This is a genomic window from Blastococcus sp. SYSU DS0828 (assembly GCF_054050975.1).
The window spans coordinates 55417-113087 of the sequence record NZ_JBJHAK010000001.1; the positions used below are offsets into that span (position 1 = coordinate 55417).

At 73.7% G+C, this 57671-nt stretch carries 51 protein-coding genes and 1 tRNA gene; 17 read left to right on the forward strand and 35 right to left on the reverse strand.

Going from position 1 to position 57671, the window contains the following annotated elements; genetic code table 11:
* Nucleotides 1-33 precede the first annotated feature (33 nt).
* The 3 genes from ACI79Q_RS00290 to ACI79Q_RS00300 are packed head-to-tail and all read right to left on the reverse strand — an operon-like array spanning nt 34 to nt 2059.
* Nucleotides 34-786: an SCO1664 family protein gene (locus tag ACI79Q_RS00290; RefSeq protein ID WP_456587881.1), complete on the reverse strand. Its 753-nt coding sequence runs from the start codon at nt 784-786 to the stop codon at nt 34-36.
* A gap of 13 nt (nt 787-799) precedes the next feature.
* Nucleotides 800-1351, reverse strand: a complete 552-nt coding sequence (locus ACI79Q_RS00295) for a DUF3090 family protein (RefSeq protein ID WP_456587882.1) — start codon at nt 1349-1351, stop codon at nt 800-802.
* A gap of 9 nt (nt 1352-1360) precedes the next feature.
* On the reverse strand, nt 1361-2059 hold the full coding sequence (locus ACI79Q_RS00300; protein WP_456587883.1) for a histidine phosphatase family protein: 699 nt from the start codon (nt 2057-2059) through the stop codon (nt 1361-1363).
* A 215-nt stretch (nt 2060-2274) separates the two neighbouring features.
* On the opposite strand from ACI79Q_RS00300, the gene ACI79Q_RS00305 reads away from it, so the two are divergent.
* Nucleotides 2275-3819 carry an AMIN-like domain-containing (lipo)protein gene (locus ACI79Q_RS00305; protein ID WP_456613902.1) on the forward strand — a complete coding sequence of 515 codons (1545 nt, stop codon included), beginning with the start codon at nt 2275-2277 and terminating at the stop codon, nt 3817-3819.
* 80 nt (nt 3820-3899) lie between these two features.
* Here ACI79Q_RS00305 and ACI79Q_RS00310 read toward each other — a convergent pair whose 3' ends face one another.
* The gene (locus tag ACI79Q_RS00310; protein WP_456587885.1) at nt 3900-4766 is read right to left on the reverse strand and encodes an undecaprenyl-diphosphate phosphatase; all 867 of its coding nucleotides are present in this window, start codon (nt 4764-4766) and stop codon (nt 3900-3902) included.
* A 161-nt stretch (nt 4767-4927) separates the two neighbouring features.
* Between ACI79Q_RS00310 and ACI79Q_RS00315 the strand changes: the two genes are divergently transcribed.
* A complete protein-coding gene (locus tag ACI79Q_RS00315; RefSeq protein ID WP_456587886.1) occupies nt 4928-5908 on the forward strand; it encodes an aldo/keto reductase in 981 nt (326 codons plus the stop codon).
* A complete protein-coding gene (locus ACI79Q_RS00320) occupies nt 5905-7857 on the forward strand; it encodes an AAA family ATPase (RefSeq protein WP_456595633.1) in 1953 nt (650 codons plus the stop codon). Before ACI79Q_RS00315 ends, ACI79Q_RS00320 begins: the two co-directional genes overlap by 4 nt.
* Before the next feature lie 6 nt (nt 7858-7863).
* Here the strand turns inward: ACI79Q_RS00320 and ACI79Q_RS00325 are convergent, their stop codons facing one another.
* The 6 genes from ACI79Q_RS00325 to ACI79Q_RS00350 all read right to left on the reverse strand — a co-directional run bounded on the left by ACI79Q_RS00325 (nt 7864) and on the right by ACI79Q_RS00350 (nt 12993).
* Nucleotides 7864-8667 (reverse strand): DUF2470 domain-containing protein, encoded by an 804-nt coding sequence (locus ACI79Q_RS00325; protein WP_456613903.1) that lies wholly within the window; start codon nt 8665-8667, stop codon nt 7864-7866.
* Nucleotides 8668-8752: 85 nt separating this feature from the next.
* On the reverse strand, nt 8753-9043 hold the full coding sequence (locus tag ACI79Q_RS00330; RefSeq protein WP_456587889.1) for a hypothetical protein: 291 nt from the start codon (nt 9041-9043) through the stop codon (nt 8753-8755).
* A gap of 179 nt (nt 9044-9222) precedes the next feature.
* On the reverse strand, nt 9223-10140 hold the full coding sequence (locus tag ACI79Q_RS00335) for a glycine betaine ABC transporter substrate-binding protein (protein WP_456587890.1): 918 nt from the start codon (nt 10138-10140) through the stop codon (nt 9223-9225).
* Nucleotides 10141-10229: 89 nt separating this feature from the next.
* Nucleotides 10230-11231, reverse strand: a complete 1002-nt coding sequence (locus ACI79Q_RS00340) for an ABC transporter permease (RefSeq protein ID WP_456587891.1) — start codon at nt 11229-11231, stop codon at nt 10230-10232.
* The gene (locus tag ACI79Q_RS00345; RefSeq protein ID WP_456587892.1) at nt 11224-12318 is read right to left on the reverse strand and encodes a quaternary amine ABC transporter ATP-binding protein; all 1095 of its coding nucleotides are present in this window, start codon (nt 12316-12318) and stop codon (nt 11224-11226) included. Before ACI79Q_RS00345 ends, ACI79Q_RS00340 begins: the two co-directional genes overlap by 8 nt.
* A 402-nt stretch (nt 12319-12720) precedes the next feature.
* Complete coding sequence (locus ACI79Q_RS00350) at nt 12721-12993, reverse strand: hypothetical protein (RefSeq protein WP_456587893.1); 273 nt, start codon at nt 12991-12993, stop codon at nt 12721-12723.
* 132 nt (nt 12994-13125) lie between these two features.
* On the opposite strand from ACI79Q_RS00350, the gene ACI79Q_RS00355 reads away from it, so the two are divergent.
* Entirely contained in the window at nt 13126-13329 is a 204-nt protein-coding gene (locus ACI79Q_RS00355) for a DUF5703 family protein (RefSeq protein WP_456587894.1), read from the forward strand.
* On the opposite strand, the gene ACI79Q_RS00360 is transcribed toward ACI79Q_RS00355, so the two are convergent.
* A complete protein-coding gene (locus ACI79Q_RS00360) occupies nt 13326-14150 on the reverse strand; it encodes a pentapeptide repeat-containing protein (protein WP_456612257.1) in 825 nt (274 codons plus the stop codon). The two genes, ACI79Q_RS00355 and ACI79Q_RS00360, sit on opposite strands and share 4 nt — an antisense overlap.
* A 40-nt stretch (nt 14151-14190) precedes the next feature.
* Nucleotides 14191-15102 (reverse strand): NADPH:quinone oxidoreductase family protein, encoded by a 912-nt coding sequence (locus ACI79Q_RS00365; RefSeq protein ID WP_456599304.1) that lies wholly within the window; start codon nt 15100-15102, stop codon nt 14191-14193.
* A gap of 178 nt (nt 15103-15280) precedes the next feature.
* Here ACI79Q_RS00365 and ACI79Q_RS00370 point away from each other — a divergent pair, with 178 nt between their 5' ends.
* The gene (locus ACI79Q_RS00370) at nt 15281-15844 is read left to right on the forward strand and encodes a class I SAM-dependent methyltransferase (protein ID WP_456587897.1); all 564 of its coding nucleotides are present in this window, start codon (nt 15281-15283) and stop codon (nt 15842-15844) included.
* A gap of 1 nt (nt 15845) precedes the next feature.
* On the opposite strand, the gene ACI79Q_RS00375 is transcribed toward ACI79Q_RS00370, so the two are convergent.
* Nucleotides 15846-16649 carry an SDR family oxidoreductase gene (locus ACI79Q_RS00375; protein ID WP_456595624.1) on the reverse strand — a complete coding sequence of 268 codons (804 nt, stop codon included), beginning with the start codon at nt 16647-16649 and terminating at the stop codon, nt 15846-15848.
* A 12-nt stretch (nt 16650-16661) separates the two neighbouring features.
* Nucleotides 16662-17987, reverse strand: a complete 1326-nt coding sequence (locus tag ACI79Q_RS00380) for a M20/M25/M40 family metallo-hydrolase (protein ID WP_456612255.1) — start codon at nt 17985-17987, stop codon at nt 16662-16664.
* Between the two features lie 96 nt (nt 17988-18083).
* Here ACI79Q_RS00380 and ACI79Q_RS00385 point away from each other — a divergent pair, with 96 nt between their 5' ends.
* The 3 genes from ACI79Q_RS00385 (at nt 18084) to ACI79Q_RS00395 (ending at nt 20870) form a co-directional block, all read left to right on the forward strand.
* A complete protein-coding gene (locus ACI79Q_RS00385; protein WP_456614018.1) occupies nt 18084-19112 on the forward strand; it encodes a GGDEF domain-containing protein in 1029 nt (342 codons plus the stop codon).
* 68 nt (nt 19113-19180) lie between these two features.
* A tRNA-Leu gene (locus ACI79Q_RS00390) sits at nt 19181-19265 on the forward strand.
* A gap of 417 nt (nt 19266-19682) precedes the next feature.
* The gene (locus tag ACI79Q_RS00395; RefSeq protein ID WP_456599302.1) at nt 19683-20870 is read left to right on the forward strand and encodes an MFS transporter; all 1188 of its coding nucleotides are present in this window, start codon (nt 19683-19685) and stop codon (nt 20868-20870) included.
* Between the two features lie 814 nt (nt 20871-21684).
* Here ACI79Q_RS00395 and ACI79Q_RS00400 read toward each other — a convergent pair.
* The 6 genes from ACI79Q_RS00400 to ACI79Q_RS00425 all read right to left on the reverse strand — a co-directional run bounded on the left by ACI79Q_RS00400 (nt 21685) and on the right by ACI79Q_RS00425 (nt 25894).
* Nucleotides 21685-22407, reverse strand: a complete 723-nt coding sequence (locus ACI79Q_RS00400) for a hypothetical protein (RefSeq protein ID WP_456587901.1) — start codon at nt 22405-22407, stop codon at nt 21685-21687.
* A complete protein-coding gene (locus tag ACI79Q_RS00405; RefSeq protein ID WP_456613904.1) occupies nt 22404-22970 on the reverse strand; it encodes an RNA polymerase sigma factor in 567 nt (188 codons plus the stop codon). Before ACI79Q_RS00405 ends, ACI79Q_RS00400 begins: the two co-directional genes overlap by 4 nt.
* Before the next feature lie 194 nt (nt 22971-23164).
* A complete protein-coding gene (locus ACI79Q_RS00410; protein WP_456599300.1) occupies nt 23165-23656 on the reverse strand; it encodes an SRPBCC family protein in 492 nt (163 codons plus the stop codon).
* A 126-nt stretch (nt 23657-23782) separates the two neighbouring features.
* Nucleotides 23783-24427, reverse strand: coding sequence for an SRPBCC domain-containing protein (locus tag ACI79Q_RS00415; protein ID WP_456613905.1), 645 nt, complete (start codon nt 24425-24427; stop codon nt 23783-23785).
* A gap of 1 nt (nt 24428) precedes the next feature.
* Nucleotides 24429-24836, reverse strand: coding sequence for an ArsR/SmtB family transcription factor (locus ACI79Q_RS00420; RefSeq protein ID WP_456587905.1), 408 nt, complete (start codon nt 24834-24836; stop codon nt 24429-24431).
* Between the two features lie 515 nt (nt 24837-25351).
* The gene (locus tag ACI79Q_RS00425; RefSeq protein WP_456613906.1) at nt 25352-25894 is read right to left on the reverse strand and encodes an anthrone oxygenase family protein; all 543 of its coding nucleotides are present in this window, start codon (nt 25892-25894) and stop codon (nt 25352-25354) included.
* A gap of 65 nt (nt 25895-25959) precedes the next feature.
* Between ACI79Q_RS00425 and ACI79Q_RS00430 the strand changes: the two genes are divergently transcribed.
* On the forward strand, nt 25960-26604 hold the full coding sequence (locus ACI79Q_RS00430; RefSeq protein WP_456613907.1) for a TetR/AcrR family transcriptional regulator: 645 nt from the start codon (nt 25960-25962) through the stop codon (nt 26602-26604).
* Between the two features lie 394 nt (nt 26605-26998).
* On the forward strand, nt 26999-28294 hold the full coding sequence (locus ACI79Q_RS00435; RefSeq protein WP_456587908.1) for an acyl-CoA dehydrogenase family protein: 1296 nt from the start codon (nt 26999-27001) through the stop codon (nt 28292-28294).
* Between the two features lie 84 nt (nt 28295-28378).
* Here ACI79Q_RS00435 and ACI79Q_RS00440 read toward each other — a convergent pair whose 3' ends face one another.
* The 5 genes from ACI79Q_RS00440 to ACI79Q_RS00460 form a co-directional block, all read right to left on the reverse strand.
* On the reverse strand, nt 28379-28693 hold the full coding sequence (locus tag ACI79Q_RS00440) for an MGMT family protein (RefSeq protein ID WP_456587909.1): 315 nt from the start codon (nt 28691-28693) through the stop codon (nt 28379-28381).
* A 113-nt stretch (nt 28694-28806) separates the two neighbouring features.
* A complete protein-coding gene (locus ACI79Q_RS00445; protein WP_456613908.1) occupies nt 28807-29958 on the reverse strand; it encodes a hypothetical protein in 1152 nt (383 codons plus the stop codon).
* Nucleotides 29959-30161: 203 nt separating this feature from the next.
* Nucleotides 30162-31136 carry an oxidoreductase gene (locus ACI79Q_RS00450; protein ID WP_456613909.1) on the reverse strand — a complete coding sequence of 325 codons (975 nt, stop codon included), beginning with the start codon at nt 31134-31136 and terminating at the stop codon, nt 30162-30164.
* Between the two features lie 85 nt (nt 31137-31221).
* The gene (locus ACI79Q_RS00455; RefSeq protein WP_456613910.1) at nt 31222-31971 is read right to left on the reverse strand and encodes an alpha/beta fold hydrolase; all 750 of its coding nucleotides are present in this window, start codon (nt 31969-31971) and stop codon (nt 31222-31224) included.
* Between the two features lie 117 nt (nt 31972-32088).
* Nucleotides 32089-33051: an alpha/beta hydrolase gene (locus tag ACI79Q_RS00460; protein ID WP_456613911.1), complete on the reverse strand. Its 963-nt coding sequence runs from the start codon at nt 33049-33051 to the stop codon at nt 32089-32091.
* A gap of 229 nt (nt 33052-33280) precedes the next feature.
* Here ACI79Q_RS00460 and ACI79Q_RS00465 point away from each other — a divergent pair, with 229 nt between their 5' ends.
* Nucleotides 33281-36040, forward strand: coding sequence for a LuxR C-terminal-related transcriptional regulator (locus ACI79Q_RS00465; protein ID WP_456613912.1), 2760 nt, complete (start codon nt 33281-33283; stop codon nt 36038-36040).
* Here the strand turns inward: ACI79Q_RS00465 and ACI79Q_RS00470 are convergent.
* The 8 genes from ACI79Q_RS00470 to ACI79Q_RS00505 form a co-directional block, all read right to left on the reverse strand.
* Nucleotides 36033-36752, reverse strand: a complete 720-nt coding sequence (locus ACI79Q_RS00470; RefSeq protein WP_456613913.1) for a hypothetical protein — start codon at nt 36750-36752, stop codon at nt 36033-36035. The genes ACI79Q_RS00465 and ACI79Q_RS00470 overlap by 8 nt on opposite strands.
* Nucleotides 36745-36912, reverse strand: coding sequence for a hypothetical protein (locus tag ACI79Q_RS00475; protein WP_456599290.1), 168 nt, complete (start codon nt 36910-36912; stop codon nt 36745-36747). Before ACI79Q_RS00475 ends, ACI79Q_RS00470 begins: the two co-directional genes overlap by 8 nt.
* 103 nt (nt 36913-37015) lie before the next feature.
* Nucleotides 37016-39772, reverse strand: coding sequence for a helix-turn-helix transcriptional regulator (locus ACI79Q_RS00480; protein WP_456613914.1), 2757 nt, complete (start codon nt 39770-39772; stop codon nt 37016-37018).
* Between the two features lie 206 nt (nt 39773-39978).
* A complete protein-coding gene (locus ACI79Q_RS00485; protein ID WP_456587918.1) occupies nt 39979-40332 on the reverse strand; it encodes a nuclear transport factor 2 family protein in 354 nt (117 codons plus the stop codon).
* Nucleotides 40333-40681: 349 nt separating this feature from the next.
* Entirely contained in the window at nt 40682-41641 is a 960-nt protein-coding gene (locus ACI79Q_RS00490; RefSeq protein ID WP_456614019.1) for a VanZ family protein, read from the reverse strand.
* Between the two features lie 488 nt (nt 41642-42129).
* Entirely contained in the window at nt 42130-42780 is a 651-nt protein-coding gene (locus ACI79Q_RS00495) for a trimeric intracellular cation channel family protein (RefSeq protein WP_456613915.1), read from the reverse strand.
* Between the two features lie 289 nt (nt 42781-43069).
* A complete protein-coding gene (locus ACI79Q_RS00500) occupies nt 43070-43258 on the reverse strand; it encodes a hypothetical protein (protein WP_456613916.1) in 189 nt (62 codons plus the stop codon).
* A 497-nt stretch (nt 43259-43755) separates the two neighbouring features.
* Nucleotides 43756-44109 carry a nuclear transport factor 2 family protein gene (locus ACI79Q_RS00505; protein ID WP_456613917.1) on the reverse strand — a complete coding sequence of 118 codons (354 nt, stop codon included), beginning with the start codon at nt 44107-44109 and terminating at the stop codon, nt 43756-43758.
* Nucleotides 44110-44187: 78 nt separating this feature from the next.
* On the opposite strand from ACI79Q_RS00505, the gene ACI79Q_RS00510 reads away from it, so the two are divergent.
* Entirely contained in the window at nt 44188-44988 is an 801-nt protein-coding gene (locus tag ACI79Q_RS00510) for a MerR family transcriptional regulator (RefSeq protein ID WP_456613918.1), read from the forward strand.
* Between the two features lie 85 nt (nt 44989-45073).
* Nucleotides 45074-47641 carry an ATP-binding protein gene (locus ACI79Q_RS00515; protein ID WP_456613919.1) on the forward strand — a complete coding sequence of 856 codons (2568 nt, stop codon included), beginning with the start codon at nt 45074-45076 and terminating at the stop codon, nt 47639-47641.
* Between the two features lie 509 nt (nt 47642-48150).
* Here the strand turns inward: ACI79Q_RS00515 and ACI79Q_RS00520 are convergent.
* Nucleotides 48151-49374 (reverse strand): flagellin N-terminal helical domain-containing protein, encoded by a 1224-nt coding sequence (locus tag ACI79Q_RS00520; protein ID WP_456613920.1) that lies wholly within the window; start codon nt 49372-49374, stop codon nt 48151-48153.
* 470 nt (nt 49375-49844) lie between these two features.
* On the opposite strand from ACI79Q_RS00520, the gene ACI79Q_RS00525 reads away from it, so the two are divergent.
* From ACI79Q_RS00525 to ACI79Q_RS00540, 4 genes are all read left to right on the forward strand, one after another.
* Nucleotides 49845-50963: a ScyD/ScyE family protein gene (locus tag ACI79Q_RS00525; protein ID WP_456612136.1), complete on the forward strand. Its 1119-nt coding sequence runs from the start codon at nt 49845-49847 to the stop codon at nt 50961-50963.
* Between the two features lie 389 nt (nt 50964-51352).
* The gene (locus tag ACI79Q_RS00530; RefSeq protein WP_456587926.1) at nt 51353-52420 is read left to right on the forward strand and encodes a 3-oxoacyl-ACP synthase III; all 1068 of its coding nucleotides are present in this window, start codon (nt 51353-51355) and stop codon (nt 52418-52420) included.
* The gene (locus ACI79Q_RS00535; protein ID WP_456587927.1) at nt 52417-55026 is read left to right on the forward strand and encodes an alpha/beta fold hydrolase; all 2610 of its coding nucleotides are present in this window, start codon (nt 52417-52419) and stop codon (nt 55024-55026) included. Before ACI79Q_RS00530 ends, ACI79Q_RS00535 begins: the two co-directional genes overlap by 4 nt.
* Nucleotides 54996-56024, forward strand: a complete 1029-nt coding sequence (locus ACI79Q_RS00540; protein ID WP_456613921.1) for an NAD-dependent epimerase/dehydratase family protein — start codon at nt 54996-54998, stop codon at nt 56022-56024. The genes ACI79Q_RS00535 and ACI79Q_RS00540 overlap by 31 nt, the downstream gene beginning before the upstream one ends.
* An 18-nt stretch (nt 56025-56042) precedes the next feature.
* Here the strand turns inward: ACI79Q_RS00540 and ACI79Q_RS00545 are convergent, their stop codons facing one another.
* On the reverse strand, nt 56043-57482 hold the full coding sequence (locus tag ACI79Q_RS00545) for a sodium/glutamate symporter (protein ID WP_456587929.1): 1440 nt from the start codon (nt 57480-57482) through the stop codon (nt 56043-56045).
* Nucleotides 57483-57671: the final 189 nt, after the last annotated feature.

Below are 57671 nucleotides of genomic sequence, written 5' to 3' on the forward strand. Positions count from 1 at the left end.
CACTGACGGGGGCCAGTGTGCAGATCTCGCCGCTCAGAAGGGCGGCCAGGGCAGGGCGGGCCACTCCCCGCTGGGCTCGGGGTGGCGACCGGTGCGCAGCAGCTCGGCCACCCGCCGCTGCGTGCAGCGCACCTCCGCACGGGTCAGGTGCTCGTGCAACTGCTCCCCGAGGTCGCCGCGCAGCTCGTCGGCGAGGCGCTCGAGCACCGTCAGCGCCTCGACGGTCAACGGCGAGCCGGCCCAGCGCCACAGCAGGGTGCGCAGCTTGGGGTCGACGGAGAAGCAGATGCCGTGGTCCACGCCGTGCACGTGGCCGTCGGGCATCGGGATGATGTGCCCGCCCTTGCGGTCGGCGTTGTTCACGACGGCGTCGAACACGGCCATGCGACGCAGCGCCGGGTCGTCGCGGCGGACGAAGGCGGCCAGGTCGACGTCCTCGTCGCCGTCCACCCACAGCTGCACCATGCCGGGGCCGAACGGGCCCTCGCGGAGCACGGTGGGCGGCACGATCCGCCAGCCGGTCGCCTCGGAGACCAGGTGGGCGGAGATCTCCCGGCCGGCGAGGGTGCCGTCGGGGAAGTCCCACAGGGGCCGCTCCCCCGCGACCGGCTTGTACACGCACTCGGCGGCGAGGTCGCCGGACCGGATGGCGCCGACCAGGGTCACGTTCGACGCGTCGAGCATCCGGCCCTCGACGTCGATCACGCCGGTCCGCAGCAGCTGCAGGGCCTCGGCGTCGTCGGCGGGCGGGCGGAGGTCGCTCCCCTCCGCCGGCTGCTCGCTCACCGCGGGCCGCCGCTCAGCGGCGGTAGCCGTTCTGCCGCGGGCACACGTGGCCCACCGGGTCGAGCGGGAGGGAGCACAACGGGCAGGACGGGCGCCCGGCGGCGACGACCCGGCGGGCGCGGGCGATGAAGGCACGAGCGGCCATGGGGGTGATCGTCACCCGCAGCGCATCGGGCCCCTCGTCGCTGTCGGAGAGGATCACGTCCTCCTCGATCGGCTCCTCGCCGGCGGCCACCGCCTCCACGACGACGGCCTCGGCGGTGCCGTCCCAGGCCAGGCCCATCGCGGCGACGCGGAACTCCTCGTCGACCGGCGCGGTGAGCGGCTCCAGGTCGTCGACGTCGGCCTCGGGCGGGATCACCGTGCCGGCCCGGCCGCTGACCTCGTCGAGCAGGTCGTCCATCCGGTCGGCCAGGACCTGCACCTGCGTCTTCTCCAGCGCGACGCTGACGGTACGCCCGGTGTCGTCGGTGGCCTGCAGGTAGAACGTCCTGTCCCCGGGCTGGCCGACCGTTCCCGCGACGAACCGGCTGGGGCGATCGAAGAGATGGAGCTGACGGGGCACGCGCCCAGGTTACGCGGGGGCGCCCGACCCGCCTCCCACCACGGCGTCCGAGGAGGCCTTGCGCCGGCGCCCCTTGCGGGGCGGGGGCATCAGCGCGGAGACGTCGCCGCCGGTGTCGTTGATCCGGGCCACGAACGGCCGGGTGTCGGTGTAGGAGACCACCGAGATCGAGGCAGGGTCGACGACGATCCGCTGGAACTGGTCGAGGTGCAGCCCCAGGGCATCGGCGAGCACGGCCTTGATGACGTCGCCGTGGCTGCAGGCCAGCCAGACCGCATCCGGGCCCAGCCGTGCGTTCCACTCGCGGACGGCGGCCACCGCCCGGGCCTGGGTCTGGGCCAGGCCCTCCCCCTCCGGGCCCGGGAACACCGCGGCCGAGGGGTGCTGCTGCACGACCTTCCAGAGCGGCTCCTTCACCAGCTCCTTGAGCGGCCGGCCGGTCCAGTCGCCGTAGCGCGCCTCCCCCAGCCGCTCCTCGATCGCCGGCTCCAGGTCGCGCCCGGCGACGACGGCGCCCGCCGTCTGCCGGCACCGCTCCAGGGGGCTGCTGACGACGGCGGCCAGCGGCACCTTCGCCAGTCGCTGCGCCACCGCCTGCGCCTGCGCCTGACCGGTGTCGTCGAGCTGGACGCCAGGGGTCCAGCCGGCGAGCACCCCTCCGGTGTTCGCGGTGCTCCGGCCGTGCCGCAGGAGGATGACGGTGGTCACCGGGCGAGCGTAGGCGGTGCTCCGTCCCTCCCCCGGTCCGTGGCAGCCGCCGCCGCAGCACGGCGGCGGGGCAGGACCCGCCGGTCGCCGGTGCACATGACGATCCGGCAATGGCTTGACGATCGGGTGACGGCATCCCGAAGCGTGTTCGGGGACGGGGAGCACGGGCAGGGGACGAGAGGACCGGACATCCGAGACCAGGAGGCGAGATCGCGATGATGCGTCTGCTCCTCGCCGGACTGAGCGCCAGCACGCTGCTGGCGACCACCGGCGCCCCGACCACCTCAGCCCCGTCGATCGTCCCGGCCGGGCCCACCCCACCCGGCCCGGTGCAGCCGGCCCACGAGCCGCTGCCCCCGGTGGGGAACCCGGGCACCGAGACCGTGGAGGCCGGGGAGTTCCCGGCCGGCGGCGCCCCGGCCTACCTGACCGACGTCCGCGCCGCCGGGCACGAGGACTTCGACCGGTTCGTCCTCGAGTTCGAGGGCGAGGAGGTCCCCAGCTACCGGGTCGGCTACGTCGAGCCGCCGATCACCGAGGACGGCTCCGGCCGGGAGATCGCCGTGGCCGGCTCGGCGTTCCTGGAGGTGCGGGTCAGCCCGGCCAGCGGCGTGGACCTCTCCGGTGACGAGCCCCGGGAGACCTACACCGGGCGTGACCAGATCACCGCACCCGGCGGCCGGGTGATCAGCGAGGCGGTCCAGACCGGCGACTTCGAGGCGATGCTGACCTGGACGATCGGCCTGGAGGAGCACGTGCCCTTCGGCGTCGCCACGTTCTCCGACCCGGCGCGGCTGGTCGTCGACGTCCTGCACCAGTCCGACGGCCTGGAGCCGGTCGGCCAGGGCGACACCGCCGACGTCGACGTCGAGGCCACCGGGTCGGCGGTCGTGCTGACCGACGTCCGGCTGGGCGCCCACGACGGCTTCGACCGGATCGTCTTCGAGCTCGCCGGTGACGGCGAGGCCGGGTACCAGATCGGCTACACCGAGGACCCGCGCAGCGCGGGCTCGGGCCACCCGCTGGAGGTGCCCGGCGACGCCACCCTGGGGATCACCCTGTCCAACCTGCTGTACCCGGGCGACGCGCCCGAGGGCGTCACGCCCTGGGAGGGCGAGGAGCGGCTGGAGATCGCCGGGACGAGCACGCTGGAGGCCCTGGTCGCCGACACCCTGTTCGAGGGCCGCTACTCCTTCTACGCGGGGCTCGACCAGCGCCGGCCGTTCGCGGTCGCCCGGCTGGCCGACCCGCAGCGGATCGTCGTCGACGTCCTCGACCGGCAGCCCGACGGCGTCGTGCTGGGCGAGCGCTGCACCAGCCCGGCCGGGTTCGCGGTCGACCACCCGTCGGACTGGTCGGTGAACGCCGGTGAGACCGTGCCGGCCTGCAGCCGGTTCTCCCCGCAGGACTTCGACGTGCCCGATGCCACCGACGTGCGCGTGGCCGCGATCGCCTTCTCGATCGAGCCGGTGGCCTTCGACCGGGTCACCCAGGAGCAGCCCGGGGAGCAGGCCCGCCGTGAGCTGACCGTGGACGGCCGGGACGCCGTGCGGATCGAGCGCACCGCCACCGGCGAGGGGCTCTGGCCCGAGGGCACGCCGTCGACCCGGTACGCCGTCGCCCTCGAGGAGGGTGAGCACGGACCGCGCACGCTGGTCGCGGACACCGTCGGCCTGCCGAAGTTCGACTACGAGCGCAACGTCGAGGTGCTCGACGCGATGATCGGGACGCTGGACCTCGACGCCGGCACGGAGGGCTGAGCCACACGTCTCCCGTGGCGACCCGGAGCCCTATCGGCTCCGGGTCGCCGCTGTCCCGCTCCCGAGCGTGTCGGCGAGGCTCAGCGTGGGATGGGCGTGGGGGTGACGTCGACGGGGGTGGTGGGGTCCAGGACCCCGGCGAACACCAGGCCCAGAATGAGCAGGCCCAGCAGGATGCGGTAGACGACGAAGGGCACGTAGCTGCCCCGGTCCAGGTAGCGCAGCAGCCAGGCGATGACGACCAGACCCACGACGAACGCCAGGACGGTGGCGAGGATGGTCGGGCCCCAGGCGATCGGCGGGCCCGCGACGTCCCCGCTGAGCACCTCGTAGACCTGGAAGAACCCGGCGCCCAGCACCGCCGGCACGGCCAGCAGGAACGAGTACCGGGCCGCGGCCGACCGGGTGTACCCGAGGAAGAGCCCGGCGGTGATCGTGCCGCCGGAGCGGGAGACCCCCGGGATCAGCGCCATCGCCTGCGCGAAGCCGAACGCGATGCCGTGGCCGACCGTCAGCCGGTCGAGCTCACGCCGCTTGGCCCCCACGCGATCGGCCCAGAACAGCACCAGCGAGAACAGGATCAGGGCGGTCGCCGTGATGCGCAGGTCGCGGAACGTCGTCTCGATCGAGTCCTGGAACAGCAGGCCCAGGACGACGATCGGCAGGGTGCCGACGATGATCAGCCAGCCCATGCGGGCGTCGGGGTCGCCCTTCCGCCGCCCACCGAGCGAGGCGACCCAGGCGGTGATGATCCGCCAGATGTCGTGCCGGAAGTAGAGCAGCACCGCGGCCTCGGTGCCGATCTGGGTGATCGCGGTGAACGCCGCGCCGGGGTCCTGCCACCCGAAGGCCTCCCCCACGACCCGCAGGTGGGCGCTCGAGGAGATGGGGAGGAACTCGGTGAGCCCCTGCACCAGACCGAGGACGACGGCTTCGAGCCAGCCCATATCAGCGCCCCCCGAGGGGACGGCTGGCGGCCGGACGGAGAGCGGATCGTTCGGGCACGACCGCTGACCTTAGGTGGCGGCCGGTCCGGCCCCGGCACGCCGCCCCGCAGCGGCCGGTGCTCCCGGGTGCGCGCCGGGTGACGGCGGTAGGTTGGCCGGTCGTGGAGCAACGGGCGTTGGGGCGCAGCGGTCTGATCGTGTCCCGGCTCGCGCTGGGCACGATGACCTGGGGCGGCGACACCGACGAGGACGAGGCCGCCATGCAGCTGACGGCCTTCGTCGACGCCGGTGGCACGCTGGTCGACACGGCCGACGTCTACTGCGACGGCGAGAGCGAGCGCACCCTCGGCCACCTGCTGGCCGACGTCGTCCCCCGTTCGCAGGTGCTCGTCGCCACCAAGGCCGTCGGGCGCACAGGACCCGGCCCCATGGGCCGGGGCGCCTCCCGGGGGCACCTCATCTCGGCGCTGGACGCGTCGCTGGAGCGGCTGGGCCTGGACTACGTCGACCTCTGGCAGCTGCACGCCTGGGACGAGACGACGCCGCTGGAGGAGACGCTGGCCGCCTGCGACCTCGCCGTCTCCTCGGGGCGCGCGCGCTACGTCGGGGTGAGCAACTTCACGGGCTGGCAGACCGCCCAGGCCGCGACCTGGCAGAAGGCGTGGCCGGGGCGCACGCCGCTGGTGAGCACCCAGGTCGAGTACTCGCTGCTGCAGCGCGGCGTGGAGCGGGAGGTCGTGCCGGCCGCCGAGGCGCTGGGGCTCGGCGTGCTCGCCTGGTCGCCGCTCGGCCGTGGGCTGCTGACCGGCAAGTACCGGCACAGCACGCCGTCGGAGAGCCGCGGGGCGTCGGCGCAGTGGCAGGGCTTCATCGACAACCTCCGCTCGGCTGCGGCCGACCGCATCGTCGAGGCGGTGATCACCGCGGCCCAGGGCCTGGGCACCACCCCGCTGGCGGTGGCGCTGGCCTGGGTGCGGGACCGGCCCGGCGTCGTCGCCCCGGTGGTCGGCGCGCGCACCGCCCAGCAGCTGCAGGCGTCCCTGGACTCCGACGGCGTGCGGCTGCCCGCCGCGATCCGCACCGCGCTGGAGGACGTCTCCGCCCCGCACTTCAGCTATCCCGATCGCCGGTCCGACCGGTGAGCGCCGACCCCACGACCCCCGGCCCGGACCTGGTCTTCGCCGCCTTCTGCGCGGCCGGGCTGTGGCCGGGGCTCGGCAAGCGCGCGGCGGCGGAGCTGCCGGCCGCCGGCATCACCACCCCGGACGACGTCACCGCCGACCGGTTGCTGAAGCTGCCGCGGGTGGGCCGGCAGCGCGCCGAGCGGCTGTTCTCCAGCTTCCTCGCCGCCGCCCCCACCTACGAGGTGGTCGAGCTGCTCGTGGGCGCCGGGCTGCCGGCCAAGTTGGCCGCCGGGGTGGCCGACGCGCTGGGCCAGGACGCCGCCCGCCGGCTGCGGGACGACCCGTGGGCCCTGCTGGGGCTCTCCGGCGTGACGCTGACCGACGCCGACCGGCTCGCGATCGCCGTGCTCAAGGGCGCCGACCGGCAGGACTCCCGGCGCGGCCGCGCCATCGTGGGGCTCACCCTGCGGACGGCGACCCGCGACGGGCACACCGTGCTGCCGGTGGACCTGGTCGTGGCCGCGCTGCAGGCCGAGGGCATCGCCGACCCGGCGGCCGCGATCGTCGCGGCCGTCGACTCCGGCGACGTGCTCGACCACGAGCCGCCCGAGCCGGAGCCCGACGAGGACGTCGACGAGCTCCCCGAACCCGATCCCGCGCTGCGGATGCTGTCGCTGGCCCGGTACGGCATGGCCGAGGAGGCGGTGGCCGAGAACGTGGCCCGGCTCGCCGCCGCCGCCGAGCGGATCGCCGACCCGGCCTCGGTGCGCTCGGTGGCCAAGGGGCTGGACGAGGCGCAGAAGCAGGCGGTGGCCCAGGTGCTCTCGGCCGGGGTCAGCCTGCTCACGGGCGGCCCGGGCACCGGGAAGAGCCGCACGGTGGCCGCGGTCGTGCAGCTGCTGCGCACCAAGGGCACCGACGTCGCGCTCGCGGCACCCACCGGCCGGGCGGCCAAGCGGCTGGAGGAGCTCACCGACCACCCCGCGGTCACGGTGCACCGGTTGCTCGGGGCACAGGGCGCCTCGGGTGGCTTCTCCCGCAACGAGGAGTGGCCGCTGGACGCCGACGTCGTGGTGGTCGACGAGGCCTCGATGCTCGACGTCGAGCTGACCGCCGCACTCCTGGAGGCCTGCCCCGACGGCACCCACCTGCTACTGGTCGGCGACCCGGCGCAGCTGCCCTCGATCGGCCCCGGACATGTGCTGGGCGACCTGATCGATTCCGGCGTCGTCCCGGTGACCGAGCTGACCACCCTCTACCGGCAGGCCGAGGGCGGAGCGATCGCGCGGCTGGCGTCGGCCGTGCGGGAGGGGCAGCTGCCGCCGGTCGACTCCCCCGACCGCGAGGTCGTCGTCGTGCCGGCCACCGGCAGCGGCGAGGCCGCTCGCCGCGTGGTCCAACTGGTCACCGACTCGATCCCGCGTGCGCTGGGCATCGACCCCGGCGGGGTGCAGGTCGTCACCCCGGTGCACCGCGGGCCGGCCGGGACCATCGAGCTGAACAAGGCGCTCAAGGCGCAGCTGAACCCCGGTGACGGCACGGTGTTCGGCTTCGACGTCGGCGACCGCGTGGTGGCCACCGCCAACCACCTGGACCTGGAGCCCACCGGCTTCGCCAACGGCGAGGTCGGCGTCGTCACCGGGACCGGGGACGGGTCGCTGACCGTGGACTTCAGCTCCGGCCCGGTCACCGTCACCGGCAATGCGCTGCCCGACCTGCGGCACGGCTGGGCGATCACCGTGCACCGCGCGCAGGGGTCGGAGTGGCCCGGCGTCGTCGTGGTGCTCCCGCCCGAGGCCGGGGGGATGCTCTCCCGTCCGCTGGTCTACACCGCGCTGACCCGCGCGCAGAAGCACCTGTCGATCGTGCACGCCAGCGGGGCCGCCCTGGCCCGGGCGGTCCGTGACGTCGACGTGCGCCCGCGGCGCACCCGGCTGGCCGGGCTGCTGCGCGAGATCGCCGGCTGAACGCCGTCAGCCGCGGCAGTCCCGCGCCGCCCGGGCCGCGCAGAGCAGCTGGCCGACGGCGGCGCCGAGCTGGCCGGCGCAGGTGAGCGGGCGTGGGAACGGCACCCGCACGTCGGTGTGGCCGAACGGCCGCTCCACGCGCAGCCGGAACCCGAAGCGGTCCAGGCCGAGCGGGCGGACGACGCGGGCCGGGCCCACCACGTCGGCCGGGACGCGGCCGGCCAGGAGCGCGAGGACGTCGGCGTGCGCGCCGGCGAGGTGGCGCAGGTGGTCGGCCTCGACGGCGGCCAGCGGGTCGGGGCGGGCCACCGCGAACTCCTGCGGGCTGACCTCGACGCCGTCGCCGCCCTCCCCCAGGACCACCTCGGCGAGGTCGAGGCGCAGCAGCCGCGCGGACCGGCCGACGTCGAGCAGGACCTCGGTGGGCCGGGTCTCGGCGAAGGCGAGGACGGCGGCCCGCTCGTCCTCGGCCCGCACCGGCGTCGCCCAGCCGGAGAGCCACAGCTGCGCCCGGATCGGCCGGCGCAGCGGCACCGGTGCATGGTCGCTGACCATCAGCAGGGCCGAGAGGTCCTGGTCGGGCGCGCGGTGGACGGCGTCGGCGATGTCCCCGTCGGCGGGGACGACCAGCAGCACCTGCCCGGCGCTGGTGACGGTGTGGGCGAGCAGCCGGCCGCCTTCGACACCGAGCGCGCAGACAGTCGCGGCGGACCGCGTGGCGACGGTGCGGGCGCGCTCGGCCGGCGCGGGCCGGAGCCCGTCGGCCTCCGGACGGCGCTCGGGCGCGGGGTGGGTCGGGCTGCTCGGCATGGCCCCTCCTCGGTCAGTTAGGGCAGCCTAACCAAAGAAGTCGTCCGGCGAAAAGGGGCGCCCCCGCACGCGACCGGCGTGGAGATCACCTCCCGGACGCGGCCGTCCGTCGGTGGCTCCGCCGCCCCGGCCCGCCGATCCGGACGACGAGCAGCCCGAGGGCGACGACGAGCAGCACCCAGGGAGTGGTGGAGGTGCCGGCGCTGGACGCCAGGAGCAGCAGGAGGGCGCCGAACGCCGCGCCGAGCAGCGCTCCGCGGAGCAGGCGGACGGCGACCGGACGCCTCGTGGGCGCCATGCCCCGCGCCACGGACGGAGAGACCCCGGCAGCGTGGGCCCAGCGCTCGGTGGCCTCCCGCACCGCGGCGTCACGCACCGACCGTCGATCCCCGTCCGTCGCCACAGCCCGCACCTCCCGGTCCACGCCCCACCGTGCCGGACCGGCAGGGTCGGGGCAGCTCGGGTGCAGGTCGTTCACCCACCCGGCGGAACGACGCGGGGCCCGGCGGATGCACCGCCGGGCCCCGCGCCCGTCGCTCCGGGGAGCGAGCCGCGTCAGCTCTTCAGGGTCTCCGCGACGTCCGGGTTCGCCTCGAGCCACGCCTCGACGCCCTCGGCGTACTGGCCCTCGCCGTACTCGTTGACGACGGTGTTCTCCAGCGAGGCGTACTGCTCGTCGCTCAGCTGCAGCTCACCCATGAGCTCGGCGACCTCGGCGCAGTCGCTGCTGAAGCCCTCGCGGCCGAGCAGGTGCAGGGCCTCGGGGTCACCCAGGGCGCCCTCCGGGTCGGCGAGGTCCTTGAGCGGGAACTCGTTGTAGGCCCAGAACGGGTGCCACAGCGTGACGACGATGTCCTCCTCGGCGTCGACGGCCGACTGGAGCTCGGCCAGCATCGCCGTGGTGGAGGACTCGACGAGCTGGTAGGAGTCGTCGAGGCCGTAGGTCGGCATCACGCTGTCCTTGGTGGTGCGGGTCAGACCGGCACCGGGCTCGATCCCGACGATGCGGCCGCCGAACATGTCGGCGTTGCCGGCCAGGTCGGCGATCGAGTCGATGTCGACGTACTCCGGCACGGCCAGGGTGAGGACGGCGCCCTCGTACCAGGCCCCGAGGTCCTCGATCTGGTCGCCGTACTCGTCCATGTAGTCGGCGTGGGTGACCTCCGACCAGGCCGAGGGGTAGACGTCGACGTCCCCGCCGGCCAGACCGGAGTACAGCACCCCGGCCTCCGAGATCTCCTCGAACTCGACCTCGAGGCCGCGGTCCTCGAGGACGTTCTGCCAGAGGTAGGCGGTGCTCAGCCCGTCGGTCCAGGACGGGATGAACCCGAGCGTGACCGAGTCGCAGCTCTCGCTCCCGCTGCCGTTGCCGGCAGCGGTGGTGTCCTCCGTGCCCTCGTCCCCACCACAGGCGGTGGCGCTCAGGGCGACGGCGGCCAGTCCGGCGGCGAGCCGGGTTGCATGCTTGCGCACAGGTAGTGCTCCTTCCGGTGTTGCTACCGATCCACGAAGGTCGCGGATCGTCGTCCGCTGGTCCTGACCGGCCCGTCCGGGCCGTCTCATCAGGACCGCGGGGACGCTGTGGCCAGCTCCTCGGTGGGCTGGCCGGGGGCCGGGACGGTGCCGCTGCCGACGCTCGTCGACGCGCTCGGCCCTCTCCGGCGGCGGAGGGTGCGGCGCACGCGGCCGAAGGGGGACGCCGTGTCCGACCTGCCGAAGGCGGCGGTGAGCCGGTCCAGGTAGATGGCCAGGATGACCACGGCGAGACCGGCCTCGAAACCCAGCCCCACGTCCAGGCGGGAGATGCTGGTGACCACGATCTGGCCCAGGCCGCCGGCACCGATGAGCCCGGCGATCACGGCCATCGACAGGCCCAGCATGATCACCTGGTTGACGCCGGCCATGATCGTCGGCCGGGCCAGGGGCAGCTGGATGCCGCGCAGGATCTGCCCCGGCGAGCTGCCGAACGCGTAGCCGGCCTCGACGGTCTCCGCATCGACCTGGCGGATGCCGAGCTCGGTGAGTCGCACGCCGGGGGGCATGGCGAACACCATGGTGGTGATGACGCCGGGGACCACCCCGATGCTGAAGAAGATGACCGCCGGGACGAGGTAGACGAAGGCGGGCATCGTCTGCATGAAGTCCAGCACCGGCCGGACGACCGAGCTGATGCGGTCGCTCTTCGCCGCCGCGATGCCGGTCGGTATCGCGATCACCAGAGCGACGACGGTGGCGAACAGCAGCAGGGACAGCGTCTCCATCGCCGCCTCCCAGAGCTCCAGGCTCTGGATGAGGAGCAGGCCGACCAGGGAACCGATCCCGAAGGCGATCGACCGTGCCGCCAGGCCGAGCAGCGCCAGCAGCACCGCGAAGAGCAACGGCGGCGGGAAGAGGAGCACCTCGGTGATCCCGTCGACGGCGGTCTCGATGCCCGTGCTCACGGCGTCGAAGACCGGGTCGAAGTTCTCCTTGAGCCAGTCGAAGCCGGTGTCGATCCAGTCGCCGAGCGGCACGCGCGGGAGCGCGCTCTCCTCGGCCGCGGTGATCAGGGGGGTCTCAGGCACGGGGCGCCTCCACGGTCTGCGGGTCGTCGTCGGCCGGGGTCGGGGGGTGCGCGCCGTCGGTGCTGACGCCGCCGAGCGCGGCGAGCACGTCGCCGCGGGTGACGACCCCGAGCGCCTCCCCGGCCTCGTCGGCGACCAGCAGCGGCGCCTCCGACAGCGCGGACGGCTCGAGGAGGTCGGCCAGCGGGGTGTCCGGCGCGACGGTGACGGCGGTGGCGACCGGCCGCCCGTCGGCCCCCTCCACCGGCGCGCTCATCACGTCGCCGGCGGTGAAGACGCGGGACCGGTCGACGTCGGCGAGGAACCGCTCCAGGTACTCGTCACCCGGGTCGGCGAGGATCGCCTCCGGCGTGTCGAGCCGGACGATGCGGCCGTCGCGCATGACGGCTACCCGGTCGCCGAGCCGCATGGCCTCGTTGAGGTCGTGGGTGATGAAGACGATCGTCTTGCCCAGCCGCGACTGCAGGTCCATCAGTTGGTCCTGCATCTCCCGCCGGATGAGCGGGTCCAGCGCGCTGAACGCCTCGTCCATGAGCAGGATGTCGGTCCCGGCGGCCAGCGCCCGGGCCAGGCCGACCCGCTGCTGCATCCCGCCCGAGAGCTCGTCCGGGCGGTGGTCGGCCCACGCCTGCAGCCCCACCATCTCCAGCGCCTCGCGGGCGGCCGCCTGCCGTTCCCGGCGGTCGACCCCTCGCACCTCGAGCGCGTAGGCGGTGTTCTCGAGCACGCTCCGGTGCGGCAGCAGGGCGAAGTGCTGGAACACCATGCTGATCCGTTGCTGCCGCACGGCACGCAGCCCCTTGGGGTCGAGCGCCGCGACGTCCTCGTCGCCGACGTAGACGTGCCCCGCGGTCGGCCGCACCAGGCCGTTGAGCATCCGGATGAGGGTGGACTTCCCCGACCCGGACAGACCCATGACCACGAAGATCTCGCCCTGCTCCACCTCGAACGAGGCGTCGATGACCGCGGCCGTGGCACCCGATGCCTGCACCTCGGCGGCCGAGGCGCCGGCTCGCAACCGGTCGACGACGTCCTCCGGTCGTCGACCGAAGACCTTGTAGAGGCCTTCCACTCTCAGGACTGGCACGTGCTACCTCCGGTGATCGTCGTGCGGATCCCGGGCGGGCACCGGCGCAGGAGGTCTGCTGGTCGTCCGTTGCCAAGGTCGCGACCGCTCACCGGCGCAGGTCGCCAGCGGGGTCAGGACTCGTGCGAGCGCTCTGGCGCACCGCCCGGAGGAGTGCCGCCGCGTCGCACGACGCGGCTGGGACAGGCCCGTGGGCACTCCTCGATCCGTCTCCGTCGCCGATGACCTAACAGGGCTCAGGAAACGAAAAGGTCACGGACAAGGCCCGACGGAAGCTTTGTCACGCAACCGTCATGTCCCGCGACCCGGATGAGTGGTTTCCTGTGCCGTTGCCCACACGACACCGCCCGGCCGCCCTCCGGGAGGGCGGCCGGGCGGTGCGAGCCGATCACTGCACGGGGGTCACTCCCCCGGTTCGTCGTCCTCGATCGGGACGACGGTCTCCTGCTCGAGGACGTCGGCGTCGTTCGCCTCGCGGTACCCGATGGGCTCCCGGGGGCCGCCGGCTTCGCCGGGGCGGGCAGCCAACTGCTGCTCCAGCGCATCGGCTTCGGGCACGTCGCCGGTGGGCGACGTCGCCTCCCCCGCGCGCGACGGAGCGGGCGGGTCGAGGAGCGCCTCCTGCTCCGCGCGGTCGGCGTCGGGCACGTCGCTCGAGAAAGCGGGCTCGGTCACGTCGTCCTCCCTGACAAGCGGATGCGGTCCTCCTCCATCGTGCCGTCCGACCGGCGAACCGGCAGGACGGGGCGGTGTGAGGGAGGCGACCAACACGTGCCCTCCGGGCGAACGGCAGGCACAATCGGGCCGATGGAGAGCGCCGGGGACTACGAGTTCGCGCCGCTGCGGATCCCGCCGGGCACCTCCCGGTCCGCAGCGGCCACGATGCTCAGCCTGCAGTCCGACGTCGGCGGGTGGGAGCTGGCCCGCCTCCAGCTGCACGCCGACGGCACCCGCAAGGTCATCCTGCGCCGCCGGGCGCGGCTGTCCTACCTGCCCAAGCCGGTCATCTAGCGCCAGTGCGCCGGGCGGCGCACCGCCGCCGGGATCCGCGTGGCCGCATCGCCCCGGGCCGCCGAGACCTGCGGCTGGGTGAGGAACAGGCACCGGCCGAGGTTCGCACCCCGGACGTCGGCGGCGCGCAGATCAGCACCGAGCAGGTCCGCCGTCCCCAGGTCGGCGCCGCGGAGGTCGGCGCCGATCAGGTAGGCGCCGCGCAGGCTCGCGCCGCGCAGATCGGTGCCCCTCAGGTCGCGGCCCACCAGGTCGGCGCCCCGGCGGTCCCGCGCCCGCGTCCCCGCACGCACCAGCTCGCTGACCCTGCCCAGCAGCTCCCCCACCGGTCCGCGCTGCGCGCCGACGTCGAGCGCGGTCAGCTGCTCCGGGGTGGCGCCGGTGAGCCGCTCGATCCGGTCGCGCACCGCGTGGAGCTCCGCGCGCAGCGGCGCGGCCGCGGGCAGGGAGACCGCCTCGGTGAGGTGCCAGAGCATCTCGTGCAGCTGGCGCATCACGGGCAGGACGGCGAACTGGGCACGGGCCAGCTCCGGCGTCTCCCGCCAGGTGCGGCCGCCGAACGTCGCCTGGGTGATGTGCTGGCCGGCGCCGAAGCAGTCGAACACCGTGCAGCCGGGGAAGCCCCGGTCGCGCAGCGTGGCGTGGACGCCGCAGCGGAAGTCCTCGCCCAGGTGCCGGCAGGGGGTGCCGGCCGGTTTGTCGATCGCGAAATCGGCCGAGGCGGCGAACTCGGGTGCGACGCAGCACAGGCCGGCGCACCGGGAGCAGTCCGCCCGCAGGTGGACCCGGTCGTCGACGACGGGCAGCGGGCGGGACGGCATGGCGGGGACCAGGCTAGGCGCCGATCCCCGCCCGGCCGTATCAGGGCACCAGCACGACCTTGCCGACGGTGCTGCGGTCGGCCAGCTTGGCCAGCGCCTGCGGCGCCTGGTCCAGCGGCAGGGACTCCCCCACGAGCGGGTCGACGGCGCCGGACTCGATGAGCTTCACGAGCTCGTCGTGCACCTTGCCGATGAGCGAGGGCTCCATCTTCCGGTACAGCCCCCAGTGCAGGCCCACGACGCTGTAGTTCTTGACCAGCAGGTGGTTGGCCGGCGCCTCGGGGATGCGGCCGCTGGTGAAGCCGACGACGACGATCCGGCCCTCGAAGGCGATGCACTTGCGGGACTTGTCGAAGACGTCGCCGCCGACCGGGTCGTAGACGATGTCGGCACCGTGTCCGCCGGTGACCTCCTTGACGATCGGGACGAAGTCCTCGGTCGTGTAGTCGATGACGTGGTCGGCCCCGAGCTCGCGGCAGATCCCGGTCTTCCGGGCGCCGCCGGCCGTCGCGATGACCTTCGCCCCGGCGGCCTTGCCGATCTGGATGGCCGCGGTCCCCACACCTCCGGCGCCGGCGTGCACCAGCAACCAGTCACCGGCCTTGATGCCGGCTCGGCGGTGCAGGCCCACGTACCCGGTCTGGTAGGTGAGATACAGCGATGCGGCCTTCTCGTCGGTCATCGAGTCGGGCACGGCCCAGGCGTTGTTCGCGTCCATCAGCGCGTACTCGGCGAAGGCGCCGGGGCCGCCGGACGGCGAGCCGATGACCCGCTGGCCGGTCTCGACGATCTCGCCGCACAGCTCGACGCCCGGGGTGTAAGGCAGCGGCGGCTTCTCCTGGTACATGCCCATGGCCATCAGGACGTCGGGGAAGTTCAAGGCCGCCGCCCGCACCTTGACCAGCACCTGGCCCTCGCCCGGTGTGGGCTGGTCGACGTCGTCGAGGCTCATGACCTTCGAGGGATCACCGAGTTCGTGTACCCGCCATGCACGCATGGGCCCGACCTTGCCAGATCACCGGTGACCGCCGTCACGTGCCCCCTCCCCTCCGGCTCGCCCCGGTGCGGCAGGCGTGCCAGGGTGCGGGGCGGTGGCCGCCCTCCCCCGCGGCGGCCCGGGAGGGAATTCGATGATCGAGCAGTTCACAGACCGGTTGCGCTTCCTCGGCGCGTTCCTCGCCCACCCGCGGCAGGTGGGGGCGGTGCTCCCCACCTCGCGTGCGGCGGTGCGCGACATGCTGGACATGGCCGACGTGCCGGGAGCCGAGCTGGTGGTCGAGCTGGGCGCCGGCACCGGGGCGCAGACCCAGGAGATCCTGGCCCGGCTGCGCCCCGGCGCGCGGCTGATCACCTTCGAGATCGACCCCCGCCTGGCCAAGCTGCTGGACGAGCGGTTCGACGACCCCCGCGTGCAGGTTGTCTGCGACTCCGCGGAGAACCTCGAGGCCCACCTCGGTGACGCGCGCGCCGACGTCGTCGTCTCCGCGTTGCCCTACACCTCGCTGGAGCCGGGCCTGCGGCGACGGATCCTGGACGTGGTCCCCCGGGCGATGGCGCCGGGCGGCACCACCGTGGTCATCCAGTACTCGCCGCTGCTGCTGCCCGAGCTCCGGAAGCGGTTCACCACGGTGCGGTGGCGGATCACCCCGTGGAACGTGCCGCCGGCGTTCCTGTACTCCTGCCGGCAGGACTGACTCAGCGCATCGACGGCGGGCGCAGCGCCTCGGGCACGACGGCGGTCTCGCCCGCCGTCGTCCTGGCGCTGGGCACGCCCTTGAACTTGTAGGGCACCGTGCCGACGCCGGGCTGGATCACGTAGGCCGCGCCGGGCTCGGCCGAGCCCCAGGCCATGACCATCGCGTCGGCCACCTCCTCGGCGGTGAGCACCGGGAAGCCGGCAGCGGTGAACTGGTCGCGGATCCGGTCGATGATCGCGGTGTCGGCGAACCCGGGGCAGATCGCCGAGATCGTCGTCCCCTCGGCCGCCAGCCGCGGCGCCATGGAGCGGACGAAGGCGATGGCGCCCCCCTTGGCGACGCTGTAGCCCGGGTCGGTCGCCATGGGCGAGAGGCCGGCCAGCGACGCGGTGACCACCATGGCGCCGCCCCCGGCGCGCTTGATCGCCGGGCGGGCCGCGGCCACGCCGTAGACGACGCCGAACAGGTCGACGTCGACCACCCGCATGAACTCGTCGAGGTCGAGGACGTCGTCGCTCTTGGCCGCGGAGATGCCGGCGTTGAGGTAGGCGGCGTCCAGCCGGCCGTGGTCGGCCTCGATCCGGGCGACGAGCTCCTCGTTGGCCGCGCGGTCGGTGACGTCGAGGACGGCGAACTCGCACCCGAGGTCGGCCGCGACCTGGCGGTTGCGCTCGCTGCCGAGGTCGGCGAGGACGACGGTGACCTCGCGCTCGCGCAGCTTGGTGGCGAGGGCGCGGCCGAAGCCGCCGGTCCCTCCGGTGATGAGGGCGACGGAACCGGGGCGGGGTGTGGGAGAGGTCACCCCCGCATCACATCATGCGTTGCGCAGGAAGCGGTCGAGCGCCCGGACGCCGAACCGGAGGGACTCGACCGGCACCCGCTCGTCGATGCCGTGGAACAGCGAGGCGAAGTCCAGGTCGGCCGGCAGCCTCAGCGGGGAGAACCCGAAGCAGCGCATGCCCAGGCGCTGGAAGCTCTTGGCGTCGGTGCCGCCGCTCATGGTGAACGGCACCGGCCGGGCGCCGTCGTCCTCCGCCTTGAGCGCCGCGATCATCTGGTCGACCAGCGGGCCGTCGAACGTCGTCTCCACCGCCTGGTCGTGCACCAGCCACTCGCGCTGCACCCCTTCACCGATCAGCGCGGCGAGCTGGCGCTCGAACTCCTCCTCCTGCCCGTAGAGGAAGCGGCCGTCCACGGTGGCGCTCGCCGTCCCGGGGATGACGTTGGCCTTGTAGCCGGCGTCGAGCATCGTGGGGTTGGCGGTGTTGCGCAGCGCGGCGCCGATCATCCGGCTGATGCTGCCGAGCCGGGCCAGCGCGAGCTCGGGCTCGGCGAGGTCGACCTCGATGCCGTAGGCGTCCTCGACCGCGGCGATGAACTGGCGCATCGGCGGGGTGAGGGTGATCGGGAACCGGTGGGCGCCGACGCGGGCGACCGCCTCGCACAGCCGGGTGACGGCGTTGTCCTCGTGCAGCATCGAGCCGTGGCCTGGCTTCCCCGCGGCGGTCAGCCGCATCCACGCCAGGCCCTTCTCGGCGGTCTGCACCAGGTAGAGGCGCAGGTCGTCGTGGACGGTGATGCTGAAGCCGCCGACCTCGCTGATCGCCTCGGTGCACCCCTCGAACAGGTCGGGGTGCTCGTCGACCAGGAAGTGCGCGCCGAGCTTCCCGCCGGCCTCCTCGTCGGCGACCAAGGCGAGCACGATGTCGCGCGACGGCTGGACGCCGGTGCGCGCCCAGTCACGCACCAGCGCCAGCACCATGGCGTCCATGTCCTTCATGTCGACCGCGCCGCGGCCCCAGATGTAGCCGTCCCGCTCCTCGCCGGAGAACGGGTGCACGCTCCACTCGGCGGGGTCGGCGGGCACGACGTCGAGGTGGCCGTGCACGAGCAGGGCCGGGCGGCTGCGGTCGGCGCCCGGGATGCGGGCGACCAGGCTGGCCCGGCCCCGCTCGGACTCGTGGATGACGCTGCTGATCCCGACCTCGTCGAGCTTGCCGGCGACCCACTCGGCGGCGGTCCGCTCCCCCGCGCTGGTCGACGTGCTGCCGGTGTTGGTGGTGTCGATCCGGATAAGGTCGCTGAGCAGCTCGGCCACCTCGGCCTGGGCGCCGGCCAGCGGGGCGGGGGTGTCGGCCATGGTCGCGATCGTGCCACCTCGACGGTGCTCACCCGAGCGAGTGATGCGGTACTCCACCGTCCGAATCCCCGGGTCGATGGATCGGCCGTGAGGACGATGCGCCCTTTCGGCGCCCGTGAACCCCGAGCCGCCGCCGCCAACGGCTCGGTCCTGCTGGTGGTCAGCGCGGCGGTCCTGTTCGTCCTGCCGGTGTTGTACGAATCGGACGGCGGCGCCGCGGCGCAGGTCGTGCACTGGGTGGGCCTGGCCGCATTGCTGGGCGCGGCGACGGCGTGCCGGGCGCTGCCGCCGGAGCGCATCGACCGGGCGAACGGCTTCCTCGCGCTGGCCCTGGCCGGCGTGGCGCTCACCGGCTCGCTGAACCTGCTGACGTCGGACACGACAGCCGGCGCCCAGGCGTTCTACGCGTTCCCGGTGCTCTGGACGGCCGTCCACCTGCGGACCCCGGCGGTGGTGCTGGTGACCGCGAGCGCGCTGGCCGCCGAGCTGCTCACCCTGCTGGTGCTGCTGTCCCCCGCTGCCGCGCTGGCCGACTTCTTCTTCTTCGGCGCCCTGCTGGTCGCCATGGCCGCGCTCCTCGTGCGGGCCAACCGCACCCAGGAAGTGCTGGTCGACGCCCTGCAGCGCCAGCTCACCGTCGACGCCCTGACCGGGCTGGCGACCCGGCGCGCCTTCGACGAGGCGCTCGAGCGGTCGCTCAGCCGGTCGGTGCCCCGGGGGACGGCCCTGGTGCTGATCGACGTCGACTGCTTCAAGGCGATCAACGACAACCACGGCCACCCGGTCGGCGACGACGTCCTGGTGCACCTCGCCGCTGTGCTGCGCGGTCACATCCGCATCCACGACGCCGTGCTGTCCCGGCTGGGCGGGGACGAGCTCGCCGTCCTGCTCCCCGGCTGCGACCGCGCCGTCGCCGTGCGGCGCGCCGAGGAGCTGCTGCACGCAGTCCGATCCGAGCCGCTGGTGCTCAGCGACGGCACCCAGCTGCCGCTGTCGATCAGCCTCGGCGTGGCCCACGTGCCGCAGCACTCCCGTGACCGACGGGGGCTCTACACCGCGGCCGACGCGGCCCTCTACGACGCGAAGCGGGCCGGGCGCGGGCGGGTTGCGCTGGCCGCCGTCTGAACCGCGACCGGGCCGCCGGGGGGTGCGTGATCCGGCCTCTGCGGTCAGGTAGTCTTCTCCACGCACTCGTCCGGGTGGCGGAATGGCAGACGCGCTAGCTTGAGGTGCTAGTGCCCTTTATCGGGCGTGGGGGTTCAAGTCCCCCCTCGGACACCGAGTTGAACCCCCACAGCCTCACTGGCCGGTGGGGGTTCTTCCGTTTCTCGTACCGGTACGTCTGCCTGATGCCTGAAGAGCTGCCCCGCATCGGCCTCTCTCTCCAGCCGACCGGCCCGACGTTGTTCGCATTAGGTGGCACGTAGGCCGTGCACCGGGCGAGGTGGACGCTGTCTCAGGCGCCCTGTCCCGACGTCCGGACGCGGCTCGCGCTCGTTACCCGCGTCGCCGAACTCGGCAGGCGGCGTCGAACACCGCTCTGCCTCGCGCTGCACGTGGCCGGGCTGCTGGCCACGTTCCCCCTGGATACGGTCCGACGGGGACGGCGTACCGGAACCGGACTTTCAGTGGGCCCGGCAAGGACCGTTCCCACCATCAGCACGACCGACTCGCGACGGGACGAACACCCTGCCCATGACACCGGGGACACAGCGCGCGGCGATCGCAGCGGTCCAGGTCCTCGGACTGGCCGTGTGGTTCTCTGTCTCCGCGGTAGTTCCCAGCCTGCAGACCGAGTGGGACATCTCCAGCGCTTCGGCGGTATGGCTCACCGGAACCGTCCAGCTGGGTTTCGTCACCGGAGCGCTTGTCTCCACCGTGCTCAACCTCGCCGACCGGTTCCCACCGCACGTCCTCATGGCCGCCAGCGCCGCGCTCGCCGCCCTGGCCACCCTCGGCCTGGCCGTTCTCGCCGACGGGCTTCCCGTCGCGTTGGGCCTGCGGTTCCTGACCGGGGGGTTCCTCGCCGGCGTCTACCCGGTCGGCATCAAGCTGATGGCCTCCTGGGCGATCAGCAGCAGGCGGGGTCTGGCCATGGGTCTGCTCATCGGCGCGCTGACTCTCGGATCGATGCTTCCGCACCTGATCGGCGGGCTGGTGGACCTTCCCTGGCGGGAAGTGCTGCAGGTGACGGCCGGGACCGGTCTGCTCGGTGCCGTCCTGGCCCTCACCGCGGTCCGCCCGGGACCGCACTTGTCGAGCGGCCCCATCAGGCTGCACCCCCGGTACGCGCTGCAGATGTTCGCCCAGCCCGGGCCGCGGCTGGTCAATCTCGGCTACTTCGGGCACATGTGGGAGTTGTACGCGCTGTGGACCTGGCTTCCGTCGTTCGTGCTCCACGCCGCATCGTCGGCCGCGTTCGGCGCGTATTCCCACATCCTGGTCTTCGTCACCATGGGTCTCTTCGGCCTGGCCGGGTGCCTGCTCGGAGGATGGGCGGCCGACCGGTTCGGGCGCTCCGCGGCGGCCGTCACCGCCTTGACCGTCAGCGGCGCCTGCTGCCTGCTGTCGCCACTGGCGTTCCTCGCCCCGGCACCCGTGCTCGCCCTGTTCTGCGCCATCTGGGGCGCCTCGGTCATCGCCGACTCGGGCGTCTTCTCCACCGCGCTGTCCGAGGTCGCCGACCGCCGCTTCGTCGGCACCGCCCTCAGCGCCCAGACCGCCATCGGGTTCGCCCTCACCGTGCTCAGCATTCAACTGGTCCCTCTCATCGCCGAGGGCGTCGGCTGGCAGTACGCGTTCCTGCTCCTCGCCCCGGGCCCCACGCTCGGCGCGCTCGCCATGCGCCGCGTCAGCACCGTCGCTCCCGCGCGAGGGGTGTGAGCGCCTGGCGGCTCCGCTCCCTCGTGGCGCGCGTCGTCGAGGCCGTTCAGCCGCGCGTCTTCAGCCCATCGTCGTTGCGCCGACCACCACGTGCACTGGAACCGAGACCGGGGCGCGGACGTAACCACGGCGGCCGGCGTCAGCACAGCCGGCACGGATGCGACAACCCACCGGAGCCTCCTGGGCGTCGTTGCTCCAGGCCGCACCTCGGGGTGGTCCACCGCTACGTGGCACCACCGTGCGGTTGGATCCGAGGATCGACTTCTCGGGTTCCGGTCCGCCTGATGCTGACGATCCGATGCGGCATGCACGACAGCCAACGCTCGACATCCCGTACGGCGAGGTCGCGGACTGGATCACGCGTGCAGCCGTGTGCGTATGTACCGTGTCGCCCCTCGGACACCGAGTTGAACCCCCACAGCTGTCCAGCCGTGGGGGTTCTTCGTCGATGGGGTCATCGGCGCTGTGCCCCATCCTTGAGCGGACGCCGCGTCTGATCCTCTTGCGGTGCCCCGCCTCGCGAGGACGCGGCACTGATGGCCCGGCGGCGGGGCGTACGCGTGACCGCACGACTCCAACGCACTTGTCGTCGAACCGTCGATGAAGCGCGCGACCTCCCCTGACGGGGTGTCGCGGAACGCGTGAGAACCCCCCCCCACACCCGGTGGCCGGTATCCCTGGCGTTGTCGGGGACCGCGCGGATCGTGGCAGTCTTGCGTGCAACCCGCGGATCGGCCGGACGCATGAGGACCGCAAGAAGCGCTTTGCGCCACGCTCGATCAAGCTCGAGGCGACGTCCGTGTGGTCGCGTTGCTCAACGTGGGAGGCCTCCGGAGAACTCCAGAGTGCCTGCGACAGAGCCGTCGGCCTCATAGCCGGTCAGCACGCCGTCGGCCCCAGGGGGGAACCACCCGTGCAGCCACCCACGTGCGAGCACGGTCGGGTAGGTCGATCCGTCGGGCAGTTGCATCTCGCCGCGCACGGCGGTCCCGGCGCGCACCACGTACACGACGTACGGGTCGGCTCCGGAAATACCCGTCTCCGCCGCGAAGTCGTTCGGGAAGCTCCCGGGACCGCACGCCCCGCCGTTCTCGTAGAAGTCGGCGGGTGCTGGTCCAGCGGCGCTTTCCGCCGTCTCGAACACGGGCGCGGTGCACCAGGTGTAGCCGTTTGCGGGGTCTTCCTCCCATGTCACCACCGTGAAAACCCGCCCGTCGGGTCCAGGAGCGGTCCCAGCTCGCTGGACGGTCGCAGCAGCGGAATCCGGGTCGGTGGCCCTCGAGGCCAGCAGGTCGACGAGTCGGTCTGGCAGGAGGCCGGTCGCGGCCGCTGTCCCGATGCCGCCGGCGAGCAACGCCCCGGACAAGGCAACGGACACGATCTTCCGGCGGTGGCGCCTGGGGAGCCGCTGCTCCGTCCGGGACGCTGTGGTGAAGGCGGTGATGCGGGCGAGTTCAGCAGCCGACCAGTCCTCGTCCAGCGCGGGAGCCGGGCGAAGCGCCTGGAGGCGGGTGAGCGGATCGGTCGTCTCGTTCACGAGGCGCTCCTTGGACGTGTCGCTCGGATGCGGAGTGGGGCTGGTTCGGGGTCGGCGGTCGCCTCCCGCAATCGTCGGCGCGCACGGTGCAACCGAACGGCGAAGGTGGTAGCCGAGCAGCTGGCCACCTGCGCGGCGTGCGGGGCGCTCAACCCGTCCCAGGCGACGAGCAGCAGCGCCTCCCGCTCGATCGAGGTGAGCGTGGCCAGTGCTGCCAGCATCGCTTGGCGCTCGACAGCGGAGATCTCGGCTGCCGGGCCGTACTCGGTCAGTTCGGTCAGCCGCTGCAACTCGCCCTGCAGCAGGGCTTGTCGGTAGCCCGAGCGACGGTGGTTGGTGAGCGTGTTGCGGGCGACGACGAGCAGCCAGGGCAATGGATCCCCCGGAACATCGGCCAGTCGCCGCCAGGCCACGAGGAACGTCTCCGACACGACCTCGTGCGCGGTCTCCTGGTCGGTGTGCCGCTGCGCGTAGGCGAGCACCCGAGGGGCGTGCTCCTTCCAGAGTGCGGTGAACCGGCTGGTCTCGGGTTCCGCCGCTGAACCGCTTCCCGTCGCTGTCACACCTTGCAATGTCCGGCACCTGGCCGTTTCTTACGTCCGCGGCCCGTGTCGTCCTGCCATCCCTCCGCCCCTCCGCTGGCCGCTCCAGCGCTACGGCAGGCGGCTTCGTGACTCCTCGACGGCTGTGCCCGCTCGCGATCGCGCCGAGCGACGGCCGATCGCCGCCGGAGTTTCTCGTTGCTGATCGCGGCAGATCAGTCCCTCAGTTCGCGGACGTCCTTCCCCTGTTCGGCGAACGCCTTGAAATCCTCCATGTGCTGTTGCGACTGCTTGTGGAAGGCGCTGGGCATGAGCCGCGCCACCAGCCGCATGAGCGGACCGGCGAACCGGTATTCGCTCTCGCTCTCCCAGAGCGTCGACCCCGGACTGGCTTCGGTCAGCCGATCGCGCACGACGCTCCACATGCCCGCGCCGACGATCTCTCGCTCGAAGTGAACGACGGCCTCTGTGGGGATCGCCTCCAGGTCTGGCGGATCCCGGCGTGTGATCGTCTCGGTGCACTCGAACGTCCGCTTCCCCGACTGCATCACGACCCGGGACGTGGTCCCGAGCTGTCCGTGCATCCCCTCCACGGGCTCGTGCAGCGTCAGGTCTCGCAGCCACTTCGGTAGGTGCGCCGGGTCGGCGAGCAGCTGGGCCACTTTCTCTCGCGGCAGGGCGATCTCGATCGAGTTGGTGTACTTCATGTCGCGCCTTCCTCCCGGCGGTGGGTCAACCTGCCTGTTGCACTGCTCGTCTGCTCTTCGACGCGGATGCCTGACATCCGTCTTGCGAGCGCCATGAACGCCGATCAGCTCACCGCAGCGGGGAGTTCAGGTCGGGTCGGGCGCGTAGAACGTGATGGTGGCCTCGACCGCGGCCGCGACGTGCTCCGGTTCGCCACCGGCGGCCAGGTGAGCATCGCCCCAGGCCGCTGCGCTGCGGCGGATGAGCTCGCGCCCTTCGGGCGATCTCTGGGCCACCTCGTGGTCGGCGGTCTCGCCACCGGCCAACAGCCGGGCCAGGGCGAGAAGATGCAGGTCCCAGCCGACGCCGCCGGCACCGGGGCCGTAGGTCGGGAAGAGGGGCTCCTCGACGACCGCCGCGTGGATCAGCTCGAACTCGGTGTCGCCGGTCGGCCCCGGGACCAGACGCACTTCCACCTCACTCGTGCCGGGCCAAGCGTCGGCGTCCGGCCCGTAGAGCCAGGACACCTTCAGCAACCGCGGCGGCTCGCACCGGAGGATCTCGCCGTGCTCGCCACTGTCCAACTCGAACTTCCCGCCGAGCCGCAGATCCCCGGTGACCGGGCTCAACCAGCGATGCAGCCGCTCGGGGCTGGTAACGGCGTCCCAGACGTCGTCGATCTGCGCTTCGTATCGCCGCCGCAACTCGATGGTGTACGCCTCGCCGGCGGGCACGCTGCCCTTCCCCATCGCCCGGCGCGCGGCGGCCAGTTCGTCCAGTACGTCTTTCACGTCATGTGCCCCTCGCTGCTGGATCTGTCTTGTCCGCATCGATGCCAGGCTCGGCCGGTCGAGTGGACTCCCCACCAGCCGGAGTCCGAGCTGCACGCCTGCCCCGGGCCAGTTCGGTCTCCAGGGCGTCGAGGCGCTGTTGCCACAACCGGCGAAACCGGTCCAACCATGCGTCGACCTCGCTCAGCGGCCGGGGCTCGACGGCATAGAACCGGCGAGCTCCCTCAGGTCGCACCGACGTGAACCCGCTGTCACGCAGCACGCGCAGATGCTGTGAGACACCCGGCTGGGAGAGTCCGAACTCAGCCCGGATCACGTCCGTGATTCGGCCCGAGGTCTGCTCGCCGTCGGCAAGCAACTCCAGTATTCGTCGGCGCACTGGGTCGCCGAGGATGTCGAACGCGTGCACGAACCAGATCCTACCGGCCCCTACTTATATAAGTCGATACGAGCCATCTCACGAGCGGCCGAGCAGACCCAGCGCCAGCTGCGCAACGAGAATCCGTCGTGGCAAGTACTCCAGGCCGAGGACAGCGGTTCGACTCGGGCGCTCCTGGCGGTCACGTGGAGCCCGGGGCAGACCGTCGGCATGGGCGCAGGCAACAACGAAGCCCCGTGGTGGTCCTCGGCCCGACGTCAGTACGACCCGGCCGCTTGCCTGGGTGCGGCCTTCGGTCTCCGCGCGGACGATGACGGCTCCCGCGGCCACGAGCGCCGAAGTGGCTGCCCCGGCGCCGCTTCCGGCGACCGCACGCCGAGCCGAGCACCGGGGGTGCTGGGCGCGGCCGCGATGACCACCGATCCCACTGCGGCGCTCCCCCGGCGGCCCGGATCGCGGCCCGGGGCCGCCCACGGGCGATCATCGGCGGAGCGAGCAGTGCCCCGGCGCAGAGCGCGCGTCGCCGACGTCGAGCTGCCACCAGGTCAGCGCCGGCGCCGGACCAGAGCTGCGACGAGGGCGACGAAGGCGGCAGTGCTCAGCGCGGTACGCACCAGGTTCCAGGCGACCCACGGTTCTTCGTAGGCTGCCCGGACCGCGGACGGGTCGGCGATCGCCCCGACCGGACCGGCCGAGGCCAGCTGCTCGTTGAGCGGAACCGAGAAGCCCATGGTGACGAGGAATGCGCCGGCGTAGAGGACGGCGGCCGCGACCACCCACAACCGAGCGGGGCGACGACGCGCCAGGACGAGCGCCGCGGCCGCGACGGTGAGCACGAGAGCGCCGAAGAAGACCGGCCCGAAGGCCGCGTTGCGCACCGTGGCGTTGATCCACTGCATCGCCTCGATGAACGTCCTGTCCTCCGTCCTGGCGAGGCCCACCATGACCGAGCAGGCGTAGGCGAAGAAGAAGCCCGCCATCAGCCCGGTGGCCACCGTCGACGCAGCGAGCAGTGCTGACTCGATCCGGGAGCGTCGTGCGCCGCCGCTGCTGGCGTCGGTCGCGGGGTACGTGGATGTGCCGAGCATGAGCTGCTCCTCGGAATCGAACCGGCCGGTTCGGATAGATTCGAACTGTCCGGTACGGTTGTCAAGTGCCCATTCCCGGCGGACGACGACGCGGCCGACCACCCGAGGCGGAGCGTGCGCAACGACGCGATCAGGCGCTCGACGCTGCCCTCGAAGAGATCCTCCGGGCCGGCTACGAGCGGATGACCATGAGCGCCGTAGCCGCCCGCGCGGGCTCGTCGAAGGAGAGCCTCTACTCGTGGTTCGCCAGCAAGGAGGGCATGATCACCGCACTCATCCGGCGCCAGTCGGCTGCCACGAACGCACTGGTGGAGCAGGCGGTCAACCGCGGTGGAGCCCCGTCAGACGTCCTGCTCGGCATCGCCCGCGGGCTGCTGGACCTGCTGACCAGCGAGACGTCACTGGCCCTGAACCGTGCGGCCATGACCTCGTCGCCGCTGGCTGTCGTGCTCCTGCGCCACGGCCGGCACACCACGGGTCCGCTTGTCGAGGGTTACCTGTCCAGGCTCGCCGACGACGGTGTGCTCGTGATCGAGGATCCAGGCAGCGCCTTCGCTCTCTTCTACGGGCTGGTCATCCAGGACGTGCAGATCCGCGCCCTGCTGGGTGAGGCGCCGCCGAGCGGCCCGGACCGACAGCGGCGGGCCCAGTTGGCAGTCGATGCGTTCCTGCGCCTCACCCAGTCCTCCCGGCGCCCCCGGTCGGACTGAGGATGGACACGCTCCGGGGGGGCGCCTGACCGGGGCGCAGGGTCGGGGGCTGACCGACGTGCTGGGGCAGTCCGTGGCGACCACGGCGGATCCGTCAGCGGGCGCCTCGCAGACGTGTGCGTATGTACCGTGTCGCCCCTCGGTCACCGAACGGGGGCCCCACGATTCACCTCGTGGGGCTTTGTCGTTCCAGGGAGCAGCAACCGCGGCGTATCCGGCGGCGCACAGTCCTCGGGGCATCAGAACCTGTTTCGCGGGAAGAGTCCGAGCGGCCGACTACCCCGCTATGCCACCCTCGAGGCTTCGTCCTACCGGGACCAGGTCGTTGCTGCGCTTCTCGCTGCGCTCCCGGTGGGCCCCCGCCGCCGCACGGACCAGCTGAGAGGGACACCTGATGCAGACCGCTGAGCCAACGGAGCTGTTCGACCTGCGCATGAGCGAGGAGGCCCGGCCGCTCTTCGACCGAGTCGTCCGATTTCTCGAGGACGTGGTCGCGCCGATGCAGGAGGAGTACTTCCGGCTCGGCGAAGGGCGCGCCGACCGTTGGTCGTACGCGCCGGGTCAGCTCGAGGCGCTCGAGGGGGCCAAGGCCAAGGCCAAGGAGGCCGGCCTGTGGAACTTCTTCCTCCCCGACTCCGAGGTCGGCGGCCTGACCAACCTCGACTACGCCTACATCGCCGTCGAGCTCGGCAAGTACCCGCTCGGCTCCGAGTCGCTCAACTGCTCGGCCCCCGACACCGGCAACATGGAGGTGCTCGAGCGCGTCGGGACGCCCGAGCAGAAGGCCCAGTGGCTCGAGCCGCTCCTCAACGGCGAGATCCGCTCCGCCTACGCCATGACCGAGCCCGACGTCGGCAGCTCCGACGCCAAGAACATCCGGCTCCGGGCGGTGCGCGACGGCGACGAGTACGTCCTCAACGGCGAGAAGTACTACATCTCCGGCGCCGGCGATCCCCGCTGCAAGATCATGATCGTCATGTGCCAGACGAACCCCGACGCGCCGGCGCACGCGCAGCAGTCGCAGATCCTCGTGCCGATGGACACCCCCGGCGTCGAAGTGCTCGGCCCGATGCAGGTGTTCGGCCGCGACGACGCCCCCCACGGCCACATGCACATCCGGTTCACCGACGTGCGCGTGCCCGCCTCCAACATGCTGCTCGGCGAGGGCCGTGGCTTCGAGATCAGCCAGGTGCGCCTGGGGCCCGGGCGCATCCACCACTGCATGCGTGCGATCGGCCAGGGCGAGAAGGCGCTGGAGTTGATGATCCGCCGGGGCAAGTTCCGGGAGGCGTTCGGCAAGCCGATCCTGAACCTCGGCAAGAACATGGAGACGGTGTCGCGGGCGCGCATCGAGCTCGATGCCTGCCGGCTCATGGTGCTGAAGGCCGCCAAGGCGATGGACGTGCTCGGCAACTCCCAGGCCCGCGTCTACGTCTCGGCGGTGAAGGCGATGGTGCCGGAGAAGGTGTGCCAGATCATCGACCAGGCCATCCAGATCCACGGCGCCACCGGGGTGTCGCAGTGGACGCCGCTGGCCGACATGTACACCAGCCAGCGCACCCTCCGCCTGGCCGATGGGCCCGACGAGGTGCACCACTTCGTCGTCGCCCGCCACGAGGCCGGTCGCTACACCGAACCGGCCCCCGGTCGCACCGAGGCCCTCGGCGACGGCGTCTTCGCCGGGCCCTGAGCCAGCGGCTGCCCAAGACCGGATGCTCCCGGGCGATCCACCCGGCATCGTGGTGGCCAACCGCCAGCACAGCAGGCCCCGGGGTCACGTATCGCGCACGGCATCGTGGATGCTCCACGATGCCTGCGCGAGATCCACTCGCACGTCGTGGCCACGGTGCAGCAAAGGGGTGGATTCGTCGAGGAACTGAGCGAGCGCCTCGTGGGCCGCGCCTTGGACCGGCCGCCCCTTGGCATCGACCACCCGCCACCACGGCACGTCGTGACCGCCGTTGCGCAGGATCCGGCCCACGGCACGCGCGCCCGTGCCGGCCACCTCCGCGACCTCGCCATAGGTCATCACCTGCCCCCTGGGGATCGACGACACGGTGCTCAGGACCCGCTCGGCCACTTCGCTCATGGTCTCGCCCTCACTGCCTTCGTCGATCGGTGTGCCGTGGAGTTCTCGCCGACCGTTCCGACCGACGCAGGTTGACGTCCGCAGGCTCGGCGGCCGCTCCCAGCTTCTGGACCTCAGGCGCCTCGCTGCCCTTGACGCGCGTCATCACGACCGTTCTCCTCCTCGTCCGCCCTTCCCAGGACGAACTCCTCGGGTGGAGAGAGGACCCCGTTCGCCTGCACGGTGACGTGGTGCGGCCCCGGGTAGTACGTCCGGGTGGTGATGGGCCGGAAGGAGTGGGTCTTCGTGACGACGGTGCTTCCGCCGGCGGCGATGCGTCGTGACCCGAGCTTGAAGGTCTTCCCGCTGACGGACCCGTTGGCACGTCGGAATCCGATGGAGTAGTCGATCGCCACGGTGGCGTCCGTCTCCCCCTCGTTGGTGACGACGGTCGTGAACGTGAGTTCCCCTCCCCAGGGAACGACCTCACCGGAGATGCGCGGCCGGGCCACGCGGAGGCTCTTCCCGGTGAAGCCCAGGAGCGCCAGCGCGGTGGGATCGGCCCGCTTGATCAGCGTCCTCAGGCCGTGCCGGAGCACCCACGGAGTGCTGGCGTCCGGGTCGCCGGCCCACGCGGCGGCGGTGTCCGTGACGACGGAGGGATCGACGCGACTGAGGTCGTTGAGATGGTTGGCGACCGAGCGCCGCACGTACTCGGCCGGGTCCCGGTAGGTGGCGTCCAGGATGCCTCGTGTCGCACGAGGATGGGCAAGCAGCCACGGCACCCGCTTCGCCCAGGGCAGGTAGGCGCGAGAGCCCTCCGTGGCGAGTCGCCGCACGTGCTCGCTGTCATGCCCCGTCCAGGTCTGCATGATGCAAAGGGCGCGCTCGGGTCGCGCGTTCAGGAGCTCGCGAACGGCGAACTCGCCCGTCAGCCCGAGGGTGAGCCGGGCGAGGAGTGCCATGGCGGCGTCGAAGTCCCGCGTCGAGCCGGATTCGAGTGCTCTCGACGCGACGAACTCGGTGGTGGGCCAGATCATCCACCGGTCGAGACGTGGCTCCTCCAGCACGTCGAGCACCACGCGCTCGGCGGCGGGGAAGCCCGCCGGGACGTCGCTGAGGAGAGCATCGCGGACGATGTCCACCCGCTCCCTGAGGCGGACGCCCCGTACGGCACCTTCCGCCTGGACCAGAGCGGAGAAGTCGCTGGTGGGCGCAACCGCTTCGAGCGCAGCCCGTAGCCGTGCAACGACGGCTGGACTGATCAGTTCGTCCATGGCGCCCACGGCGACTCCTTTCCGACAGGGCACGTCTTCTGCGTGCGGGCGCGCCCTGGACGGGTTGGCGCCCCCGTCTTCGTCACAGCCCGGACCACGCCTCGCGGCTGCTGAAGCTCTGTCCGGGTGGTGGAAGAACGGCGACAGCCACCCAGGCGAGGATCGCTCGTGTCGCCACACGGCTGCTCGCGCCGGCTCCGATGCCCATCGGTCTAGACCGTCGGGACGGTACCGCCGTCGATGACGTACTCCGCACCGACGATCGCCGACGCCTGGTCGGACACCAGGAAGCCCACGAGATCGGCGACCTCCTCCGTTCTCGCGAAACGGCCGAGAGGGACTCCGCCGAGGGAGTCGAGGATCCTCTGCTTCGCTCCCTCCCGGCTCAGGCCATTCCCTTCCGCGATCCGATCCACGAACCTCTCATAGGCCTCGGTCTCGATCCCCCCGGGACTGATCGCATTGACCCGCACACCGTGCGGCGCGAGCTCGTTCGCCAGGCCTTTGCTGTACGTGCGCAACGCGGCTTTTGCGGCCGCGTACGCGAGAGTTGCGTCGTACTGCGGCATCTGCCGCTGGATGGACGTGAAGTGGAGCACCACGCCGTGCCCGGACCGGACCATCGACGGCAGAAGCGCTCGATCGAGCCGCACGGCGCCGAGGAGATTGAGGTTCAACTCGATCATCCACTGCTCATCCGTGATCGCCGCGAACCCGCCGGATGGCGTGGACGCACCTCCTACGACGTGCACGAGGATGTCGACACCACCGGTCTCCTCGATACGCGCCCCGACGAGCGCCGTGCCCTCGACGGTCGAGGTGTCGGCCGCGATGAAGCGGTCCGGGAACTCGTACCCGTCGGGCATCGTCCCGGCCGTTGCATACACGTCGGCGCCGAGCGCGCGAAGCCGTTCGGCCACGGCTGCACCCGATCCCTTCGACCCGCCGGTGACGAGCGCTCGACGCCCATCCAGGCGCCCGCGATCCGCACTTCCCATCTCTGCTCCTCCGTTGTCGTCCAGGACGGTGCGCTCGGCCGAGATCTCGTCGTGCGAGCGACGATCGTCGGCGTGTTCACCGCGCCGAACCTCGGGGCGTTGCCGCAGCAACCGCCGACCGCCCGGCCCTCGACTCGACCCCGATCGCCCGGTTCCGCACGAGATGCCGATCAGGTCGAACGCGAGCATCTCCGGCACCCCATCCTGCGGGGGCCCGCCCCGCCCTCTCCCGTCTCGACGACGGGGCGGGCCCGGTGTGGCAATCGCCGTCCGGTCAGCCGGCCGTCGCGCGGGCGGCCTCGTCGATCAGCCGGGCGACAGCCTCCGGCTGGGAGACCGTCACGGCGTGGGAGGCGTCGATCTCGACGTTCGTCGCCCCGGCACGCTCGCCCATGAACTGCTGCGACTCGGCGGGGACGGCGAGGTCCTGGCGCGTGATCAGGTTCCAGGAGGGCACGGTCTTCCAGGCTGCCTTCGTCGCCTTCCCCTCGAGCGCGTCGGCGACGATGGGACGCTGGGTGACGGCCATCAGCGCGGCGACGGCCTCCGGCACGTCCGCGGCGAAGACCGCCCGGAACTTCTCCTGCTCGATGTAGAGGTCGTCCACAGGCTGCCCGTCGGGACCGGTGACGGACACCGGGCGCAGGGCCGGCCCGAGCTCGTTGCCGGGGAACTTCCCGGCCAGCTCACCGGTGCTCTCGCCCTCCTCCAGGAGGAAGCTGGCGACGAACACCAGCGCCTTCACCTTCGGATTGCCGTCGGCCGCCTCGCTCATCACGCTGCCGCCGTAGGAGTGGCCCGCGAGGACGATCGGCCCGTCCACGTCGTCGAGGACACTGCGCACGAAGTCGGCGTCGCGGTGCAGGTCTCGGAGCGGGTTGGCCACCCCGACCACGGGATAGCCGTCGGCCTTGAGCTGGGTGATCACGCCGTTCCAGCTGGACGAGTCGGCGAAGGCCCCGTGGACGAGCACCACGGTGGGCTTGCTCGGGTCCGTGCGGGCCTCGAGGGTGCTGGTGGTCATCGTTCTCTTCCTCTCGGTGGACAGCGGCCCCGGTGCATCGGATCCGACGTCGCGGCGCTGGTGGAGCGAACGTAGGAAGCGCGGCGGCTGCTTCGCGTACGTCGATCGACTGTTCGTTCACTTGCCGAAGGCCGCCCGGAGCATCGCGATCGACTGCCCGATGGCGGCGCGTGCGCCGAGGGTCTGGCTGACCGGGTCGAGCATCATGAAGTCGTGGTGCACCCCGTCGTAGCGGACCGTGGTCACCGGGACGCCGGCCGAGCGCAGCGCGGCGGCATAGGCCTCGCCCTCGTCGCGCAGGACGTCGGCCTCGGCCACCAGGAGGAACACCGGCGGAAGACCCGCGAGCTGCTCCGGGGTGGCCCGCAGTGGCGACGCGGTGACCTGGGCCCGCTGGGCGGGGTCGGTGGTGTAGGCGTCCCAGAACCACTCCATGGCCTTCGCCCTCAGGAACGGCCCCTCGGCGAACCGGACGTAGGAGGGGGTGTCCATCGCGGCGTCGGTGACCGGGTAGTACAGCGACTGGTGCACGAAGGAGACGTCACCGCGGTCCTTGGCCATCAGGGTGAGGGCCGCGGTCATGTTGCCGCCCACCGAATCGCCGGCGACGGCCAGCCGGGTGGCGTCCAGACCGTGCTCGGCGCCCTGCTCGGTGATCCACCGAGCCGTGGCGTAGCCCTGCTCGATGGCCACCGGGTACCTCGCCTCCGGTGACCGGCTGTACTCGACGAACACCACGGCGGCGTCGGCGCCGACGGCCAGCTCTCGGACCAGCCTGTCGTGCGTTCCCGCATTGCCGAGAACCCATCCGCCGCCGTGCATGTAGAGGAGCACGGGGAGCTGCCCGGACGCTCCGGCGGGCCGCACGATCCGGACCGGCACGTCGCCGACGTCGGCCGGGACGGTGATCCAGTGCTCGTCCACCGGGAGCTTCTCGACGGCGCCGGACTGGATGTCGTCGAGGACCTTGCGGGCGGCCTCGGGGCCGAGGTCGTACAGGTAGGGCGGGTTGGCGGTGGCGTCGGCGAGCTGCTGGAACTCCGGCTCGAGGACGACGGGCGGGGTCTGCTGAGTGGTCATGGATCGGTCCTTCCGGTCGGGACGGCGCGTGCTGCGCCGTCGGACGGCCAGACGCTGGCACCTCTCCCCCGCCCCCCGGCATCCGTCGATCGACTGCGCTTCCGGACTGCCCCGCCACGTCCCCGGAGCGGTCCGGTAGCCCGGCCGGCCCCACCGGGCCCGAACCTGGACTACCGTGCACCCGCCGGGGCCGACGGCGTGGCCGTGCTCGGAGCAGGAGGGACCGGCGGTGCTGATCGGGCGGGAGTCGGAGCTCGCCGTGCTGCGCGAGGCGGTCCGCACGGCGACCACCACGGGTCTCGCGCTGGTCGTCGAGGGCGACGCCGGCCTGGGCAAGACGGCGCTGGCCGCGGCCGCGACCGAGATGGCCCGGTCGGCCGGCTTCCGGGAGCTCCGGTGCTCGGGTGTCCTGGGCGAGGCATCCCTGGGGTTCGCCGCCCTGCACGAGCTGCTCCACCCGGCGCTGCACCGGGTCGGCGCCCTGCCCGCGCGCCAGCGGGCCGCGCTGCTGACGGCGTTCGGGCTGGAGGAAGGACCGGCGCCCGACCCCCTCCTCCTCTCCCTCGCCGTGCTCCACCTGATGGAGGAAGTGGTCGCCACCGGGCCCGCCCTCGTCGTGGTCGAGGACCTGCACCACGTCGACCAGTCCAGCATCGACGTGCTCGTCTTCCTCGCCCGCAGGCTGGCCGACCTGCCGCTGCTGCTCCTCGCAACGGTGCGGAGCCGCCCCGATGCGCCGGTCCCCCCGGCGGACTTCCCGGGCCGTCGGCTCACCCTGGCTCCGCTCACCGAGGCGGAGTCCCAACGGCTGCTCGAGGCCGTCGCCCCGCAGTTGGACCCGGGCATGCGCGAGGCGGTCGTCGCAGTGGCCGGCGGGAACCCGCTCGCGCTCACCGAGCTGGCGACCGCGCCCGGCGCCGTCCGGCCGGCCGCGGCGCCCGCGCTGCCCGATCAGCTGCCGACCACGGCACGGATGAAGCAGGCGTTCCTCGAGTCCTTCGACCAGCTGCCGGCCGCCAGCCGGCAGTTCCTGCTCGTGGCAGCGGCGGACGGCGGGAACGTGCCGCTGTTCCGCGTCGTGGCCGCCGCGGGCGGCTTCGACGAGGCGGTCGCGCTGCTCCGGCCGGTCGAGAGCGCGGGCCTGGGGGCGGTGACCGGCGGTCACTTCTCCTTCCGGCACCCCCTCATCGGCTCGGCCGTCTACGGTGCCGCGACGTCGGCGGAGCGCGCCGCGGCGCACCACCTGCTGGCCGGGCTGGCGGACGACCCCGAGCGCGTTGCGTGGCACCGCGCGGAGGCCAGCTACGGCCCGGACGAGTCGGTCGCGGCAGGACTGGAGGCCGCGGCGGCACGCGCACTCCAGCGCGGTGCCCGGTGGGAGGCGTTCGCCGCCCAGCGCCGGGCCGCCGCCCTCTCCCCCGCTCTCGGGAACCGGGTCCGCCGGCTCGTCTCCGCCGCGGAGTCGGCCCGGCGTGCGGGCCTGACCCGGGAGTCGGTCGATGCCCTGCGGGAAGCCATGCCGCTCGCCGACGAGGGGAACGCCGTCCGGGAGCTCGCCTTGGCCGAGTGGGCACTCAGCAGCGGGACCGACCTGGTGGTCGGCCGGTCCCCGGAGGAGCTGGTGGCGGTGGCCGGACGCCTGGGCGGGCCGTCGGGCCGTGACCATCCCGAGGCCCGTGTCCAGCTCCTCGCCGCGGCAGCCACGCGAACCTGGGAGCTGGCGGCGCCCGAGACCACCCGCGCGGCGGTCCGCGGAGGGCTGGAGACCCTGGACGACACTCCGCACCCCCTGAAGACGGTCGGCCTGGCGCTGCTCGATCCGTCCACCCGCGCCGCGGAGCCCCGATCCGCCCCGCTGGAGCTGCTGGACGTCGTCCGGACCCGGTACCCGTGGGCGCTCGCGAGCCTCGCAGCGATGGCGGAGGCGCTGCACGACGTGCCGGCGTCCCAGGCGGCCTGGGACGCCGGTTGCCACCTGCACGCCCCGGCGGAGGCGCCGGGGGACGCGGCATCGTTCCTGTGCGGCCGGGCAGCGATCCGGGTGCTGAGCGGGCAGTTGGTCGACGCGCTGGCCGACGCCGGAGCGGCAGCCCGGACGGCGCTGGACTCCGAGCTGCCGTTGCTGGCCGCCGCCGCCGAGGTCGTGGCCGCACGGGTCCACGCCTGGCGCGGTGCGGACGCCGCAGCGCAGGCGGCCCTGCGCCGGCACCGGGAGCTGGCCGGATCGCACCGCACCGCAGTGGTGAGCGCCCGGGCGCACTGGGCCGCCGGGCTGGTGGCGATGAACCAGCGCCGTTACCGGGCCGCTCAGCAGGAGTTCGCGCTCGTCGGGCAGCACCCCACGACCGCCGCGTGGGCGGTGGCGGACCTGGCTGAGGCAGCCGTGCGTGCCGGCCGCGGTGACTCGGCGGCCGTCGTGGTCGCCGACGCCGAGCGCCGGGCCCGCTCCGTCGACTCCCCGTACCTGTGGTCCCTCGTGCACCGGGCGAGGGCACTGCTCTCCGTCGGCGAGGAGGCCGGGGAGGCCTACGCGGTCGCGGTGGCGGCCGGGCTCGGCAGTGGCGCGCCGCTGGAACTGGCCCGCACCCGGCTGGTCTACGGCGAGTGGTTGCGCCGTCAGCGGCGGATCGCGGCCGCGCGCGAGCAGCTCGCCGCCGCACTGGAGACGCTGACCGCCGCCGGCGCGAGCCCCTGGGCCGACGCCGCCGCGGCCGAGCTGCGGGCTGCCGGCGGCACGCCGGACGCGGCGCCGCGGCGAGGGGCACCCCCGACCGAGCTCACCACGCAGGAGCGGCGGATCGCCGAGCTGGCTGCCGAGGGCCTGACCAATCGCGAGATCGCCGCGCGCACAGCCCTCTCCCCCCGCACCGTGGCGACCCACCTGGCCCGCGTGTTCCCGAAGCTGGACATCGCCCACCGGGCCCAGCTCCGCGACGCCCTGCGGACGCAGCCGGGCGGTCGAGGGCCGGCGGCGCCGCCGGTCAGGTGACGGTGACCTCGGCCAGGTCCACCGAGACGAGGACCGGACCGGGCACCGCGCGGTCCGCGGCGTCCCTGCCGTGCACGACCCGCCGGGTCGGGACGGCCAGCCCGGAGTACTCGCGGTGCTCGCTCACCACGTCGGCGCCGGGCAGGCCGCCGGCCACGTCGATGCTGTAGTCCCGGCGGCGGATCAGCCCGTCGCCGTCGACGTGCAGCACCTGCTCGCGGCTGTGCGTGGCCATGGTGACCGGATAGGTGACCAGCAACCGGCGCAGCCGCCGGCCGCCCTCGGTCCACGGATCGATCTCCACCGTGCGCACCCCGGGGAAGGTCAGGTGCCACGGCTCGGTGAGCCAGGTCCACATCGCGTACCCGCCGACGTAGGCCTGCTGCAACGCCGTCCACGGCGTCGTGAACCCGTGGCCGGTGAACGACGCCCGAGGGTCCGGCAGGGACCCGAGGGTCCGGCCGCCCTCGCTCTCGACGTGGACCCGGCCCGGGGTGACGACCGTGCGCTGCCCCGGCCCGGGGAACTGGGCGTACGAGGCGCGCTCCCGGTGCAGGTCCACGGACACCTCGACGTCGGCCAGCGCGTCGGGCTGCCCCTTGACGGCGCCGAGCCGTCCGCCGGTGCGCTGCCGCCCGGTGATGCGCTGCGCCGCCCGCCAGCGGTCCAGTCCGCCGTGCGCTGCGAGGAGCAGCTCGAGGAGGTCACTCATGGTCGTCGTCGTCCGGGGGTGGGGCCGGCCGGCTCCCGGCGGGGCGGCTTCTCGCGGCGTCGAGGCGGAGCCGGGCTCGGACGCCGTCCTCGCGGCGCTGCCTGGCCTCGGTGGCCAGCTGGCGCATCGCGACCACCCAGGCGGGCTCACGATCGTCCACGGCGCCCTCCCCCGCGGTCTCGACGGATGCGGCACCGACGCTAGGGAGCACCGGCCGGGTGCCACATCCGTACGATGACCGCTCCCGCCGGCCGGGGGCGGGATCAGTCCCCGACCGGACCCAGGACGTCGCGGAGCTGGGCCCGGCTGGTGATCCCCACCTTCGGGTAGATGCGGTAGAGGTGCGCCCCGATCGTCCGGTGCGAGAGGTAGACCCGGTCGGCGATCCCCTTGTTGGTCAGACCGCTGGCGGCCAGGCGGGCGATCTGGAGTTCCTGCGGCGTGAGCACCTGGGCCGGGTCGATCCTGGCCGAGGGCATGCTGCGGCTGGGGACCACCCCCGCCGCGCGCAGCTCCGCGGCCGCCAGCTCCGCCCAGGGCGCCGCGCCCTCGGTGTCGAACACGTGCAGCGCCTCCGCGAGGTGGCCACGAGCCGCCACCACCTGACCGTGCCGGCGGAGCCACTCACCCCACGCCAGCCGGCTGCGGGCGAGTTCCAGCGGCGAGCCCGCCCGCTGGCCGGTCTCGACCGCGGCCTCGAAGCGCTCCGCAGCCTCCGCGCCGGGAGCCAGCAGCGCACGGCTGCGGTGCACCAGGGCCTGGAGGTGCGTCGAGCGCAGCGCCGCGGCCACGCGCTCGGCCTCGGCGACGACCGGTTCGATCGTGGAGGCGGCACCGGAACGGACGGCGGCCTCGGTCAGGTCCCCCAAGGCCAGCAGCGCGGTGCTGGGGTGGACCGACACGTCGCGCAGCGCCGGCAGCGCCTCCTCGTACCGGCGGCGACCGAGAGCTCCCAGCCCGGCCGCCCAGGCGACCAGCGCGCGGACCAGCGCCGAGGGCTGCTCGCCCGAGAGCTCTAGGGCGCGGGCGCGGGCGCGGGCCGCTGCCTCGTCCGCGCCCGACCAGGCATGCCCCCGCGCGGCGGCGGCCGCCGCGAGGCCGGCCAGGACCGGCAGGTCGAGTTCCCCGGCCAGCTGTTCTCCGTGCGCCGAGTCGGCGAGCCCTTCGGCGAGTCGGCCGCTCGCCAGCCGCAGAGCACCGCGCCCGGTGAAGACCTGCGCCTCGTCGCTGAGCACACCCGTGCCGCCGCGGAAGAACATGGCGCCGAGGTCCCACAGGCTGGAGGCCGCCGCGAAGTCCTGGATCGCCTCGGCCATGCGCGCGGCCGCGAGCACCAGTTCGCTGCTGCCGGGGTGGTTCTCGGTGCGGTCGGTGTAGGCGTAGTCGGAGACGAAGCCGGTGAGTCCGGGCAGCGCCGCACGGGCGCGGGCCGCGTGGGCGGCGGGGTCCACGAGGGCCAGCCCGATGGCGACCATGGGGTCCCGACCTCCCGGGTCGACCGCGCTCAGGGCGTCGGCGAGCCGGTTCCTCGCCGGCTCGTCCACCCCCTGGATCCAAGCCAACGCCGCGGCCCCGACCAGCACCTGCGCTCGCTGCCTCGGGTGCTCGTCGCCCCTGCTGCCCGCCAGCCCCTCCGCCAGCGCGACAGCTTCCCCGGCGGTGCGGACGGGCGTGCCCGCCGTGACGCCGAGCATGACCTCGGTGGAGGCGACCGTGGCGACGACGTCCGCGCCGGTCGCGAGGGGCAGCGCCTCCTCCAGCAGCTGGACGGCGTCGCACGCCCGGCCGCCCTGGCGGGCGGCGACGGCCGCCGCGATCAGCCGACGCGCCCGGGCCTCGGTCTCCGCCGAGAGCGCCGCGGCGCGGCGCAGCGTGACGACGGCGTCGGGCCGTGCCCCCCGCTGCAGGGACCGCCGAGCCGCCGCCTCCAGCTCGGCGGCGATCGTCTCGTCCGGCGCGAAGGCGAGCGCCGCGCGGTGCCAGGCCGCGGCGCCCGGGTCCGGCGTCGCCGCCGCCAGCGCTGCGTGGGCCGCCGCGCGGTCGGACCAGGTTGCCGCTCCACGGACGGCCGAGCGGAGCAGCGGATGGCGGAAGCGCACGCGGTCCCCTACCAGGGTGACAGCGCCGGCCTCCTCGGCCGGTGCCAGGTCCTCGGGCGTCAGGTCGAGCAGGCGCCCGGCGGCGATGAGCTCGGGCAGCGTCTCGACGTCCGCGACCGCGGCGAGGAGCACGAACCGACGGCTGGCCTCGGGCAGGGCGTCGACCCCGGCGAGGAGGGCCCGCTCGAGGCGTGCGGTGGTCGGCAGCGGGCCCGCCGGGGCCGGACCGCCGTCCCGGGCGCTCACGGCGGCGGCGAACTCGCGCACGGCCAGAGGGTTCCCGGCGGCCTCCGCGAGGATCTGCCGCCGGTCGTGCTCGCCGAGCCGGTGCGGGAGACCGTCCAGCAACAGGGCGGCCTCCTCCTCGTCGAGGGGGCCCAGGTGCAGCCGCGCGATCTGGGTGGAGGGCAGCGGGGTGGGGTCGCCGGACCCGGCGCGAACCGTCGCCACCATCAGGATCGGGGCGTTGCTGAGCCGGCGGGCGACGAACTCCAGGGCCTCGGCGCTGGACCTGTCCAGCCACTGCAGGTCCTCCATCACCACGAGCAGCCGCTGCCGGTGCGCGACCTCCTCCAGCAGCCCCAGGACGGCGAGGTGGATGAGCAGTCGGTCCGCGGGTCCGTCGGACTCCCCGAAGGCGGAGCGCAGGGCGGCCCGCTGGCGCCCCGGCAGTGCCGCGGCGTCGTCGAGCACCGGGCGGAGCAGTTCGTGCAGGCCGGCGAACCCGGCCGTCGCCTCGCTCTGCACCCCGGTGCAGCGCAGCTCGCGGAAGCCGGCGTGGCGGGCCTGCGCCGACAACGCCGCCACGAGGGTGGTCTTGCCGATACCGGCCTCGCCCGAGACGACGGCGGCCCGGCCTCCGGCGGCCACCGAGTCCAGCATCGCCGTCAGCACGGCCAGCTGCTCGGTCCGTCCGATCACGATCCGCTCACCCCCGTGCACTCCCGGGCCTGCACATGCGATCTACGCACGCCGTGCCGTGGGCCGGCAATGCCGGTCTCCGCCCTCCTCCGCTCACGCGGTGTGGACCGCCCAGGCCGCAGAGGGCTCCGCCCGTGCCATTCCCGCCGCGGCCCCGTCGCGGCCGCGGCCTCCTCCGCGACGGTAGGGCAGGCCGGAGCCGGTCGTCAGGGTGCTATCACCAGCTCCGTGATGAGGTCGCCGTCCAGGACGAAGCGGTAGCGGAGGTCGACGACGCCACCGGGGAAGTCGCCCTCCAGGTGCTTGGTGGCGACCCAGTGCCCGTCGTCGGCGCGCTCCGCCCCGACGAGGGTGGTCGTGTACGTGAACTCGGCCCCGGCCCTGGACAGGAAGCCGCGGATCTCCTCGGTCCCACGGTAGGTCGTGCCGTCGTCGACGACCACGGCGGTGGGCGTGAAGGCGCGCAGCGCGCTGTCCACGTCGCGGGCGTCGTGCGCGGCGAGGTAACCGCGGATCGCGGCCGGGAGCTGATCGGGTCGGGTGCTGTTCGGATTGGCCATGCACCGACGGTGCGGTCTCCCGGCACGGGATGGTCAAGGCTCGAAGTCTCCCCCGGGGAGAGGGTGCACGCGCGCCAGCTGTACCGCCCGGGCAGGTTGGTCGGCAGGTCACGGTGGGTGGCTTCCGATCGCGGTGTGGGGTCGCGGCGTTCTCGTGCCACGCCCGCTCCAGCAGCGACTCGGCGCTGACCCCCCGCCCCGCGGATGAGGGTCTTGTTCCGGTGGCGGTCGGCGACGATCCGCCGGGCGATATCGTCCCCGGAGATGACGTGCGGCGGCGGATCAGGCGCCTCGGCGAGGCTGCCGGGCCGCGACCACGCGGGCCGGCTCGCGGGCGGGCGGCACCTGATCAGCCGCCGCTGGCGTCGGGAGCTGGCGCGGGGCACTCGCCGCCGCGCTCGACGGTGAGCTCGAAGTGCCACATCTCGTTGGCGTACGTCTGGCAGAGGCCGTAGTCCGCCCCGTGCTGAGCCAGCCAGCTCATCGCGTCCGTCGGGCCGATGTCGACCGCCCGGCCCGAAACGTGCTCGGACTCATCCGGGCCCAGGACGTACGCCCGGGCCGCCTCCGGGCTGCCGTAACGGGCGACCGCCGCATCGAAGAGCGACTGCTGGTGGGCAGCGCTGCGCCATCCACTGGACACGTGGAGGTCCACCCCGTCGGCGGCCGCGTCCCGGGCGGCGTCCTGGAGGGCCGTGCGCAGCTCGCTGTCAAGGCCGGTGATGGCCGGGACGTCGGCGAACGGGGAGAGCTCCTCACCCTCGGGGACCAGCCCGTCGGCGACGGTCGGGGCTCCCCCGCCCGGTGCCGGCGCGTCGGCGGACCCGTCCGGTGCGGCTGCCGAGCACCCGGTGGTCCATGCCACGAGCATGGCAACGCAGACCAGCGCGGCGCGCGGCCCGCACCGTCGCCGTCGCCGCGCACGTCGCGACCGGGCCGCCAGGTGCACCCGGACGAGCGCGACGCCGAGCACCGTGCCGACCGCGTTGGCGGCGACGTCGACCACGTCGGGGATGCGTCCGGGCAGTGCGACCTGCGCCAGCTCGATGAGCGCCGACGCCGCAGCCCCGAGGGCCAGCGGCAGCAGCGGCCCCCGGCGCCGGAGGACCCATGCGGCGAGCGCACCCACCGGGACGAACAGCAGCACGTTCGCCAGCACCTCGACCGGGCGCCGGGGAACGGTGTCCAGCCAGGGCGCGAACAGTGCCTCGACGCCGGCCAGCACGGTCCGGCGGGCACCAGCGACGGCCTCGGCCGGACCGAGCGTGATGCCCGCGACGGCGAGCACCACGGCGGCGGCCACGAGCACCAGCAAGCCTGGATGGCGCCCCCTCGGTCGGCCCGGAACCGGGGCCCGGGGCGTCGCGCCCGCTTCGCCGGCAGGTGGACGGTGGTGGCTGGTCGTCATGGTCGAACTCCTCTCCGCCGGGCTGGCCGGCGCGGGCTCGGTGCGGTTGGACGGACCCCAGTGCAGTCGGCCGGTTGTTGCCACGACGTCTCCGATTCGGCATACGCCCGCGATATGGGCGCGGCAGCTGTCGCCGACGTGTCGATGCCTGCGAACGCGCGCGCAACCGGTCTCGGTCATCGAGCGCCGGCGGGAGACAGGTCCGCGCCGTGCCCTGGGCGCCACCCGGCAGCACGTCACGGCCCGGTTCCTCGGCGGGGCGCTGCTGCCTGCGCCGGGCGGGGACCTCCGGGCCCGGGACCGGCAGCGCGGTGACCGCCCGGTGGGGGCTTGGCCAACGGGCGGGTCCCCGTCGTACCGCTCGGCATCGCGGTAGTGCTCTCGTTGCCTCAGGAAAGTGGCGGTCCGCCCACCAGGGGCGAGCCGACCGGGGACCGCCGCCCGCGCGCCCGCGGACCGCGCCAGTGGCGCTGCAGGGCGAGCACGCGGACGACGAAGATCGCGGCGGCGACCCCCGCGCCCAGCGCCGGGCCGTCGGCGTCGAACGTCGAGGCGACGCCGACGACGAGCGCCCCGACCACCGCCGGCACCGCGTAGAGCTCGGAGTCCGCCCGGAACAGCGCCGGGGTCTCACGGGCGAGGACGTCGCGGAGCACGCCGCCGCCCACGGCGGTCGTGACCCCGAGCAGGGCGGCCGCCACGGGCGCGAGGCCGTGGTCGAGCGCCTTCTCGGTCCCCGCGACGCAGAAGAGCCCCAGGCCCGCCGCGTCGAAGACGAGCAGCGGCCTGCTCAGCCGCGCGAGCCAGGGGTGGGCGACGGAGGTGACCGCAGCCGCCGCCAGGGCCACGACCAGGTACTGCCACCTGCTGAACGCCGGAGGCGGCGTGTCGCCGAGCACGAGGTCCCGGACGATCCCACCGCCCAGCGCGGTGACCACCGCCAGGATCGCGATGCCCACGACGTCGTAGTCGCGGCTGATCGCCATCAGGGCGCCGGAGACCGCGAAGGCGAAGACGCCGATCAGGTCGAGGATCTGCATGTCGTCACCGACCTCCTGGCGGGTCCCGGTTGGTCAAGCCCTGCGCAGCGAGCTGCGGGACCAGCAGTTCCTGCGGGCTCAGCTGCTCGCGGGCCTCCGGGGTGCGCGGCCTGCTCTGCTCGCCCGCGGCGCGCAGCTCTCGGCGGGCCCGGTCGCCCCAGGCAGCCGGCCCCCAGGGCGTCGGCTGGTCCGCGGCGCTGCCGGTGCGCGCGGGGCTTTCGGGCAGAGGTCGGATCCGGCAGCCCCCGGCTCGGATGCGGTGGGGGGCGCCGGCCGCACATCCGGTGGATCACTGCCCCTTCTCGTCCCGCCCGAGGGGGTACCGCCGTCGGGCGGCCCGGATACTTGCGGCCGAGAGGAGGCGGTCGTCGCCGTCGCGATGCTGCCGTCGCTCCGCGGCCAGCTGGCGGACGGCGATGAGCGAGGCCGGCTCCCTGCTCTGCGATGTCGTGGTCGGGTCGTCCCGGTCCGAGGTCATGTCGGGAACGCTCGCCGCGCGCCGGGGCACGCACATCCGTCAGATGACCGGTCGTCGGCCTGCGTACCCGGCACGCGAGGGCCGCCCCAGCACAGCCTTCGCCGTGGCTGGTCCAGCTGCGCTCGTCACCGGCCACCACGTCGAGAGCCGGCGTCGGGATCTCCACGAGGCCACGTCGCAGCCGGCCCCAGCGGCCGACCGGGAACCGCACCGAGCCCGGTCACATGACGGATGCGGAGCCCGCCCGCCCGGGTCGAGCATCGTCTCCCTCACCTCGTCCGACGGACCTCTCCGGTCCGCGGACCCGACGGATTCGAGGAGGCCCCGCCATGGGCACGATCCCCACGGGTGACCGGGACACGCAGGGGGGCGTTTCTCCTGGCCCGCGGCGGTCGGCGCATCGCGCACGACCGGCGGGGCCACGGCCGCTCGACCTGGTCCGGCGACGTCCGGCACAGCCTGCCGAGCGCCGAGGCGTGACTGCCCGGACCCGGTCGTCACGGCGCGATGACGAGTTCGGCGATGCGGTCGCCGTCCATCGTGAAGCGGTAGCCGAGATCGACGACGCCACCCGGGAAGTCGCCCTCCAGGTGGTTGACGGCGATCCAGTGCGCGCTGTCGACGCGCTGCGCACCGACGAGCGCGGTGGTGTACGTGAACTCGGCTCCGGCCTTGGTCAGGAAGCCGCGGATCTCCTCGGTCCCGCGGTAGGTGATGCCTTCGTCGACCACCACGGCGGTGGGCGTGAAGGCGCGCAGCGCGGCATCCGCGTCGCGGGCGTCGTGCGCGGCGAGGTAGCCGCGGATCGGAGCCGGGAGCTGGTCGGGCTGGATGCTGGTCGGTGTGGTCATGTCCCGACGGTGCGGCTTCCCGGACCGGGAGGGTCAAGCGCTGGACTCTCCCCCGGGGAGAGGGTGCACAGTGCACGCGTGCTGGCGATCGGTGAGTTCTCCCGGCTGACCCACCTGAGCGTGCGCACCCTGCGCCGGTACCACGACGCAGGCCTGCTGGAGCCGGCGACGGTGGACCCCGCGAGCGGCTACCGGTACTACACCGCGGACCAGATCCCGACCGCACAGGTCATCCACCGCCTGCGCGAGCTCGACGTCCCCCTGACCGACGTCCAGCGGATCCTGCGCTCCCCCGATCCGCGCACCCGCGCCCGCTTGATCGCCGACCACCTGGAGCGACTCGAGTCCGAGCTCGACCGGACCCGGGCCGCGGTGGCGTCGCTGCGCCGGCTGCTGCGTCCGGCGCCGGCCCCGCTGCAGGTGGAGTTGCGCTCGGTCGCGGCCACGACGGTGGCCGCCGTGGAGGACGAGGTGGCGCACGACGAGGTCCTCGCCTGGTACGCCGGGGCCATGGCCGAGCTGGACGCAGCGGTCGAGGGGCCGACCGGTGCCCCGGGCACCCTGAGCGACAACTCCCTGTTCGAGAGCGGCCGCGGCCACGTGCTCGTGTACCTGCCGACCCCTCACCCCCCGCACCGGGGCCGGGTGCACCCGGTGACCCTGCCGGCCGTCGAGCTCGCCGTGACCACCCACGTCGGCCCGCACGACGACATCGACGTCACCTACGGCGAACTGGGCGCCTGGGTGGTGGCCAACGCTCTGGCGGTGGCCGGGCCGGTGCGGGAGAGCTACCTGGTCGGCCCGCGCGACACGGCCGACCCGTCCGCGTGGCAGACGGAGATCGGCTGGCCGGTCTTCCGCGTGGCGCAGCGCTGTTAGTCGCTGCCCATCCCTGATCCACGTTCCACGAGAGGCCTGCCCCATGCCGGGCATCCGGACACCAGACCAGCGGCTCCGCGTCTTCGTGAGCTCGACCCTGGGCGAGCTGGCGGCCGAGCGCCGAGCCGTCTCCCGCGCCATCGCTGCGCTGCGGCTCACCTCCGTGATGTTCGAGGCGGGCGCGCACGTGCGCCCGCCCGGCGAGGTGTACCGGGCCTACCTGGCGCAGAGCGACGTCTTCCTCGGCATCTACTGGGAGCGGTACGGCCAGCTCGTCCCGGGCCTGGACGTCTCCGGTCTGGAGGAGGAGTTCGAGCTCTCCCGCGGGATGCCGCGGCTGCTGTACCTGAAGACACCCGCTCCCGACCGCGATCCGCGCCTGGCACAGCTGGTCCGCCGGATCCAGCAGGAGGCGACCTACCGTCCGTTCCGGACCCCCGCCGAACTGGGCCGGCTGGTCCGTGACGACCTCGCCCAGCTGCTGAGCGAGCGGTTCACCGCCGCGGCGACGTCACCGGCTGCTCCGGTGGCGCCGGCCACGCGGTCAGGAGGCGCCGTCCCCCGGTCCCTCCTGACCCCCGACCCCCTCCCGGTCAGCACGACGTCGCTCGTCGGCCGGCAGCAGGCCGTCGAGGAGGTCGCGGACCTGCTCTCCCGTCCCGGCCGACGGTGGGTCACCCTCACCGGCCCGGGCGGGATCGGCAAGACCCGCCTGGCGCTGGCCACCGCCGAGCAGCTGCGCGAACGGTTCGACGCCGGCACCGTCTTCGTCCCGCTCGCGGAGCTGACCGACCCCGCCGCCGTCGTGGGGCGCATCGGCTGGGCGCTGGGCGCCGACCTCGCCGGTGCGACCTCGCCGGTACCCGCCCTGGCCGACCTCCTCGGAAGCGACCGGTGGCTGCTCGTCCTCGACAACCTGGAGCGCCTGGTCGCAGCCGGCCCGGAACTGGCCGAGCTGCTGACCCGGTGCCCCCGCCTCGCGGTGCTCGCGACCAGCCGGACCGTCCTGGGGGTGCAGGCCGAGCAGGCGTACCCGGTTCCCCCGCTGCCGGTCCCGGAGGCGGCGGACCTGCCGCACCTGGCGGAGAACCCGGCGGTCCGGCTGTTCCTGGAGCGCGCCCGGGCGGTACGCCCGGACTTCGAGCTGACCGCGGAAGGCGCCCCGGCCGTCGTGGAGATCTGCCGCCGTCTGGAGGGCCTGCCCCTGGCCATCGAACTGGCCGCCGCCCGCATGCGGCTGCTCGACCCGGTCACCGTGCTGAGCCGGCTCTCCCGTTCCCTCGACACGCTGGGTACGGGCACGGCCGATCTCCCGAAGCGGCAGCGCACTCTCCGCGCGGCGGTGGAGTGGAGCATCGGCATGCTCGACGACGCCGAGCGGTCACTGCTCGAGGTGCTGGCGGTCTTCGCCGACGGCTGGACCCTCGCGGCCGCTGCCCACGTCGCCGGCCTCGACGAGGACCGGGCGCTGGACCTGACCGAGAGCCTGGCCCGCCACAGTCTCATCCACGTCGCCGCGAGGCCGACGGGGCCGAGACCCCGGATGCTGCACCCCGTGCGCGCCTTCGTCGCCGAACGGCTGGCGGCGCGTCGCGACGTCGACGAGGTGCGTCGCCGCCACGCCGAGCACTACCGCGAGCTCGCCGAGAGCGCCGATCGGCCGCTGCGCGGCTTCCGCCAGCGGGCGTGCGCCGAGATCCTCGTCCGGGAGAGCGACAACATCGCGACCGCGGTGCGCTGGCACCTCGCCCACGATCCGGCACCGCTCCCCCGCCTGTTCCGGGTTCTGTGGCCGTTCCGGGTCCTCTGGCCGTTCCTGGGCCTCGGGGACATGATCATCGGTGAGGCGCGCTCCTGGCTGGCCGAGCTGCTGCCGACCGAGGACGCCCTGCCGGCAGTGCCGCGCGCGGAGCTGTTGAGCACGGCCCTGCTCTCCGCCCTGGAGGTCGGAGACACGACGGCCGTCCGGGCGACCAGCGAGCGGCTGGCCGCGCTGCTCGGCGAGGTCGAGGACCCGTACCTGTCCGCCGTGTCGCCCCTGCTCCTCTCCTGGGCCGCGACGCTCGTCCGCGACCTGGACGGCGCCCGGCGGGGGTTGCGCACTGCCCTCGACCGGCTGCGCGCTCTCGACGAGCCGATGTGGACAGGGTTGGCGCTCGTGACCGCCGGATCCGTGGAGGCCGCCCTCGGCGATGCCGACGACGCCCAGGAGCTCGTCGCCGAGGCGCACGACCTGGCGGGTCGCTTCGACACCCCGTGGCTGGCTGCCGTCTCGCGGGTGGTCCTGGCCGGGCTCGCGACGGGCCGGGGCCACCTCCAGGAGGCCCGCGCCCTTCTGTCCGACGCGCTCGACCTCAGCGTGTCCGGGCAGAGCACGCACTGCCTCTGCCTGGCGCTGGCGGGTGCTTCCGCGTTGTCCCTCGCCGACGGGGACGCCGAGCGGGCCGGGCTGCTCGCCGGTGCGACCGACGGCCTGCGCCGTCGCGCAGGGCTGCGGGTGTACGCGTCGATGCGCGGGGACGGCGACCTGGCGGACGCCGTGCGCGCGGCAGCCGGATCTGCGCGGTTCGACGAGCTGTTCGCCGCGGGCGGCCGACTGGCCCTGGCGGAGGTGCTGGACCTCGCCCGCGACTACCTGCGTCCGGGCAGGTGACGCTCAGCCAACCGGTCGGAGCCGTGCGCGCATGTAGCGCGCGTCGCCCCTCGGACACAGGACCACTGGTTCACGCCAGCGCCGAACGTATCGGGCGCGCACGTCATGGGCGCCCTGCCTCGTCGTGTGCGGTGGTCACCGTTCGTCAGGATGACCAGGCCGTCATCATCGCGCGGTACACGTGGCCTCACGTCCTCCGATCCGGGGTCCGCGGCGCCTCGACGGCTGAGCGGTGGGCCGCGCGTCCAACCGCAAGCCGACGACCAAGGTGTGCTCTGCGCTAACCCCGAGCGGCGCCAACGGCCTGGCCCGCGCTCGGCGGGAAGTCATCGCGAATCTGGACGCATCCGTGGGCGCACATGGCGTGTCGCCCTTCGGCATCCGGCCCACGTCACGGTGCCCCAGGACGGGCTGACCGATGACCGATCGTCGATGAACACCCGCGCGCGCACGAAGCGTGGCGGCCGGGTGCGGCGACCATGAGGGCGTCCTCATCGTGCCCGCACCCGTCAGCCGAGCAGGCGGAGGACGAGCTCCGGTCGCCGGTTGGCCTGCGCCAGCATCGCCGCCCCGGCCTGGGCGAGGATCTGGCTACGGCTGAGCGAGATCGTCTCCACGGCCATGTCCGCATCCCGGATGCGTGACTCCGCGGCCGCGGCGTTCTCACCCGCCACGCTCAGCGCTCGGACGGTGTGCTCGAGCCGGTTCTCGTAGGCCCCGAGCTCGGCGCGGATCTCGGAGACCCGCCCGATGGCGCCGTCGACGGCTCGGATGACGGCGGCCATCCCGCCGTACACGTAGTACCGGGGGCTGAGCTCCTCCGCGTCGCCGACGGTCGAGCCGGGGCCGGGCGTGGCACCGGTGCTCGTCAGCCCCGTCGGTGTGGCGGTGAAGGCCCCGAAGTCCGGTCCGAGGGCCGCCTGCGCCGCGGCGTTGAGGGCGTCGAGGTACTCCTGCGCCGTCTCCGCACCGGTGTAGTCGACCGAGGAGAGCGAGAACGCCTGCCCGTCGTACCTCACCACGCCGGTCAGCGCGCGGAAGCTGGCCTGGTACTCCCCGGTGGCGTACTCGCCACCGACCAGCGTGAGCCTGCCGGCCGCCGGCGTCCCCTCCTCGTCCGAGACGGCCGGGGTGCCGGTCGACTGGACGCCGACCCAACCGTTCCCCCACTCGCCGGTCTCCGGATGCTGGTAGCGGGTGACGTGGGCCGTCGACAGACCCAGGTCGGTGGCGTCCATCCCTTGGCCCGGGGCCCCGAAGGTGATCCGCAGGGTGTCGCCCGGGGATGCGCCGACCTGCAGAAGGTGGTCGTAGTCGCCGTCGAGCAGCACCGTGCCGTTGAACGCGGTGGTGCGCGCGATGCGGTCGATGCCGGCCTTCAGCTGTTCGAACTCCGCCCCGATCGCCCGCGTCGGGAGCTCGCCCATGACTGCCGTGCTGGCCCCCTGCACCGCCAGGTCGCGCATGCGCTGCAACATCGCCGAGACCTCGGTCAGGGCGCCTTCTGCCGTCCGCACCACGCTGATGCCGTCCTGCGCGTTGCGCACCGCGTGCGCCGTACCGCGGGACTGGGCGCGCAGCCCCTCTGAGATGCCCAAGCCGGCCGCGTCGTCCGCGGCGCTGGTGATGCGCAGTCCGGAGGACAGCCGGCGGAGGCTCGTCGTCACGCCGTCGTCGGCCTGCCGGAGCAACCGGGATGCGTTGAGCGCGGCCACGTTCGTGGAGATCCGCATGGCTGCCCACCCCCTCCCGACGCGTCCCTCCGCGACGACGACGGAGCGGACGCAGTGATCATCGGCGGGGCGCGCGGGGTGTTGATCCGAACCAACGTTCCATCGCGACCACCGACGGGCCCGTAGTGCTCTCGTGCCCGGGTCCGGCTACGCCGCCGCGCGGGCACGCTCGACCGCGGCCCGGCGTCGTCGGGCACGAGGTCAGCGTTGACGTCCCGCGCCCCGTGCCGTGCGCCGGTGCTGGGCAGACGGACGTCGCCGTGACCTCGACGTCCGCCTGCACGGCGACCAGGACGGGGTGCCGCGCCCCGCAGGCACACGGCGATCTGCCGAACGGCACTGTGGCCAGCGCATTCTCCCCTCGCGCACGACGCAGCAACTGGTTGACGGCCCCGGGGCACCCTGCCAAGTTCGGCGCCACTCGCCGGGTCGTACCGGCGGCCGAGCTCCTCGACTCGCTAGGGGAAAAGATGAAACGTCTCGCGTGTGCAGCGGTCACCGCCGGTCTGGCGACCACGACGCTGATGATCAGTCCCGCCGCTGCCGCTCCGCCGGGCACGGCGCCGGTTCCGGTGGCGCGGCACCTGGACAACCCCCGACAGCTGGACATGACGGAGAACGGGATCCTCGTCATCGCGGAGTCCGGAACCGGCGGCGACGACTGTGCCGTCGTGGACGGGGACGAGGTGTGCGTCGGCACCACCGGGGCGGTCAGCATCGTGCGGCACCCGGGTAAGGCCGTCGGGGTCACCGCGGAGCGTGTGGTGACCGGGCTGCTGTCCGAGGCCGGTCCGTCCGGGATCGCCGCGACCGGTAACGACGCGGCGAGCGCGCGCTCCCTCGGCCAGATCTACATCGCCAAGGACGTCGATGTCCCGGACGGCATCACCGGGCTGCCGGAGGAGCAGGAGGGCAAGCTGCTGCGCGCGACGGCGGGCCGGCCGGCCTCGGTCGTCGCCGACATCCGTGCCTTCGAGGCGGCGCACGACCCGGACGGCCAGGGGGTCGAGTCGAACCCGTACGCGGTGCTCGACATCGGCGACCGGGTGCTGGTGGCCGACGCCGCCGGCAACGACATCCTCGCCGTGGACAGGCGCGGCAGGATCAGCGTGTTCGCCGTCCTGCCCAACATCACCGGTGGCGCCTGTGACACCCGGCCCAACCAGGACGGCAGCTTCTCCTGCGACCCGGTTCCGACATCGCTCACCTTCAGCCGGGACGGGGACATCATCGTGGGGGGCCTCGGGTCGCTGGTTCCGGAGGCCGGCCGGGTCTGGGAGCTGGACCGGCGGACCGGGTCGATCCAGCAGACCTGGACCGGCTTCACCGGCGTCACCGGTGCCGCACAGGACCCGGCAGGCAACCTGTACGTCAGCGAGCTGCGCGGCGGCGATGCCGGGACCGGCCAGGTGGTCCTGGTGCCGAGGACCGGCGCACGGGCCACGCTGCCCGCGCCTTCGCCGGCGGGCGTGGTCGCCGACCGGCTCGGGAACGTGTTCGTGGCGGTGAACTCGCTCTCCCCCGGCACGGGAACCGGTGCCCCGGACAGCGACGGGCAGGTCTGGCGGCTGACCAAGCGGTCGTTCTAGCGAACCCGGCCGAAGACGTCGATCCAGGCGTGTGACGGCACGGATCGACTGATCCTGTTCGGCGAGGACCTCCGGACGTGGACCGGAACCGGCGACGGCATCCACCCACGACCGGAGGTCCTCGTGTCCCACGCCACCGACCGAGACGCGGCTGGGCGCTCGTCGACGTCGTCGGCCCGGACCGGCACGGCCACCTGCTGGCGGCCCTCGAGTCTCGTCGATCGGCCCCCCTCGTCCGCAGGCCGGCACGCCAGCCCACGAGCGAGCCCGGCGGTTGCGCCGGCGACCGCCCTCTCCCCCCGGCCCGGTCCGGCTGCGATGCTGGTGCCGACGGCCCGGCCGGTGTACCTGTCGCCCCGACGGGTAAGCGCGCCGGACGAGGGTGGCGCATGAGGACGGCGGCCGCCCGCCGCACCTCACGAGTGGACCTGATGAACGGCAACGCCACACACCGATTCAGCAACACCGCGATCCTCACCGTGCAGACGGTGGACGCGACCCAGATCGTCACGTCGGCCGAGTTCGACGAACGGCTGGGTGACACCTACCAGCGCGTCGGGCTGCGCCCCGGGCTGCTGCAGCGGCTCGCGGGCATCGAGGAGCGCCGCTGGTGGGCCGACGGGGTGTCGTTCGTCGACGGCGCCGCCACCGCGGGCGCCAAGGCGATCAGCGAGAGCGGGGTCGACCCGGCGCACATCGGCTTGATGGTCAACACGTCGGTCAGCCGCAAGCACCTCGAACCGTCGACGGCCGTCGCCGTGCACGACGCCCTCGGTCTGCCGAGCTCCTGCCAGAACTTCGACGTCACCAACGCCTGCCTGGGCTTCATCAACGGCATGGAGCTGGCCGCGGCGATGATCGACGTCGGGATGGTCGAGTACGCGCTCGTCGTCAACGGCGAGGACGCACGACCCGTGCAGGAGCGCACCATCGATCTGCTCAACCGACCGGACACCGTGGCCAAGGACGTGATGGGCCACTTCGCGACCCTCACCCTCGGCTCCGGCGCCGTGGCCATGGTGCTCGGCCGGGCCGACCGGCACCCCGAGGGCCACCGGCTCGTCGGCTCGGTGAGCCGGGCCGGGACCGAGCACCACCAGCTGTGCACCGGCGACAACGACGGCATGCAGACCGACCTCAAGGGCCTCCTCGCCGCCGGCCTCGAACTCTCCGGTGAACTGTGGGCGGACGCGGCGGACGAGTTCGACTGGGCCCGGGGCATGGACCGCTACGTCATCCACCAGGTCTCCAAGGTGCACACCGGGGCCCTGTGCGACCGGTTCGGCATCGACCGGGCACGCGTGCCCACGACCTTCCCCACCCGCGGCAACCTGGGCCCCGCGTCGGTGCCGTTCACGCTGGCGGGGCAGTCCGACACCCTGGCCGACGGCGACCGCGTGCTGCTGATGGGGATCGGCTCGGGCCTGAACGCCTGCTGCCTGGAGATCGCCTGGTGACAGCCGGTGCGACGGTCCAGCTGCCGGGCCTGGACCCGTCCTGGTCGCGGTGGGTCGCCGTTCCCGGTGCGGACGGCGAGAAGCACCTGTGGCACGTGCTCGACAACGGTGTGCCCGACCCGGTCGGCACCCTGCTCTGCGTGCACGGCAACCCCACCTGGTCCTACCTCTGGCGCCGGATGGTCGCCGCCGCTCCGCCGGGGTGGCGAGTCGTGGCCCCCGACCAGCTGGGCATGGGCTGGTCCGAGCGGCCGGCCGCGCCGCGGACCCTGACCCAGCGGGTGGCCGATCTCGGGGACCTCACCGCCGCGCTGGGCGTCACCGGCCCGGTCGTCACGGTGGCCCACGACTGGGGCGGCATCATCTCCCTCGGCTGGGCGCTCGAGCACCGGCAGGACGTGCGCGGCGTGGTCCTCACCAACACCGCCGTCGCCATGCCGGAGGGCGACCTGGGGCCCGCGCTGATCCGGCTGGCGCACGCGCCGGGCCTGCGCGCCGCCGTCACCGTCGGCAGCTCGGTGTTCGTCCGCGGGGCGACGGCGCTGTCGTGGCCGCCGCTGCCCCGGGAGATCCGCCGGGCCTACGCGCAGCCCTACCCGACGGCCGCGCGGCGCCGGGCCGTGGGCGAGTTCGTCGCCGACATCCCCTTCCGCACGGGACACCCCTCCCGTGCGGCGCAGGAGGCGATCGCCGAGGGCATCCGGACCCTCGACGTCCCCGCGCTCCTCCTGTGGGGTCCTCGTGACCCGGTCTTCGGCGAGAAGTACCTGGCCGACCTGCGCGAGCGCCTGCCCCGGGCGGCGGTGCACCGCTACGAGGGCGCCTCCCACCTCCTCCCCGAGGACGCGCCCCAGTACGCCCAGGCGGTGGCCACCTGGGTGACCGACACCTTCGCCGCACCGGACACCGCGGCCGTGGGCAGCCGCGGCACGGCGGTGGAGCCGGCCCGGCCCTGGGCGGCCCTGGCCGCCCGCGCCGAGGACGACTCCCCGGCCGTCGTGGAGACCGGCGGGGACTCGGTCACCTGGGCGGAGCTGGCCCGCCGGGTCGCCGACCTCGCCGCCGGCCTGGCGGCGGCCGGTGTCCGTCCAGGAGATCGGGTGGCGCTCCTGCTGGAACCGTCGGCGGACCTGACGGCAGCGGTCTACGCCACCTGGCGCGCGGGCGCCGTCATCGTGGTCGCCGACAAGGGACTCGGCTTCCGGGGCATGCGCCGCGCGCTCCGGGGAGCGGCGCCGGACCACGTCCTGGGCGGCCCCGCCGGCCTGGCGGCCGCCAGGGCGATGGGGCTGGCCGGGACGCGCATCGTCGCGGGGCGGACGACGGCCCGGCTGCGCCGGGCCCTCGGCGCCGAGCGCGACCTGGCCTCGCTGGAGGCCCTCGGCCGGTCGTCGGCCGCGCCCGAGGAGGTCCCGGCGGACTCGGACTGCGCAGTCGTCTTCACCTCCGGGGCCACCGGCCCCGCCAAGGGCGTGGTCTACACGCAGCGCCAGGTCGGCGCCCAGCTGGAGCTGGTCAGGACCGCCTACCGCCTCACGCCGGGCGACTCGCTGGTGGCCGCGTTCGCTCCCTTCTCGATCCTCGGACCGGGGCTCGGGATCGCGTCGTCCGTGCCCGACATCGACGTCACGGAGCCCGGCACGCTGACCGCCGCGAAGCTGGCCGACGCGGCGGCCGCCGTGGACGCCACGGTGGTCTTCGCCGCACCGGCCGCCCTGCGCCGCGTCGCCGCCACCACCGAACAGCTCACCGCGGAGCAGCGCTCGGCGCTGAGCCGGGTCCGACTGCTCATGTCGGCCGGCGCGCCCGTGCCCACCCCGCTCCTGCACTCCCTCCGGGAGACGTTCCCGCGGGCCGAGGCGCACACGCCGTACGGCATGACCGAGGCGCTCCCGGTCACCGACGTCTCCCTGGACGACGTCGAGGCCGCCGGGCCGGGGAACGGCGTCTGCGTCGGCCGCCCGGTGCCCGGTGTCGAGATCCGCGTCAGCCCGCTCTCCCCGCTGGGCGCGGCCGACGGCCCGCTCACCGAGGCGCCCCACGTTCCCGGCGAGGTCTGCGTGCGCGCGCCCCACGTGAAGGACCGCTACGACGCGCTGTGGGCCACCGAGCGATCCGCCGCCCGCGATCCGGGATGGCACCGCACCGGGGACGTCGGGCACCTGGACGGCGCGGGACGGCTCTGGATCGAGGGCCGGCTGGCCCACGTGATCAGCACCGCGGAGGGGCCGCTGACCCCGGTCGGCCCGGAGCAGCGGATCGAGCGGCTGGACGCCGTCTCCGCCGCGGCGGTCGTCGGCGTCGGACCGGCAGGCGCGCAGGTGGCCGTCGCCGTCGTCGTGCCCAGCGCCGGCCCCGGGCGACGGCGCTCCCGCCTCCGGGTGGGAGCCGGTGCCGGGCGGCTGACCGTGGCACCGGTCGAGCTCGCCGACCGGGTCCGGGACGCGGCCGGGACGGACCTCGCCGCCGTGCTCGAGACGAAGGCGCTGCCGGTCGACATCCGGCACCAGTCGAAGGTCGACCGGGCGGCACTGGCGCGCCGGGCGACCCGGGTCCTCTCCGGCTCGCCGGTGCGATGGGCGACCCGGAGCGGCGGAACCTCGTGAAGGTGCTGGTCACCGGCGCGAGCGGGATGCTCGGCCGGGTCACGGCCCAGCGCCTGATCGCGCGGGGCGACGAGGTGACGGTCTTCCAGCGCCGTCCCTCGGGCCTGCCCTGCGCCGAGGTGCTCGGGGACATCGCCGACCCCTCCGTGGTGGCACGGGCGGCCGCGGGGCAGGACGCCGTCGTCCACCTCGCCGCGAAGGTGGACGTGACCGGGACGTGGGAGGAGTACGCCCGGGCCAACGTCGAGGGCACGCGGAACGTCGTCGCCGCCTGCTCCGCCGCGGGCGTCCAGCGGCTGGTGCACGTCTCCTCCCCCTCGGTCTCGCACGCCGGGGCACCCCTGTTCGGGGCCGGGGCAGGGCCGGCCGACCCGGCCCGGGCGCGTGGCGCCTACTCGAGGTCCAAGGCGCTGGCCGAGCAGGTTGCGCTCGGCGCGGACTCGGCTGCCCTCGCGGTGCTGGTCCTCCGCCCGCACCTGGTGTGGGGCCCGGGCGACGAGCAGCTCGTGGCGCGGATCGTCGCCCGGGCCGGCAGCGGCCGCCTCCCGCTCATCGGTTCCGGCGCGGCCCTGATCGACACCACGTACGTCGACGACGCCGCTGCCGCCCTCGTGGCAGGGGTCGACGCGTGCGGGCCCGTCCACGGGGAGGCGCTGGTGGTCTCCAACGGTGAGCCCCGCACGGTGGCCGAGATCCTGCGACGGCTGTGCTCGGCGGCCGGCGTGCCCGGACCCCGGGGTCGGGTGCCGGCGCACGCCGCCTGGCTGGCCGGCGCCGTGGTGGAGAGGACCTGGTCAGCGCTCGGCCGCCGGTCGACCCCTCCCCTGACCCGGTTCCTCACCGAGCAGCTGACGACGGCGCACTGGTTCGACCAGCGGCGGACCCGGACCGCGCTCGGCTGGCGGCCGGAGGTCGGCCTCGACGAGGGCTTCGCCCGGCTGGCCGCCTGGTACGGCGATCGGCACACGGCTCCGGACGACGCGGTCCTCCCCGCCTGACGCCGGACGCTCCGGCCGTCAACCGTCCGGGGAACGCGCCTCCTCCTGGGCCGGGGTCCGCCGTCCGAACCACAGGATGCCCGTCCCCAGCGACAGGACCAGCAGGACCGACATGGCGATCAGCAGCGGCACCGGCCCGAACTGGGCGATCAGCGGGAGCGACGCCGCGGTGACCAGTCCGCCGCCGAAGAAGGGCTCGAAGGCCAGCTGCTTGTAACCGAAGGCCTCCATCGCCGGGGTGGCGGCGTTGGGGTCGGCGACCCGGATCAGGATCAGGCCGGTGGCCGTGACGCCGAGGGACTGCCCCAGGTCGCCGATACCGCGCTCGAACCAGAAGCGCGGGATCATCCGGCGCGCCAGGAAGACGAAGGCGCCCACGTTCCACGAGAGGCCGGCGACGGCGAGGAGGAGGAACGTCACCCAGTTGTCCGCGATCGCCTGGATGGACAGCGTGGCGAGGGCGCTGATGATCAGCAGGTCGAGGGCGATCCCCTGGATGCGCAGCATCATCCGCCGGTCGACGATGCCGGTCCGGTCGAACCGGTCGACGAACTTCTGCACCAGCACCCCGCCGATCATCGCCAGCGGGAACAGCGGCACGAACTCGAAGAGCTCGACGGTGTCGGCCCACAGCGCCGCCTCGAGGGCCTGGAGCGCCTCGAGCAGGCCGAGGCCGATGAGGATCGCCACGGCGACGATCGCGAAGTGGATGGCCAGCGGCTCGACCGAGGCGGTGCGCACCGTCATCAGCGCGGCGGGCGGCTGCTCCTCCCGCTCGTAGAGCCCGCGCTGCTCGGCCAGCGACGTCTTCGCGTCGTCCTCCAGCACCTGGGCGCGGCCGGTGTGCACCCCCCAGTTGATCAGCGCGATGCCGACGACGACGCCGGAGACGACGCCCACCGTGGCCAGGCCCAGCGCCAGGTCCTGCGCCTCCGGGAAGCCCAGGTCGGCGAAGGTGGTGCCCAGGCCTGCGGCCGTGCCGTGGCCGCCCTCGAACCCCACCTCGATGAGCGCGCCGACCATGGGGTCCTGGCCGAGGAACGGCACGAGCAGCAGGACGGCCAGCAGCAACCCGATCACGTACTGGCCCGACGCCATGGTGACGCCGAGGGCCAGCTGCGGCCCGGCGAGCTCGGCGGCCTCCTTCACCTTGGGGATCCGCTCGCCGAGAAACAGGGTCGCGAAGACGACCGAGATCAGCAGGCCCGGCAGCGACGCCCAGACCTCGAGGAACTCGGCCGGCCACAGTCCGCCGCTCAGCGGCGCGTCCTCCCCGCCGATCGCCTCGGCCACCGAGCCGACCACCTCGGGGCCGATGAGCAGGGCGAGGAACCCGCCGATGATCGAGCTGGGGAGGAAGAGCTTCTGGGCGATGCGTGACCGGATCCGGACGAGTTTGGCGACCAGGAGCAGGACGCCCAGCACCAGCAGGCTGAGTCCGATGACGTCAGGGGACACGCTGCCTCCGTCAGGTCAGGCCGTCCCGGGGACCGGTCGCGCCGGCCGGTCCCCGCCGGGTGCCGTCCACCATGGCGGCTCCGGTATCCGGCGACAACCGGTTCCGGCGCACCGGCTGCGGCCTGTGCCCGGGCGTCGTCGAGGATCAGGTCGACGTCGATCGCCGCGGCGGCGGCCGTCCGCTGGGCC

Excerpts from the sequence above, each read along its gene's own strand:
- ACI79Q_RS00305 (WP_456613902.1), top strand. The coding sequence starts at position 2,275 with ATGATGCGTCTGCTCCTCGCCGGACTGAGCGCCAGCACGCTGCTGGCG.
- ACI79Q_RS00310 (WP_456587885.1), bottom strand. The coding sequence starts at position 4,766 with ATGGGCTGGCTCGAAGCCGTCGTCCTCGGTCTGGTGCAGGGGCTCACC.
- ACI79Q_RS00325 (WP_456613903.1), bottom strand. The coding sequence starts at position 8,667 with ATGCCGAGCAGCCCGACCCACCCCGCGCCCGAGCGCCGTCCGGAGGCC.
- ACI79Q_RS00355 (WP_456587894.1), top strand. The coding sequence starts at position 13,126 with ATGGAGAGCGCCGGGGACTACGAGTTCGCGCCGCTGCGGATCCCGCCG.
- ACI79Q_RS00360 (WP_456612257.1), bottom strand. The coding sequence starts at position 14,150 with ATGCCGTCCCGCCCGCTGCCCGTCGTCGACGACCGGGTCCACCTGCGG.
- ACI79Q_RS00365 (WP_456599304.1), bottom strand. The coding sequence starts at position 15,102 with ATGAGCCTCGACGACGTCGACCAGCCCACACCGGGCGAGGGCCAGGTG.
- ACI79Q_RS00370 (WP_456587897.1), top strand. The coding sequence starts at position 15,281 with ATGATCGAGCAGTTCACAGACCGGTTGCGCTTCCTCGGCGCGTTCCTC.
- ACI79Q_RS00380 (WP_456612255.1), bottom strand. The coding sequence starts at position 17,987 with ATGGCCGACACCCCCGCCCCGCTGGCCGGCGCCCAGGCCGAGGTGGCC.
- ACI79Q_RS00385 (WP_456614018.1), top strand. The coding sequence starts at position 18,084 with ATGCGCCCTTTCGGCGCCCGTGAACCCCGAGCCGCCGCCGCCAACGGC.
- ACI79Q_RS00395 (WP_456599302.1), top strand. The coding sequence starts at position 19,683 with ATGACACCGGGGACACAGCGCGCGGCGATCGCAGCGGTCCAGGTCCTC.
- ACI79Q_RS00410 (WP_456599300.1), bottom strand. The coding sequence starts at position 23,656 with ATGAAGTACACCAACTCGATCGAGATCGCCCTGCCGCGAGAGAAAGTG.
- ACI79Q_RS00425 (WP_456613906.1), bottom strand. The coding sequence starts at position 25,894 with ATGCTCGGCACATCCACGTACCCCGCGACCGACGCCAGCAGCGGCGGC.
- ACI79Q_RS00435 (WP_456587908.1), top strand. The coding sequence starts at position 26,999 with ATGCAGACCGCTGAGCCAACGGAGCTGTTCGACCTGCGCATGAGCGAG.
- ACI79Q_RS00440 (WP_456587909.1), bottom strand. The coding sequence starts at position 28,693 with ATGAGCGAAGTGGCCGAGCGGGTCCTGAGCACCGTGTCGTCGATCCCC.
- ACI79Q_RS00450 (WP_456613909.1), bottom strand. The coding sequence starts at position 31,136 with ATGCTCGCGTTCGACCTGATCGGCATCTCGTGCGGAACCGGGCGATCG.
- ACI79Q_RS00455 (WP_456613910.1), bottom strand. The coding sequence starts at position 31,971 with ATGACCACCAGCACCCTCGAGGCCCGCACGGACCCGAGCAAGCCCACC.
- ACI79Q_RS00460 (WP_456613911.1), bottom strand. The coding sequence starts at position 33,051 with ATGACCACTCAGCAGACCCCGCCCGTCGTCCTCGAGCCGGAGTTCCAG.
- ACI79Q_RS00470 (WP_456613913.1), bottom strand. The coding sequence starts at position 36,752 with ATGAGTGACCTCCTCGAGCTGCTCCTCGCAGCGCACGGCGGACTGGAC.
- ACI79Q_RS00485 (WP_456587918.1), bottom strand. The coding sequence starts at position 40,332 with ATGGCCAATCCGAACAGCACCCGACCCGATCAGCTCCCGGCCGCGATC.
- ACI79Q_RS00495 (WP_456613915.1), bottom strand. The coding sequence starts at position 42,780 with ATGCAGATCCTCGACCTGATCGGCGTCTTCGCCTTCGCGGTCTCCGGC.
- ACI79Q_RS00500 (WP_456613916.1), bottom strand. The coding sequence starts at position 43,258 with ATGACCTCGGACCGGGACGACCCGACCACGACATCGCAGAGCAGGGAG.
- ACI79Q_RS00505 (WP_456613917.1), bottom strand. The coding sequence starts at position 44,109 with ATGACCACACCGACCAGCATCCAGCCCGACCAGCTCCCGGCTCCGATC.
- ACI79Q_RS00520 (WP_456613920.1), bottom strand. The coding sequence starts at position 49,374 with ATGCGGATCTCCACGAACGTGGCCGCGCTCAACGCATCCCGGTTGCTC.
- ACI79Q_RS00525 (WP_456612136.1), top strand. The coding sequence starts at position 49,845 with ATGAAACGTCTCGCGTGTGCAGCGGTCACCGCCGGTCTGGCGACCACG.
- ACI79Q_RS00530 (WP_456587926.1), top strand. The coding sequence starts at position 51,353 with ATGAGGACGGCGGCCGCCCGCCGCACCTCACGAGTGGACCTGATGAAC.
- ACI79Q_RS00540 (WP_456613921.1), top strand. The coding sequence starts at position 54,996 with ATGGGCGACCCGGAGCGGCGGAACCTCGTGAAGGTGCTGGTCACCGGC.